Annotated in this window: 55 protein-coding genes (2 of these 55 cut by a window edge); 29 read left to right on the plus strand and 26 right to left on the minus strand. The window is 28.3% G+C overall.

The window, feature by feature from the left end; all coding sequences use genetic code 11:
- Positions 1 to 2,194: the 3' portion of a DEAD/DEAH box helicase gene (locus DS884_RS04245; RefSeq protein ID WP_113785901.1), read on the plus strand. Its footprint begins 791 nt before the window's first position; only the last 2,194 of its 2,985 coding nucleotides appear in the window; its start codon lies off the left edge, out of view; it ends in the stop codon at positions 2,192 to 2,194.
- 58 nt (positions 2,195 to 2,252) lie between these two features.
- Here the strand turns inward: DS884_RS04245 and rocD are convergent, their stop codons facing one another.
- The 4 genes from rocD to DS884_RS04265 form a co-directional block, all read right to left on the minus strand.
- Positions 2,253 to 3,497 (minus strand): ornithine--oxo-acid transaminase, encoded by a 1,245-nt coding sequence (gene rocD, locus DS884_RS04250; RefSeq protein WP_113785902.1) that lies wholly within the window; start codon positions 3,495 to 3,497, stop codon positions 2,253 to 2,255.
- 290 nt (positions 3,498 to 3,787) lie between these two features.
- Positions 3,788 to 4,846, minus strand: a complete 1,059-nt coding sequence (locus tag DS884_RS04255; protein WP_113785903.1) for a hypothetical protein — start codon at positions 4,844 to 4,846, stop codon at positions 3,788 to 3,790.
- 61 nt (positions 4,847 to 4,907) lie between these two features.
- Positions 4,908 to 5,687 (minus strand): hypothetical protein, encoded by a 780-nt coding sequence (locus DS884_RS04260; protein WP_113785904.1) that lies wholly within the window; start codon positions 5,685 to 5,687, stop codon positions 4,908 to 4,910.
- Complete coding sequence (locus DS884_RS04265; RefSeq protein ID WP_093871437.1) at positions 5,674 to 6,234, minus strand: RNA polymerase sigma factor; 561 nt, start codon at positions 6,232 to 6,234, stop codon at positions 5,674 to 5,676. The genes DS884_RS04260 and DS884_RS04265 overlap by 14 nt, the downstream gene beginning before the upstream one ends.
- A gap of 322 nt (positions 6,235 to 6,556) precedes the next feature.
- On the opposite strand from DS884_RS04265, the gene DS884_RS04270 reads away from it, so the two are divergent.
- The 3 genes from DS884_RS04270 (at position 6,557) to DS884_RS04280 (ending at position 9,103) form a co-directional block, all read left to right on the plus strand.
- Positions 6,557 to 7,459, plus strand: coding sequence for a lysophospholipid acyltransferase family protein (locus tag DS884_RS04270; RefSeq protein WP_093871438.1), 903 nt, complete (start codon positions 6,557 to 6,559; stop codon positions 7,457 to 7,459).
- A gap of 212 nt (positions 7,460 to 7,671) precedes the next feature.
- Positions 7,672 to 8,607 carry an OmpA family protein gene (locus DS884_RS04275; RefSeq protein ID WP_093871439.1) on the plus strand — a complete coding sequence of 312 codons (936 nt, stop codon included), beginning with the start codon at positions 7,672 to 7,674 and terminating at the stop codon, positions 8,605 to 8,607.
- 13 nt (positions 8,608 to 8,620) lie between these two features.
- The gene (locus DS884_RS04280) at positions 8,621 to 9,103 is read left to right on the plus strand and encodes a hypothetical protein (protein WP_093871440.1); all 483 of its coding nucleotides are present in this window, start codon (positions 8,621 to 8,623) and stop codon (positions 9,101 to 9,103) included.
- A gap of 69 nt (positions 9,104 to 9,172) precedes the next feature.
- On the opposite strand, the gene DS884_RS04285 is transcribed toward DS884_RS04280, so the two are convergent.
- Together DS884_RS04285 and DS884_RS04290 are read right to left on the minus strand one after the other, a co-directional pair.
- On the minus strand, positions 9,173 to 9,397 hold the full coding sequence (locus tag DS884_RS04285) for a hypothetical protein (RefSeq protein ID WP_093871441.1): 225 nt from the start codon (positions 9,395 to 9,397) through the stop codon (positions 9,173 to 9,175).
- Positions 9,384 to 10,766 carry an MATE family efflux transporter gene (locus tag DS884_RS04290; protein WP_233487107.1) on the minus strand — a complete coding sequence of 461 codons (1,383 nt, stop codon included), beginning with the start codon at positions 10,764 to 10,766 and terminating at the stop codon, positions 9,384 to 9,386. The genes DS884_RS04285 and DS884_RS04290 overlap by 14 nt, the downstream gene beginning before the upstream one ends.
- 121 nt (positions 10,767 to 10,887) lie before the next feature.
- Here DS884_RS04290 and tpx point away from each other — a divergent pair, with 121 nt between their 5' ends.
- The 6 genes from tpx to ribB all read left to right on the plus strand — a co-directional run bounded on the left by tpx (position 10,888) and on the right by ribB (position 17,608).
- Complete coding sequence (gene tpx, locus DS884_RS04295) at positions 10,888 to 11,385, plus strand: thiol peroxidase (RefSeq protein ID WP_093871442.1); 498 nt, start codon at positions 10,888 to 10,890, stop codon at positions 11,383 to 11,385.
- 6 nt (positions 11,386 to 11,391) lie between these two features.
- On the plus strand, positions 11,392 to 11,772 hold the full coding sequence (locus tag DS884_RS04300; RefSeq protein ID WP_093871443.1) for a diacylglycerol kinase family protein: 381 nt from the start codon (positions 11,392 to 11,394) through the stop codon (positions 11,770 to 11,772).
- Positions 11,773 to 11,799: 27 nt separating this feature from the next.
- Positions 11,800 to 14,250, plus strand: coding sequence for an FtsK/SpoIIIE family DNA translocase (locus DS884_RS04305; protein WP_113785905.1), 2,451 nt, complete (start codon positions 11,800 to 11,802; stop codon positions 14,248 to 14,250).
- 27 nt (positions 14,251 to 14,277) lie between these two features.
- Positions 14,278 to 14,931 carry a LolA family protein gene (locus tag DS884_RS04310; protein WP_093871445.1) on the plus strand — a complete coding sequence of 218 codons (654 nt, stop codon included), beginning with the start codon at positions 14,278 to 14,280 and terminating at the stop codon, positions 14,929 to 14,931.
- Between the two features lie 81 nt (positions 14,932 to 15,012).
- Entirely contained in the window at positions 15,013 to 16,461 is a 1,449-nt protein-coding gene (locus tag DS884_RS04315) for an LptF/LptG family permease (RefSeq protein WP_113785906.1), read from the plus strand.
- Between the two features lie 4 nt (positions 16,462 to 16,465).
- Positions 16,466 to 17,608 (plus strand): 3,4-dihydroxy-2-butanone-4-phosphate synthase, encoded by a 1,143-nt coding sequence (gene ribB / locus DS884_RS04320; protein WP_113785907.1) that lies wholly within the window; start codon positions 16,466 to 16,468, stop codon positions 17,606 to 17,608.
- Positions 17,609 to 17,610: 2 nt separating this feature from the next.
- Here the strand turns inward: ribB and DS884_RS04325 are convergent, their stop codons facing one another.
- The gene (locus tag DS884_RS04325) at positions 17,611 to 20,136 is read right to left on the minus strand and encodes a CHAT domain-containing protein (RefSeq protein ID WP_113785908.1); all 2,526 of its coding nucleotides are present in this window, start codon (positions 20,134 to 20,136) and stop codon (positions 17,611 to 17,613) included.
- A 26-nt stretch (positions 20,137 to 20,162) separates the two neighbouring features.
- Entirely contained in the window at positions 20,163 to 21,410 is a 1,248-nt protein-coding gene (locus DS884_RS04330) for a S8 family peptidase (RefSeq protein ID WP_113785909.1), read from the minus strand.
- A 146-nt stretch (positions 21,411 to 21,556) separates the two neighbouring features.
- Between DS884_RS04330 and DS884_RS04335 the strand changes: the two genes are divergently transcribed.
- Together DS884_RS04335 and DS884_RS04340 are read left to right on the plus strand one after the other, a co-directional pair.
- A complete protein-coding gene (locus DS884_RS04335) occupies positions 21,557 to 22,111 on the plus strand; it encodes an RNA polymerase sigma factor (protein ID WP_093871450.1) in 555 nt (184 codons plus the stop codon).
- Entirely contained in the window at positions 22,111 to 22,902 is a 792-nt protein-coding gene (locus DS884_RS04340; RefSeq protein ID WP_113785910.1) for a tetratricopeptide repeat protein, read from the plus strand. The genes DS884_RS04335 and DS884_RS04340 overlap by 1 nt, the downstream gene beginning before the upstream one ends.
- Positions 22,903 to 22,907: 5 nt before the next feature.
- On the opposite strand, the gene DS884_RS04345 is transcribed toward DS884_RS04340, so the two are convergent.
- From DS884_RS04345 to mnmA, 5 genes are read right to left on the minus strand one after another with little or no spacing between them, the layout of a single operon-like run.
- Positions 22,908 to 23,627: an aspartyl/asparaginyl beta-hydroxylase domain-containing protein gene (locus tag DS884_RS04345; protein ID WP_113785911.1), complete on the minus strand. Its 720-nt coding sequence runs from the start codon at positions 23,625 to 23,627 to the stop codon at positions 22,908 to 22,910.
- Between the two features lie 3 nt (positions 23,628 to 23,630).
- Complete coding sequence (locus DS884_RS04350; protein ID WP_113785912.1) at positions 23,631 to 24,569, minus strand: NAD(P)H-dependent flavin oxidoreductase; 939 nt, start codon at positions 24,567 to 24,569, stop codon at positions 23,631 to 23,633.
- Positions 24,569 to 25,384 (minus strand): toxin-antitoxin system YwqK family antitoxin, encoded by an 816-nt coding sequence (locus DS884_RS04355; RefSeq protein WP_113785913.1) that lies wholly within the window; start codon positions 25,382 to 25,384, stop codon positions 24,569 to 24,571. The genes DS884_RS04350 and DS884_RS04355 overlap by 1 nt, the downstream gene beginning before the upstream one ends.
- A 10-nt stretch (positions 25,385 to 25,394) precedes the next feature.
- Positions 25,395 to 27,005, minus strand: coding sequence for a S8 family serine peptidase (locus tag DS884_RS04360; protein WP_113785914.1), 1,611 nt, complete (start codon positions 27,003 to 27,005; stop codon positions 25,395 to 25,397).
- A gap of 44 nt (positions 27,006 to 27,049) precedes the next feature.
- Entirely contained in the window at positions 27,050 to 28,237 is a 1,188-nt protein-coding gene (gene mnmA, locus DS884_RS04365) for a tRNA 2-thiouridine(34) synthase MnmA (RefSeq protein WP_113785915.1), read from the minus strand.
- A gap of 165 nt (positions 28,238 to 28,402) precedes the next feature.
- On the opposite strand from mnmA, the gene DS884_RS04370 reads away from it, so the two are divergent.
- Positions 28,403 to 30,097, plus strand: a complete 1,695-nt coding sequence (locus tag DS884_RS04370) for a T9SS type A sorting domain-containing protein (RefSeq protein WP_113785916.1) — start codon at positions 28,403 to 28,405, stop codon at positions 30,095 to 30,097.
- 65 nt (positions 30,098 to 30,162) lie between these two features.
- Here the strand turns inward: DS884_RS04370 and DS884_RS04375 are convergent, their stop codons facing one another.
- A complete protein-coding gene (locus DS884_RS04375) occupies positions 30,163 to 30,867 on the minus strand; it encodes a toxin-antitoxin system YwqK family antitoxin (RefSeq protein ID WP_233487108.1) in 705 nt (234 codons plus the stop codon).
- Between the two features lie 45 nt (positions 30,868 to 30,912).
- Between DS884_RS04375 and DS884_RS04380 the strand changes: the two genes are divergently transcribed.
- From DS884_RS04380 to DS884_RS04390, 3 genes are all read left to right on the plus strand, one after another.
- On the plus strand, positions 30,913 to 31,488 hold the full coding sequence (locus tag DS884_RS04380) for an adenylosuccinate lyase (RefSeq protein WP_113785918.1): 576 nt from the start codon (positions 30,913 to 30,915) through the stop codon (positions 31,486 to 31,488).
- A gap of 101 nt (positions 31,489 to 31,589) precedes the next feature.
- The gene (locus DS884_RS04385) at positions 31,590 to 31,778 is read left to right on the plus strand and encodes a hypothetical protein (protein ID WP_093871460.1); all 189 of its coding nucleotides are present in this window, start codon (positions 31,590 to 31,592) and stop codon (positions 31,776 to 31,778) included.
- 134 nt (positions 31,779 to 31,912) lie between these two features.
- Complete coding sequence (locus DS884_RS04390; protein WP_113785919.1) at positions 31,913 to 32,143, plus strand: hypothetical protein; 231 nt, start codon at positions 31,913 to 31,915, stop codon at positions 32,141 to 32,143.
- A gap of 53 nt (positions 32,144 to 32,196) precedes the next feature.
- Here the strand turns inward: DS884_RS04390 and DS884_RS04395 are convergent, their stop codons facing one another.
- Together DS884_RS04395 and DS884_RS04400 are read right to left on the minus strand one after the other, a co-directional pair.
- Positions 32,197 to 33,024, minus strand: a complete 828-nt coding sequence (locus DS884_RS04395; protein WP_113785920.1) for a sterol desaturase family protein — start codon at positions 33,022 to 33,024, stop codon at positions 32,197 to 32,199.
- A gap of 358 nt (positions 33,025 to 33,382) precedes the next feature.
- Positions 33,383 to 33,928, minus strand: coding sequence for a YkgJ family cysteine cluster protein (locus DS884_RS04400; RefSeq protein ID WP_093871463.1), 546 nt, complete (start codon positions 33,926 to 33,928; stop codon positions 33,383 to 33,385).
- Between the two features lie 179 nt (positions 33,929 to 34,107).
- On the opposite strand from DS884_RS04400, the gene argS reads away from it, so the two are divergent.
- Complete coding sequence (argS, locus tag DS884_RS04405) at positions 34,108 to 35,880, plus strand: arginine--tRNA ligase (protein WP_113785921.1); 1,773 nt, start codon at positions 34,108 to 34,110, stop codon at positions 35,878 to 35,880.
- Between the two features lie 277 nt (positions 35,881 to 36,157).
- Complete coding sequence (gene lpdA / locus DS884_RS04410) at positions 36,158 to 37,546, plus strand: dihydrolipoyl dehydrogenase (protein ID WP_113785922.1); 1,389 nt, start codon at positions 36,158 to 36,160, stop codon at positions 37,544 to 37,546.
- 71 nt (positions 37,547 to 37,617) lie between these two features.
- Here the strand turns inward: lpdA and DS884_RS04415 are convergent, their stop codons facing one another.
- The 7 genes from DS884_RS04415 to DS884_RS04445 form a co-directional block, all read right to left on the minus strand.
- The gene (locus DS884_RS04415) at positions 37,618 to 39,393 is read right to left on the minus strand and encodes a hypothetical protein (protein WP_113785923.1); all 1,776 of its coding nucleotides are present in this window, start codon (positions 39,391 to 39,393) and stop codon (positions 37,618 to 37,620) included.
- A 10-nt stretch (positions 39,394 to 39,403) separates the two neighbouring features.
- On the minus strand, positions 39,404 to 39,826 hold the full coding sequence (locus DS884_RS04420) for a hypothetical protein (RefSeq protein ID WP_113785924.1): 423 nt from the start codon (positions 39,824 to 39,826) through the stop codon (positions 39,404 to 39,406).
- Between the two features lie 191 nt (positions 39,827 to 40,017).
- Positions 40,018 to 40,884 (minus strand): pirin family protein, encoded by an 867-nt coding sequence (locus DS884_RS04425; RefSeq protein WP_113785925.1) that lies wholly within the window; start codon positions 40,882 to 40,884, stop codon positions 40,018 to 40,020.
- A 9-nt stretch (positions 40,885 to 40,893) separates the two neighbouring features.
- Positions 40,894 to 41,331, minus strand: a complete 438-nt coding sequence (locus DS884_RS04430) for a MarR family winged helix-turn-helix transcriptional regulator (RefSeq protein WP_093871469.1) — start codon at positions 41,329 to 41,331, stop codon at positions 40,894 to 40,896.
- An 87-nt stretch (positions 41,332 to 41,418) separates the two neighbouring features.
- Positions 41,419 to 41,949, minus strand: coding sequence for an NADPH-dependent FMN reductase (locus DS884_RS04435; protein WP_113785926.1), 531 nt, complete (start codon positions 41,947 to 41,949; stop codon positions 41,419 to 41,421).
- Positions 41,950 to 41,952: 3 nt separating this feature from the next.
- A complete protein-coding gene (locus DS884_RS04440) occupies positions 41,953 to 42,357 on the minus strand; it encodes an OsmC family protein (RefSeq protein ID WP_113785927.1) in 405 nt (134 codons plus the stop codon).
- A gap of 1 nt (position 42,358) precedes the next feature.
- Positions 42,359 to 42,709: a DoxX family protein gene (locus DS884_RS04445; protein WP_093871472.1), complete on the minus strand. Its 351-nt coding sequence runs from the start codon at positions 42,707 to 42,709 to the stop codon at positions 42,359 to 42,361.
- 151 nt (positions 42,710 to 42,860) lie between these two features.
- Between DS884_RS04445 and DS884_RS18770 the strand changes: the two genes are divergently transcribed.
- The 6 genes from DS884_RS18770 (at position 42,861) to DS884_RS04475 (ending at position 47,558) form a co-directional block, all read left to right on the plus strand.
- Positions 42,861 to 43,814 (plus strand): bifunctional helix-turn-helix transcriptional regulator/GNAT family N-acetyltransferase, encoded by a 954-nt coding sequence (locus DS884_RS18770; protein WP_113785928.1) that lies wholly within the window; start codon positions 42,861 to 42,863, stop codon positions 43,812 to 43,814.
- 10 nt (positions 43,815 to 43,824) lie between these two features.
- Positions 43,825 to 44,190, plus strand: coding sequence for a cupin domain-containing protein (locus DS884_RS04455; RefSeq protein WP_113785929.1), 366 nt, complete (start codon positions 43,825 to 43,827; stop codon positions 44,188 to 44,190).
- 125 nt (positions 44,191 to 44,315) lie between these two features.
- Positions 44,316 to 45,710: a pyridoxal phosphate-dependent decarboxylase family protein gene (locus DS884_RS04460; RefSeq protein WP_113785930.1), complete on the plus strand. Its 1,395-nt coding sequence runs from the start codon at positions 44,316 to 44,318 to the stop codon at positions 45,708 to 45,710.
- Between the two features lie 74 nt (positions 45,711 to 45,784).
- Positions 45,785 to 46,195, plus strand: a complete 411-nt coding sequence (locus DS884_RS04465) for a DUF6557 family protein (protein WP_113785931.1) — start codon at positions 45,785 to 45,787, stop codon at positions 46,193 to 46,195.
- Positions 46,196 to 46,207: 12 nt separating this feature from the next.
- Positions 46,208 to 46,744: a GNAT family N-acetyltransferase gene (locus DS884_RS04470; protein WP_233487109.1), complete on the plus strand. Its 537-nt coding sequence runs from the start codon at positions 46,208 to 46,210 to the stop codon at positions 46,742 to 46,744.
- A 19-nt stretch (positions 46,745 to 46,763) separates the two neighbouring features.
- Positions 46,764 to 47,558 (plus strand): hypothetical protein, encoded by a 795-nt coding sequence (locus DS884_RS04475; protein ID WP_093871478.1) that lies wholly within the window; start codon positions 46,764 to 46,766, stop codon positions 47,556 to 47,558.
- A 36-nt stretch (positions 47,559 to 47,594) separates the two neighbouring features.
- On the opposite strand, the gene DS884_RS04480 is transcribed toward DS884_RS04475, so the two are convergent.
- Positions 47,595 to 48,890: a phosphatidylserine decarboxylase gene (locus DS884_RS04480; RefSeq protein ID WP_093871479.1), complete on the minus strand. Its 1,296-nt coding sequence runs from the start codon at positions 48,888 to 48,890 to the stop codon at positions 47,595 to 47,597.
- 472 nt (positions 48,891 to 49,362) lie between these two features.
- Here DS884_RS04480 and DS884_RS04485 point away from each other — a divergent pair, with 472 nt between their 5' ends.
- Together DS884_RS04485 and DS884_RS04490 are read left to right on the plus strand one after the other, a co-directional pair.
- Positions 49,363 to 49,932, plus strand: a complete 570-nt coding sequence (locus DS884_RS04485; RefSeq protein WP_113785932.1) for a Crp/Fnr family transcriptional regulator — start codon at positions 49,363 to 49,365, stop codon at positions 49,930 to 49,932.
- A gap of 56 nt (positions 49,933 to 49,988) precedes the next feature.
- Complete coding sequence (locus DS884_RS04490) at positions 49,989 to 50,759, plus strand: MBL fold metallo-hydrolase (protein ID WP_113785933.1); 771 nt, start codon at positions 49,989 to 49,991, stop codon at positions 50,757 to 50,759.
- A gap of 131 nt (positions 50,760 to 50,890) precedes the next feature.
- Here the strand turns inward: DS884_RS04490 and DS884_RS04495 are convergent, their stop codons facing one another.
- Together DS884_RS04495 and aceB are read right to left on the minus strand one after the other, a co-directional pair.
- Positions 50,891 to 52,525, minus strand: a complete 1,635-nt coding sequence (locus DS884_RS04495) for an isocitrate lyase (RefSeq protein ID WP_113785934.1) — start codon at positions 52,523 to 52,525, stop codon at positions 50,891 to 50,893.
- Positions 52,526 to 52,601: 76 nt separating this feature from the next.
- Positions 52,602 to 54,197 (minus strand): malate synthase A, encoded by a 1,596-nt coding sequence (aceB, locus tag DS884_RS04500; protein ID WP_113785935.1) that lies wholly within the window; start codon positions 54,195 to 54,197, stop codon positions 52,602 to 52,604.
- Between the two features lie 127 nt (positions 54,198 to 54,324).
- Here aceB and DS884_RS04505 point away from each other — a divergent pair, with 127 nt between their 5' ends.
- The 3 genes from DS884_RS04505 to DS884_RS04515 form a co-directional block, all read left to right on the plus strand.
- Entirely contained in the window at positions 54,325 to 55,806 is a 1,482-nt protein-coding gene (locus DS884_RS04505) for a helix-turn-helix domain-containing protein (protein WP_113785936.1), read from the plus strand.
- A gap of 93 nt (positions 55,807 to 55,899) precedes the next feature.
- A complete protein-coding gene (locus DS884_RS04510) occupies positions 55,900 to 57,528 on the plus strand; it encodes an acyl-CoA carboxylase subunit beta (RefSeq protein ID WP_093871485.1) in 1,629 nt (542 codons plus the stop codon).
- Between the two features lie 14 nt (positions 57,529 to 57,542).
- A protein-coding gene (locus tag DS884_RS04515) for a histidine kinase (RefSeq protein ID WP_113785937.1) crosses the window boundary here: on the plus strand, positions 57,543 to 57,671 show its beginning. The gene runs 1,470 nt beyond the window's last position; only the first 129 of its 1,599 coding nucleotides appear in the window; its start codon is at positions 57,543 to 57,545; its stop codon lies beyond the right edge, outside the window.

A 57,671-nucleotide genomic window follows, 5' to 3' on the forward strand; every position in this document is an offset into this window, starting at 1 on the left:
AGGACAAATGTCTAATGAATTTCCTTTATCTATAAGTCAACGTAAAACATTATTATCTTATTTAACTGCTGAAGAAAACTCAGTAACTGCAGTAAATGGCCCACCAGGAACAGGCAAGACTACATTACTACAAAGTTTAGTGGCTACAGAAGTTGTTAAAGCTGCTATTAAAGGAGAAGATGCTCCAATTATCTTAGCTTGCTCTAATAACAACCAAGCTGTTACAAATATTATTGATAGCTTTATTAACTCAGAAAGTAGTATGGGAGAATTAGCTGAACGTTGGGTTCCTGATTTTAATGGTTACGCTACTTATTTACCCTCTAACTCCAAAAGTGAAAAATACTTAAAGAATATTAATTTTTTAAAAGGTAATTTATTTGGGCATGAAGGAACTTTATGTGATTTAGAAAATGAAAAATACGTTTACGAAGCTGAATATTATTTTTTAACGAAGTATAATAATTATTTTGGAGTAGAAACTAATTCCTTAGAAGATGCCTGTATGCATTTACAGGAAGAAATAATTACTATTGAAAACCATCTTATTGATAGTGTAGATTTTTCTAGTGATTACCTAAATTATATTGACAAAATTAATGCGATATTAGTAAACAAAGAGGATCTTATTGAAAAAAACACGTTTAAAATATCTAAACTACAAGAATGGAGAACTCTTTTTACTGAACTTAAATCTTATGCTAAAGACAGTGATTTTATTAATAAAATTAAAACTCATTTTATAGTAACCTCTTCAAAAAATAAAGAGATAGAAAGTTCTGATTATATTTTTAAAATTAATGAAGATGTTATTTCTAATAATGAATCTGCTTTCTCTTTTATAAAAGACTGTATTTATAATGTAAATATGGTGCTACAAGCTAACTTAAAATTAAACAACTGGAAACTTGAAAATAACATTCAAGGGTACCCTTTTGTTTCCGAAGAGAAAATGTGGCATTATGAATATGAAAAAGCAAAGAATAAAGACAAAACACATCGTTTTTTTTATGACGAAATTGACCTTGGCTTACGTCATACTGCTTTTTTATTAGCTACTCATTATTGGGAAGCTCGCTGGTTACTTGAAACCATTGATCTTATTGAAAATGATACAGAAAAAGGAACTGGTGAAAATGTTATTAAAGCCAAATGGAAAAGAAGAGCAATGCTTACACCATGCTTTGTTGCTACTTTTTACATGGCTCCTACACACTTTTTATATAGTCAATTTCAAGGCGAAAATGAAGAAGGTAAACCTGTTTTTGAATACCTTCCTTTGTATAATTTTTTAGATTTATTAATCATTGACGAAGCAGGACAAGTAACACCAGAAGTAAGTATCCCAGTTTTTTCATTAGCAAAAAAAGCTTTTGTTGTTGGTGATTTAAAACAAATTGAACCTATTTGGTCCATTCCACCAAAAATTGATATTGGTAATTTAACATCTTTAAATATTATAGAAGAAGAAAAAGAAAATGAGCACTTACATGAGCTAGGTTTTTTAGCTTCTAGTGGTAGTATTATGAAAATGGCTCAAAATGCTTGTGAATTTGAAACCTCAATAGCTTCAAAGAAAGAAACTGGATTAATACTTCTAGAACACAGAAGGTGTAATGATGAAATTATTGGTTTTTGTAACGAATTAGCTTACGAAGGTATTTTAAAGCCTATGAAAGGTAAAGCTAAAGAAGATCAAATTTTTCAATCGATGATAGCTTATCATGTTGAAGGGGTTAGTGAACGTAAATATAATAGTAGATGTAATTTAAACGAAGTAAAAGCAATCATTTCTTGGCTACAACAAAATAAAGAAGCAATACAAGAAGCTTATGATGTAACTTCTATTGAAAGTGTTTTAGGAATAATCACCCCATTTGCAAGTCAAAAAGGAGAGTTATCGAAAGCCTTGATAGAAGCAGGTTTTAAAGTGAATCAAATAAAACTTGGAACTGTACACGCTCTTCAAGGCGCAGAACGCAATATCATATTATTTAGTTCTGTTTACAGTAATGAAGATGAAGGTACTATGTTTTTTGACAAAGACAACAAACCTAACATGCTAAACGTAGCGGTTTCAAGAGCAAAAGATAGTTTCATTTTATTTGGAGATACGAGGATTTTTGATGAAACTAAAAACACTCCATCTGGAGTTTTAAAAAAGCATCTAAATATTTTAGAAATGGTTAATTAAACCAATAAAAAAAAGGAGTAATTTAAATTACTCCTTTTTTTTAACACTAAGAATAAAATTAATTTTTAAACTCAGAAATTGTTTTCTTTATAATAGAGATACAATCCATCAACTGCTCCTCATCCATTACTAATGGTGGTGCAAAACGAATAATATTTCCATGAGTTGGTTTTGCTAATAAACCATTATCACGTAATTTAATACATATATCCCAGGCTGTAGAACTATCTTCAGTATCGTTAATTAAAATAGCATTTAATAACCCTTTACCTCTAACAGATTTTACTAAATCAGTTTGATTTGCAAATTCAGATAATTCTGCTCTAAAAATTTTCCCTAAGCGTTCAGCGTTTTCTTCTAAATTTTCTTCTTTAACAACTTCTAATGCAGCTATAGCTACAGCAGCAGCAATAGGGTTACCTCCAAAAGTAGAACCATGGTTACCAGGTTTAATAACATTCATAACAACATCATTAGCTAATACACCTGAAACTGGATACGCTCCTCCACTTAATGCTTTTCCTAATATTAAAATATCTGGTTTTACATTTTCATGATCAACAGCTAACATTTTACCAGTTCTAGCAATTCCTGTTTGAACTTCATCAGCAATAAAAAGTACATTATGTTTTTCACATAATGCCTTAGCAGCGGCTAAATACCCTTCAGAAGGAACATATACACCTGCTTCACCTTGAATAGGCTCTACTAAGAATCCTGCTATATTATTTTCATTCACTAAAGCTTCTTCTAAAGCTTTTAAATTATTATACTCAATTTTGATAAATCCATTAGTAAATGGTCCAAAGTTCTTACGAGCCACTGGATCATTTGAAAAAGAGATAATTGTTGTTGTACGTCCGTGAAAGTTATTTTCACAAACTACAATTTGAGCATCATTTTCATTAATTCCTTTTACTTCATAAGCCCATTTTCTACACAATTTCAAAGCAGTTTCTACAGCTTCTGCTCCTGTGTTCATTGGTAATAATTTATCAAAACCAAAAAGTTCGGTAGCAAACTTTTCATATTTACCTAACATGTCATTATAAAATGCACGAGAAGTTAATGTTAATGTTTGTGCTTGATTTACCATTGCACCAACAATTTTTGGATGACAATGTCCTTGGTTTACTGCTGAATAAGCTGATAAAAAGTCGTAATACTTTTTTCCTTCAACATCCCATACATACACACCTTCTCCTCTACTCAACACTACTGGTAGTGGGTGATAATTGTGTGCTCCATACTTGTTTTCTAAATCGATCGCTTGTTGCGAAGTTAATTGGTCTAAAACAGCCATTTTTAATAATTTTTAATTTATAAAATAACCATTCCTTATCTACCTTTATCCTTTCGAAGAATTCCGAAAATTCAGCGTGGGAAAGAAATCATCCCTAATTTAGCAAAAGTACTAAATTTAAATCTAAGGTAAGATGGATTTATACATTTTTCACGTGTTTACTACTATAAACAAGAGTGAAAGTGTATTTATCTTTTTTTTATTCATACTATATTAATAGAACTTTTTTACACAACAAAAGCTAAAAACCACCTTTGAAAAATAGTTTTTAGCTTTATATTTTATTAACACTAATTAATATCAAAACGAACTCCTAAAGAAATATTTCGAGTTTCTGTACCTTTAAATAATGGATTTAAATCATATTTAGCATACAAACCAATACCTTCATAAGCAAGATACGTACTCAGCCCATAATTAACTGTGTTCATATTAAAATCTCCTTTCTGTACTTCTTCTACACGTATTGATTCATTATTTTCAAACTCCAAGTACTGTCTTGTTCCTAACTTAAAACCAAAGAACCCTCCTATCCCAAACCTTAATCCATCATGAGTTTTATCAATAACTCTTCCTTCAGATAACTTTTTATTTTTTGAAAAATCAAATTCTAAATGCATCGGAAACGTCATTTGAACATGCCTCAACCTACTTTCTGATAATGACTTCACATGTTGTTCTAAATTTGTAACTCCATTATTTACAACGTGGTGTTGATTGTTTTTAGCTCTTAAGTTGTTCCATAAAAAAGACAACCCATATTTAAAATATAACTTAGATGCTTCTTTACTAAATCTAGTTTTAAATGTAAAACCTAGTTCATAAAAATGTGATTGCCAAAACCTATATTGTGAATTATTTAAAGAGTTAAACTCATTATTCTCTAACACATTATTTACCCCAAAAGCAAACACAAATTGTGAAGTTGTTCTTTTATTATATTTTTTCTTTTTCCTTTTTTTATTTTTTCCGTCAAAAACAATAATATCATTATCAAAGAAACGGATACTAAAAGAGTCGTCCTCTTCTACACTAGCAATTTTACCATTTGTTTTATCCTGAACTAACTCTTGAAGTTTATGCTCTTGCAAACTAACTTTTACCTCTATTTGCTTTGCATGATAATTAGCTGCTTCATTTTTTTGTAACAAAGCTTGTTCTTTTGTTATTTTATTCTCTTTTAATTCTTTGTTTATTAATTTAATTTTTTGCTTTAGTGAATCTTTTTGTTGTCTCGTAATTTTATCAATTTTTTTTGATATTTTACTTACTTCTTTTTCAAATACTCTTTCTTGAGAAAAGGCAATAGTTGTGCTAAACAACACTAGTATTAGTATTATTCTTATCATTTTGTTTTGTTTTTAGATGTTAAAAAATTAAGCTAATTTATTTTTAGTAAGACCCTACATTTTATTTGTTTCTATCAGCAACAGCGATAGCAATATCAGATATTTTTAGTTTTATTTTACGCATAAAACTTCCTTTAAATTGATCATTAATCAAGTCGCTTTCTACCTCTGCTAAAATTGTTTCCGGATTAATTTTAAGGTTTGACTTTTTTAATTCTCTTTCAATTGTATTAATGATTTTATTTCTATTTAATTTATGCTTAGCATAGTATTCTTTTACTTCATCAACATTATGCGTTACAGCAAATAGTAAATCTTTACCACTAACTTTTATTGTATTTATATTTATTGGTTTTTTACTTTTTTCTTTACTAGCACTAGCTATCAAAGTTTCAATTTTCACATTTTTTTCTTTATCAACTTTAATAAAAGTATCCTCATTCTTTTTTATATTTATTTTTCTATCAATTTTTCTTAAATTATTTTTCTCTATTTTGACTTTTGGTATTGGAATATACTCTTGTTTAGCAATTGTAATTGTTTCTTCATTAATTAAGTTATCTATACTTTTTAATGTATCAACTTTTAATATCTCTAATTTAGTGTTTACTAAAATTGGTTTTATTTTTTCTTTCGAATTAAATTTGAAATAAGAAAAACCAATACTTAACAATAGTAATAAACTAGCTGCATAGCCGTAATAAATCTTTTTTTTATTTTTGGTTTTATATTGATTCTCATCCAGCTGATTACTTAATCGTTCCCAGGCTGAATTAGATGGCTCTATAGACCTGTTATCAAGCTTACTTTTAATTATTTTATCTATTCTATCTTCCTTCATTTTCTAACTTGTTCATTTTAATGTAATTTGCTTGCAACCATTTCCTAGCTTTAAACAACTGTGACTTTGATGTACTTTCAGAAATCTTTAATTTTTTAGCTATTTCAGAATGCTTATATCCCTCTATTGCATATAAATTAAAAACTACTTTATATCCGTTAGGTAACTTATCTATTAACTTTTGAATATCCTCAACACTTGTATTTTCTAAACTATCAATCGACTGCCCATCAAAAACATATTCCTTATCAGTAAGTTCTAAAATATTCTTCTTTTTTAAATACGTTAAACATGTGTTTACCATTATTTTACGAATCCAACCTTCAAAACTGCCTTGAAATTTAAATTTATCAATATTCGTAAAAACCTTAAAAAAACCTGATAACATCATTTCTTCTGCATGGTAATCATCTTTAACATACTGTCTGCATACGCCTAACATTTTAGGAGAATACTCTTCAAATATTTCTTTTTGAGCTTCTCTGTCTTGCTTACAAGCTTTTTTTATAAGCTTTGAAGTAGTGTTATGTAATGATATTACTTTCAATTCAGTTACAAATAATTTGTGCTTTCAAATATAAAGACGATTGTAAAATAAAAAAGGTTGCCTACAAAAATAAAAACTCTCCAATTTATTTTTAAAATGGAGAGTTCTCACTAAAATTAGAATGATAAAAACGGGGGGACTACTTATTTCTTTTCTTATTCTCTATAAATTTAAGGGTTAAAACCACAACAAAAACAGGAAAAACACTGATTAACAAATATTTACCAAAATCAAATTGATTTAACATATAAAAAATAAAATTTAAACTTCTTTTTACTCTTCAATTATATTATTAAGATATTTGCATATTTAAATTTGATTTATGAGCTTCATTGTATATATAATTTCTTATCCTTTCCTTTGGTTACTTTCAAGATTACCAATACGTATTTTATATATAATTTCTGATTTTTTTTATTTCATAATATATTATGTTGTTGGCTATAGAAAGAAAGTAGTAAAAAGTAACTTAGAATTAGTATTCCCTTTAAAAACTGATTCAGAAATAACACAACTTTCAAAACAATTTTTCAGGCATCTTATAGATTTAATGATTGAAAGTGTCAAATCTTTTTCTATTAGTGAGAAAGAAATTTTAAAACGCTACAAGTACAAAAATCCTGAACTTATAAATAATTTAGCTAAACAAGGTAAAAGTATTGCTTTAGTTGGAGCACATAAAGGTAACTGGGAGTGGATTGTTAGTTTACCTTTTGCTATAGATATAGATGTTTATGGTTCATACACCAAACTTGCGAATCCTTATTTTGAAAAAAAAATTAAAAAAGCTAGATCTAGATTTGGATTTATAGGAATAAAAACCACGGAAACTGTAAAAAAAATTCACTTAAATAGTCTAAAGAAAAAACAAGGTTTATACATATTATTGAGTGATCAATCTCCTATGGTTCATAAATCTCATTATTGGAAAGAATTTTTTGGTGTAAAAGTACCTATTCATACTGGTGCTGAAATGCTTGCTAAAAAATATGATTTTGCAGTGGTTTATTATAATACGACAAAAATTAAAAGAGGGTATTACGAAAGTGAATTTACACTAATTACTGACACTCCAAAAAAGTATGAAAAGTTTGAACTAATGGATGAATATTTATCTATTACAGAAAAAGTGATAAAAGAACAACCTGCCTATTATTTATGGTCTCATAAACGCTTTAAACATAAAGATAAATATAATCAATGGTTAAATTCAAGAAAAAAATAAATTGTTATACACTTTTATCTATACACACTTCCTTTATTGCATTAATAAAACAATAAAAATATCAAGCTTAATATTCAATAAATTATTCATTGAATTTTATAAAAACAATCATTTAAAAACATAAAACATTACTACGTTTTATAAAAAATTTGATTTAATAAAAGTTTTTTATAACTTTATGTGCTTAAAACCAAACCTACTACCCCTTAACCATGAGAAACTTTTTAAAAGCTTTTCTCGTTTTTTTATGTTGGGCTGCTTTAGCTCTCTTTCTTTACAATCCTAATGAAAATTATGATTCGTTAGAGACTAAAGTAAATGCAATAGAAAATAAACAGTCAAGTTTATCGAATAAAAAAACTGATACTACAAAAAAGGAAATTTTAAAAAAAGCTGAGATAACTAAGGCTATTTTAAAAAAGCAAGTCAAAATGAACGCCAATACTTTTCCTTTGGTTTTTAATGACAAATTTATAACTAATTCAGCACATACAAGAGTACTTCTTCCTAAGAAGTTTTACTATTTTAAAGATTCTATATTTAACTTTTTAAACAGTAATAGTGGTAAGGAAATAGTTATAAATGCAGTTTACAAAGTAAATGAAATATTGACTGATAAAACTAATTTTGGAATAGCAAGAGCAAACAACCTCAAAAACAAATTAGTTAAATATGGTATAAACTCAAATAGAATTACATCTAAAGCTACGGTAAAAGAATATAAATACGATAAAGAAGGATATTATGCAGATGGCGTAACCATATTGGTTAAAAATATCTCTGAAAGTAAACGTGTTCTTATAGAAAAAGAAATTTCACACAAAACGCTATACATTTCTTTTAGAAAAAGTAGTTTAGAACCAACTAAAGCCTTGTTAACTTACACTTTTGAAATTAAGAATTACCTTAAAGAGCATTTGTCTAAGAAAATAACAATTATTGGACACACTGACAATCAAGGTAACACTGAAACTAATCAACTTATTGGATTAGAAAGAGCTAACCTTGTTGCTAAGTACTTTACTAAAAACGGTATAGATAAAAATAGAATTAGCGTTCAATCTAAAGGAGAAACCTCTCCTATTACCAACAATAAAACTCTAAAAGCTAGAAAAAAGAATAGACGAATTGAAGTAATAATTAATTAACCTCCCCTTAAACATGATTTTATTTTTAACAACCAAAACATCACATTTACTTGAATTCTTTTTTTGGATGTTGGGTTCCTTTTTAATTGGTTATATATTTTCTTGGTTTTATTTCAAGAATAAATACAAATCAGAATTAAACGAAAGCTCAGAAACAATAACAGAATTAAGAAATGAAATGCAATCAACCATACGTGCGAAAAAAACCGTAGAAAGAGGTGGTATAGAAATAAAACAACCTAAAGAGCTTGACTTTAATAAAATTGGTATTGCTACTGAAAAAGACAAAAATGATTTAACCCAAATTAAAGGAATTGGTGGTTTTATTGAAACAAAACTAAATAGCATAGGCATTTATACCTATAAACAAATAAACAATCTTACCAATGAAGACATAAACACTATAACAGATTTAATTCAATTCTTTCCAGGTAGAATTGTTCGAGATAATTGGAAAGGACAAGCAAAAGATCTTTTAAATAGTAAAGAAAAATAAAAATATTTCTCTAATAAACACTTATTTATTAGGGAAATATTTTTTTTATTTTTAACCATAAATTAATTACTATTCATACTTCTTCATTTCTTCATCATAAAACTCGCCTGCTTTATCCATTAAATCGGCCAATTCTGTAGCCACATCCTCTTCTTTTTCACCTGTTAAATCTTCAAACCATTCTATTTCATCATCTTTAAGATTAATTAAAAAACGAGGATATTCAGTATGTAATACAAAAACATCGTCAGGATGATTACTATTATCTGCTAGTAAAAATTTAGGTAAGTTCATTATTGTTTATCAGTTTTAAAGTTAAATAATTAAATCGTAAATATAAAAGAATTGAAGCTGTGGTTAATCCAGCTAGTAACCCTAACCAAATTCCAAAACTACCATACATGTTTTCCTTACCAAAATAAAAACTAATAGGAAAACCAATAATCCAATAAGATATAAATGTTATTATTGTTGGTATTTTAACGTCTTGTAACCCACGTAAAGCTCCCAATACCATTACCTGAATACTATCGCTAATTTGAAAAAAAGCTGCAGCTATTAATAAATTCGATGCCAACTTTAACACTTCCATATTATCAGCGTAATTTTCTACATCATTTGAATCTATATATAAATGTGGTAAATATTCATGTAACGCAAAAAATAAAAAGCAAAAACCGATAGCTAATATTGTTCCTAATAAAAATATAGAAAAAGCTATTCTTCTTAATTCATTATATTTTTGTAGCCCTTTTTGGTTACCTACTCTAATCATCGAAGTGACTCCTAAGCCCATCGCAACCATGAATGTCATTGATGAAAGGTTCAAGGCAATTTGATTAGCTGCTTGTGGATTTTTACCTAACAAACCACTCAACCAAATAGCCGCTGTAAAAATAGCTACTTCAAAAAACATTTGCATGGCACTTGGTGCTCCTAAATTTATAATTTTTCTCAACATTAAACTATCTAAAACAAATAATTTAATATTTGTTACAAGTTTTTTAGATCGTTCATTTTTAGTCAACAACCACCACAAATAAATGACCATTATAAATCTTGACAATAGAGTTCCATATGCTGCTCCTACAATTCCCATTGCTGGGAACCCAAACTTTCCAAAAATTAATACATAGTTTAATAAAACATTAGAAACATTTGCTAATAAGGTAGCATACATAGGATACTTAGTCATAGACATTCCATCACTAAATTGTTTAAATCCTTGGAAAATAATCATAGGAATTAAAGAAAAAGCCACTAAATCTAAGTATGGAATTGCTAAATCAACTACTTCAGTTGGTTGCTTCATAAAATATAATAAAGGCTTAGAGAAATAAACTCCTAAAAACATTAAAACTCCCATACTTATGCATAAAAATAATCCATGCTTAAATGTTGACTTTGCCTTATCAAAGTTGTTTGATGAATCTGCTTCAGCTATTAAAGGAGTTATAGCTGTAGAGAAACCAATTCCTAGCGACATAGCTATAAACATAAAACTATTCCCTAATGATACTGCTGCTAACTCTGCTGTTCCTAATTGCCCCACCATTATGTTATCTACAAAACTAACAAACGTATGTCCTAACATGCCCAACATTACTGGTGCTGCAAGTTTCCAATTATAACTAAACTCAGATGTGTATTCCTTAAAATTCAATTTGTTTTACTCTATTATTTTTAATCTGCGAAGATACTTCTTTTTAAAGGTCAAAATATTTTATTACCTCCATTTTTTAAATTATTTAACTACCTTTGAAAACTGATTAAATTTGAAAAAAATGGCAAAAATAACATTACAAGGAAATCCTTTAGAGACTGTTGGAAACTTACCGAACACAAATACAAAAGCACCTGATTTTAATTTAATAGCTGGTGATTTATCCGAAAAAAAATTAAGCGATTTTTCTGGTAACAAGCTAATTTTAAATATATTTCCAAGTGTAGATACTGGAACTTGTGCTACTTCAGTTAGAGAGTTTAATAAAAAAGCTGCTAGTTTAGAAAACACCAAAGTTTTATGTATTTCAAGAGATTTGCCTTTTGCTCAAGGACGTTTTTGTGGAGCTGAAGGTATTGAAAACGTTGTAATGCTATCTGATTTCGCGACTGGTGATTTTGGTAAACATTATGGATTAGAAATAGCTAATGGTCCTTTAAAAAGTTTACATTCTCGTTGTATAGTTGTAGTTAACGAAGAAGGAAACGTAACATATACTGAACAAGTAAGTGAAGTAGTTGATGAACCTAATTATGACGCTGCCTTAAAAGCATTATAGTTTTATATGAAAAACCCAAATGATGGATTTATAAAAGGTAGATTAAGAAGTATCAAATTTGCTGTTAAAGGAATGTGGCTATTACTAACTACAGAAGATAGTATTAAAGCTCAAACTTTTATAGGTTTATTAAGTACTTTAATGGGATTCTACTTTTCTATATCAACTACCGAATGGATGATTCAATTATTAACAATTGGCCTAGTTTTAGTAGCTGAAGCTTTAAACACAGCTGTAGAAAAAGTAGCCGATTTCATACATCCAGATTATCATAAAAAAATAGGTTTTATAAAAGATATTGCAGCAGGAGCACCTGCTTTTGCTGCTCTCATTGCACTTATTATTGCAAGTATTATTTACGTTCCTAAAATTATAGCTATATTTTAGCGTTTAGACTATTGTCAATTAACATATATGGTAAAAAAAAAGAAGACAACTGTTAAAAGTAAAAAAAGTGAAATCTCTATATTTACTAAGATTGGGGTATTTATTAAGAACAGACAAAACCAAACTATTTTTGGTGCTTTTCTAATCCTTTTCTCAATTTTTTTAACCGTAGCTTTTATTTCTTTTTTCTATTCATGGCAAGAAGATCAAAGCTCATTACAGCAATTCTCTAACAGGCAATTACCAACTCAAAACTTATTAGGTAAAGTAGGTGCAAAATTAAGTAACCTTATAGTATTTAGAGGTTTTGGACTAGGTGCTTTCATTTTAAATGTTATACTTTTTTTTACTGGAGCACGAATACTTTTACAAACTAATTTAAGAAAAATTATTACTTCATGGAACTGGGGATTATTAGGTATGCTTTGGACTGCTATTTCTCTTGGTTTTGTTGAAAGTAAATATGCTGTTTTATCAGGTATAATTGGGTTTGAACTTAATGAATACCTTCAAACATTTATAGGTAAAACGGGATTAATTATTTTATTACTTTTTTTCTTTATAGCTTATTTAATTATTCGATTTAGTATTGACCCTGACGCTATAGTTGAGAATATAGATGCTAAAAAACAACAAAAAGAAGCTAAAAAAGCTTCTAAAATTGAGCAAGAAGCTATTGAAAAAACTGCTAGAGAAATTCATAAAGAAGAAGCTGATAATGAGAAATCTGATTTTGAACTTTCAGTAGAAAACTTACAGCCTACTATAACAAACCATTCTAATGTTAATCAACAGTCAATTAAAAAAGAAGAAGAAAAAGAAATTTCTTTAGATATTACCTCTACCGAAACTCCTGAGTTAAAAATTTCTGAAGAAACTATAAAAGAAGTTGAAGTTGCAATTGAAAAAATTGCTGAAGAAAAAAGTGTGTCGGAAAATTTATCTGACCAATTAGTAAAAGATTTTGGAGAATTCGATCCTAAATTAGAATTAGGTAACTTTAAATTCCCAACATTTAACTTATTAAAGGAATATCATGAAAGTATCTCTGTAGACCCTGCTGAATTAGAAGCTAATAAAAATCAAATTGTAGAAACTTTAAAGAACTACAAAATTGGTATTGCTCAAATAAAAGCAACAGTTGGTCCTACTATTACTTTGTATGAAATTGTACCGGAAGCTGGGGTACGAATTTCAAAAATAAAAAATTTAGAAGATGATATTGCTTTATCATTAGCCGCTTTAGGTATTCGTATTATTGCTCCTATTCCAGGAAAAGGAACTATTGGTATCGAAGTACCAAATAAAAAATCTACCATAGTTTCAATGCATTCTGTTATTTCTTCTAAGAAATTTCAAGAATCACCTATGGAATTACCTATCGCTTTTGGTAAAACCATTTCTAATGAAACTTTTGTTGTTGATTTAGCTAAAATGCCTCACTTATTAATGGCCGGTGCAACTGGACAAGGTAAATCAGTAGGTTTAAACGCTATATTAACTTCACTCTTATATAAAAAACACCCAGCTGAAGTAAAATTTGTACTGGTAGATCCTAAAAAAGTAGAACTTACTTTATTTAATAAAATTGAGCGTCATTATCTTGCTAAATTACCTGATGAAGGAGAAGCAATTATAACAGATACAACCAAAGTTGTAAATACTTTAAATTCATTATGTATTGAAATGGATGCTCGTTACGATCTTCTTAAAAATGCAATGGTTCGTAACATTAAAGAGTATAACACTAAATTTAAAGCTAGAAAATTGAATCCTGAAAATGGTCATCAATTTTTACCATATATCGTTTTAGTAATTGATGAATTTGCCGATTTAATTATGACAGCAGGTAAGGAAGTAGAAACACCTATTGCTCGTTTAGCACAATTAGCTCGTGCCATTGGAATTCATTTAATTGTAGCAACTCAAAGACCTTCCGTTAACGTAATTACTGGTATTATTAAAGCAAATTTCCCTTCTCGAATAGCCTTCAGAGTAACTTCAAAGATAGATAGTAGAACTATTTTGGATGCTCCTGGTGCTGATCAATTAATAGGTAGAGGTGATATGTTATATTCTGGAGGAAATGATATTACACGTATTCAATGTGCATTTGTAGATACTCCTGAGGTTGAAAAAATAACTGATTTTATTGGTTCACAACGTGCATACCCTGACGCACATTTGCTTCCTGAATATGTTGGTGAAGATGGTGGCACAAATGTTGATATTGATATAGCAGATCGCGACAAATTATTTAAAGATGCTGCTGAAGTTATTGTAACGGCTCAACAAGGTTCAGCTTCATTATTACAACGTAAACTAAAATTAGGGTATAATAGAGCAGGTAGATTAATTGATCAATTAGAAGCTGCTGGTATTGTAGGCCCTTTTGAAGGTAGTAAAGCTAGGCAAGTTTTAGTTCCTGATTTAGTATCTTTAGATCAATTACTAGAAAACGAAAAAAACAACAATTAAAATCCGAAAACGGAAATCATATATCAAATGAAAAACATAGGTTTATTTTTTATAGGAATATTTATAAGTTTTAATACAATAGCTCAAGATTCTTCATCAAAAGCAAAACTTTTACTAGATGAAGTTTCTACAAAAATGGGAGCATATAAAAATATGGTAATAGGCTTTAACTCTACTTTAGTAAATAAAGAAGCTGGTATAACCAACGACCCTCCTATCCGAGGAAATATAACAATCGCTGGAGAAAAATATAATTTAGAATATTTAGGTAACAACTTTTTATTTGATGGTAAAAAGCTTGCGGTAATTAACCATGATGAAAAAGAAATAAATATTTCTAATGGAGACCTTGAAGAAGAAGATGGATTCATCTACCCTTCAAAACTTCTAACTTTTTATAAAGAAGGTTATAATTACAAAATGGGAAAATTAAAGAATCATAAAGGGCGTAAAGTTCAATATGTTGATCTAACTCCAATTGATAGTAACTCTGATATTATAAAAGTAAAACTTGGTATAGATGCAAAAACAAAACATATATATAAGTTAGTACAAATAGGATCAAATGGAGCTGAAACTACATTTACAATTACTAAATTTAAAAGTAATCAACCTATTTCAGAAAAATACTTCTCTTTCAATAAAGAAAAATACACTAGTCAAGGTTACTTAATTGACTAAATAATCTAAAAGTTTTGTTATTATTTAAACAATAACAAAACTTTTAGGTTTTTATAAAACTAACAAACTACCTTTGTTTCTGTGAAAACACTAGACAGATATATTTTAAAAAGTTTTTTAATTCCTTTTTTAACAACTTTTCTAATTATATTATTTGTATTAATAATGCAAATGCTATGGTTAGCTTTTGATAATTTTGCAGGTAAAGGAATTGGTATTTTTATAATACTGAAGTTTTTGTGGTACTCTACTCTTATGGCTGCACCACAGGCCTTACCTATTGGTGTATTACTATCTTCAATAATGACTTTAGGTAGTTTATCAGAAAACTACGAATTTGCAGCAGCAAAATCAGCAGGAGTATCTTTACAAAGAATGGTTCGTCCTCTCGTTTTCTTAGCTGTCTTTTTAAGCTCTATTAATTTTTTATTTTTAAATTATGTATACCCATATGCTGTTTTAAAACAACTAAATTTAAAAGCTAACATAAAAAAGAAACAGCCTGCTTTAGCATTAGTTCCTGGTAGTTTTAATACAGAAATACCTAATTATCAAATTAAATTTGAAGAAAAATACGGTGAAGAAAAAAACTTATTAAAAAAAGTTTTAATTTATGACTTATCTTCTAAAAGAGGGAATAATAAAATAATTACAGCTAAAAGAGGTAAGATTACTTCAGAACAAGGTAGTCGTTATATGACCTTGATACTTAATGATGGATATTATTTTGAACATCATAGAAAATCAGGAGAAACATTTGAAGAAAGGAAAAAAATGCCTGCCTCTCATGCTAATTTTGAAGAATACATTATAAACATTGATATTTCTTCACTAGACGATACAGATTTAGGTGAATTAAAGTATACTAAAAACTTCAACATGTTAAGTTTAGGGCAGCTAAAAGACACCATTCCTGATCTTAAAAAAGGATATGACGAATATATTGCTAGTAGAGCAAAAAATTTATTTCTTACTCTAGATGTTGAAGACCTTCATAACTACCCAGATTCTCTTATTAACAAAGAGTTATCTCCAACCATATTAAACAACTTTGATCTTAGAGAAAAAACTAGTATTTTAAATATTGCTATTTCAAAAATAGATAGAACTTTAAGTAATAATAAATCATATAAAGAACCTTTAAAAAACAGAAGAAAATGGCTTAACCACCATGACATTGAATATTATAATAGAATAGCCTTTTCTTTATCTTGTCTTTTATTATTTTTTATTGGAGCTCCATTAGGTTCTATTATAAGAAAAGGTGGAATGGGACTTCCTATGATTTTAGCTATCTCAATATATGTTTTGTATTTTTTCACAAATACATTTGGAAGAAATATGGCAGAAGAGAGTTCTGTAACGGCCTTATTAGGTTCTTGGTTAGCTGTAGTTTTAATGTTACCTTTAGCCCTTACATTAACTATAAGAGCTGCTAAAGACAAAGGTTTATTCAGTATTAGTAACTTATTTATACCAATAACAACATTTTTTAAAAATATATTCTCTAAAAAAGAGAAAACAACTTAACTAAATGACAACACATACAACTCCTAAAATTCAATTAAATTCAATTGAAGAAGCTATAGAAGATATAAAAAAAGGTAGAGTTATTATTGTAGTAGATGATGAAGATCGAGAAAATGAAGGTGATTTTCTTGCTGCTGCAGAAAAAATTACTCCAGAGATGGTAAATTTTATGGCTACACATGGACGTGGATTAATTTGTACTCCCTTAACTGAAAGTAGATGTAAAGAGCTAGAACTAGGTATGATGGTTAGTAACAATACTGACCCTATGGAAACTGCTTTTACTGTATCTGTTGATTTAAGAGGTAATGGAGTAACTACAGGTATTTCTGCATCTGATAGAGCCAAAACTATTGAAGCTTTAGTTAATTCTGAAACTAGATCATTTGATTTAGCAAGACCTGGTCATATTTTTCCTCTAAGAGCTAAAAACGGAGGTGTTTTAAGAAGAACTGGCCACACAGAAGCTGCTATAGATTTTGCTCGTTTAGCTGGTTTAAAACCTGCTGGTGTTATTGTTGAAATAATGAATGAAGATGGAACAATGGCCCGTTTACCTCAACTTTTAGAGGTTGCAAAAAAATTCGACTTAAAAATTGTTTCTATTGAAGATTTAGTTGCTTACAGAATGGAGCATGATTCTTTAATAGAGAAAAAAGAAGATTATACTATTCAAACTCGTTTTGGTGATTTTCGTTTACGTGCTTATCAACAAACAACTAATAAACAAGTTCATATAGCATTAACAAAAGGTAGTTGGACAAAAAATGAATCAATATTAACAAGAATTAATTCAACTCTAGTAAATAACGATATACTTGGTACTTTAACCAATAATGCTGATAAAAAACTTGATCAAATGTTTAAGGTGATAAATGAAGAAGGGAGAGGTGCTATTCTTTTTATAAATCAGCAAGCTCAATCTTTAAATCTATTAAACAGACTTAAAAGCTTAAAAGAAAATCAAGCAAATGGTATAATGAAAGCTCCAAATGTTGTAATGGATAATAGAGATTTTGGTATTGGAGCTCAAATTCTTCATGATTTACACATTCATAAACTACGTTTAGTATCTAATTCTCAACAAACTAAACGTGTTGGTATGATTGGATACGGTTTAGAAATAGTTGACTACGTTAATTATTAATTTTACTTTAAAAACAATTTATTTCTTTTTAGGAATAAAAATATAACGCCTAAAGTTATAAACAATAATATCCATACCCAGTTACTGTAATTAGTACTGGGTATTATTTTTATACTATCTGGATTTCCAATTAATATTAAAGATGCCCAAAAATATGGTGATGTTTCACTTAATTGATGCGTTTTTAAATAGTTTTTCTTTGCTATATTTAGAGCCTTCAACTTTGTTTTACCTGCACTTAATTCTTTATAAAATACTTTTAAAATTTCATTAGTTGACTTTTCATTTGCTTTCCATTGTGTTGTAATCACACTCTTTGCTCCTCCTCTAAAAAAACCTCTAGACAAACTCATAATTCCCTCACCTATTTCTTGTTTTCCTGAAGCTCCATTACAAGCATCTAAAACTACTAACTCTGCATTATTTGACAAACTCAATAACTCCTTTAAATTAATTTTTTTATCCCGGAAAGCTATCCATGGATCATTATCTATTTTATTTAAACCAGCATGAGTATTTAAATGTATTATTGAATAATTTTTTAACTCTTTTATAAAAGTTTCTTTTGTAGCTTCCTCCTCTATAAATAACTCAGTTTCACAAATTGATGCAACTTCTTGCATTGCCTTTTTACTTCTTTTAAGTGATTGAAGAGTTTTTTGATTAAAATCTACTGGAGCAAATGCCAATATTTTATCTATCGATTTCTTAGTGTTCCTATTTAATTTTTCAAATACTGAAGCTGATAATAAATAATTAATCTCTGTATGCTCTAATAAGTATTCACCTGTTAAGGCATCTGGAATTAATGCTTCAAAATTAATACGTTGTAATTTATAATCTGGAATTACTATTAATCCTTTATTTTTTATTTTCTTAATAGAATTTTTAAAAGGAAATAGTTTTAAAAATACATTATTTGCTAACCTCTTGTATTTTTCTTTATCATCTTTATAAATAAAATATTTAGACATTTTATTTTTTAAACTATCAACTTGATTAATTAATTCTGGTACGTTTTCTAATTTGTAAAATATTTTTTCATTCTCATTACAAAAAATTCCAAAACCTCTTTTTTCATTTAAAATATACTCTACCAAGTTTTTTTCTTTACCTATATGTTGTCTAATACTTTCTTCTAAACTAATTATTAAAGATTCTTTTTTGTTACTGCCCTTAGTATTATTTAATCCTTCTAATAATAATAAAGCCTTATTTTTTTCCATAAAATAAAATGCTTGAGAAACATCATTTTTATAATACGATAAAGTAACAGCTTTCATGTAAAAACTAGCTGCTTTGCGTATCCAAAACAGCTTAGAAGTATCAACAATACTTTCTAATCTAATAAACGAAATAAGTTTATCAACTAAAATACTTATTTCAATTGCTTTATTTAAATCATCATTTTTTAAAGTCGATTCATAATTTTTAATACTAGCTTCTACGTTTTCTATTAAATAGTCAAGAATATCTAACGTATAATCTGAATTCGTAATTTCTTTTAAACTAAGTACGGTTTCATCATAACCTCTATCTAAAAGAATGCCTATCGCCTTTTTATTATAACGTATTTTAATTTCAGGAGTTAAATAATCTCCCATATTACTATTTACAGCAGCAATTGCTTTTTTATCTGTTTTAATTTCTAATGCTTTATCAAAAAAATAATTTGCTTTTTTCCTTTTCTTTAACTTATTATATACCCTTCCTATATTACTGTATACTCTACCTACATTACCAAAATCATTCTTTTCTTCATAAACTTTTAGTACCTGTTTATACAACTCAATAACTTTAAATGGCTTATTTAAGTTTTCGTAAATATTTGCTAAATTATTTTTATAGCCTATATCAGTAGAAAGATAATTATGATTTTTTAAAATATTATCAATACTGTTTATATGATAATTTATTTCTTCTAAATACCTTTTTGTTTCATCTATATAACTATAAGTAGCAATCACTGCTTCATGAGCTTTTAATAAAGTTCTTGGATCTTTATAAGATGTATAGTTTTCAATTACTTTATTAAAATTTATTAAAGCATTAAAATAATCACCTTTATTAGTAAAAATAAACCCTAAATCTATATATGATTTATAAGTAAATTTATTTTTTACAGGTTGACTTTGCAGTTTTATAATTATTTCTTTTTGCTTTTTCTCATTACCCTGAACCTTATAGTAATAGTTTAAATTATAAAAACTATTATTTAATTTATAATAGTTAATTGAATCAGTATCTATTCTTATACTAATTGATTTCTGTGTAACAGAAATTGCTTTTTCATAATTATTTTCAAATGAATATAAAATACCTTGCTTATGATAAGCATACGATATATTCTCTTTAGTTAAATTTTCTCTTTTAGTTATAAATTCTTCTAAAATTTGAGTTTTTAATGTATTCTCAATATTTAATTTATAAATAGAATCGATTTCTTTTTCTTGATTTAGTTTACTTTGACTAAAGGATTTTTGATGAATGATTAAAAACGATAAAAAAAGAAAAAGAAATCGATTCATAAGTATCTCATTATTATTATGGAATACTAATTTAACAATTTATTATATTTTACAGGTCTCGAATACAATTGATTTACACCTATAACATTTAATGCGTCTATAATTTGGTTGGGATTATATAACATTCCAGACTCAAATAATACTTTGGCAGAAATTGCTGTTACTAAAGGTGCAGCGTATGAAGTTCCTGAAATATATACAGGAGTGCCTAAAATATCATAAAACAAAATATTGTGGCCAGGAGCATAAAAATCTACGGTATTTATTCCATAATTGGAAAAAGAAGCAATATTATTTCTCTCTGAATCTGATGCTGCTATTGCTAAAATATTACCTTGTGGATATGATGAAGGATAATGACTTACATAATCATTATTAACACCAGAATTTCCTGCTGAAGTAACAATTAAAACATTATTATATTCTGTAATTAAGTCATTAAAAATAGAGTTAACATATGTATTATTATCATACCAACCTAAACTCATTTGAACAATATGAACTCTTGGTAAAGCATATTTTAAACCACATAAAATATTAAAATAGCTAGCTATCCCGTTTTGATCACATACTTTTACTGGTAAAATTTGATGTGGCACCCCTTCTTCATTCAATTTATTGTTAACAATATAAGTAACTTTTGTTCCATGAATTAATTCATAATCATCATAAAAATCATTGTCGTGATTTACAAAATCCCATCCCGATAATTCATTAGCCATATTAACCCCAGAAGAATTATATAAAAAAGGAGTTACAAACAATGGATAGTTCGCATTGACTCCAGTATCTAACACACCAATTGTTACTCCCGTATTATTCGGTACAATTTGAGATATAAAACTATTATTATCAGTATTTGACATTCCTGAATTATTTTCATTTTCTAAATGAAATACAAATTCATTATCTACATTTGAAATATCCCCTTCCGGGCCTCCACTTCCACCTTGTATAGTTAATTTTTTATCTTCAACATCCGCATTACTTCCAAAATCCCATTTCTCTATTAATTTATCATCACATAAATCACAAAATTGGTATTTGACAACCTCATAGAGTTTTCTCAATTTTTGTTTTTTACTAGTACTTACCCCTTCTCTAAACTTAATAATAAGTTCAGTTTTTGAATATCTTGGTGTTGGTAGAATAACTTTTTTTGTTTTAATCATTCTTGATTTTGCTTGATTTTCTGTTAATTCAGTATCATTTACTGTACACTCAACAAAGCCTAAACATAGAGTTAAAACAAATAATAATTTTAAGAGTTTCATTGTTTTTCTGTTTATAATTATTTTAGGAATCTTAGTAATATTACTATTTTTAATTTATATTACTATAATTATAGGCTTAAAATTATTAAAATCATTACCCATTTATTTTATTAAATTAATTTATTTTTGAACTATATTTTAAATTTATGACAGAAAGTGAAAGGTATTTAAATGCTTTATTGAAAGGGAATGAAAAAATAACTGCAGAGATATACACAAAATTTTATAGAAAAGTTAGTTCTTTTATTTTAGCCAATAAAGGAAAAGAAGAAGATGTAGAAGATGTTTTTCATGATGCCTTAATGTACTTAATAGTTGCTCATAAAAAACAAGCCTTAAAAATAAACTCTTTTGAAGGCTATTTTTTCACCATTTGTAAAAACATTTGGAAAACTTCATTAAAAAATAAAAATAAACAGGTAATAAATAATAATGTTTTACCACTAGAAGATAAAGATGATGATTTAAGCTTATTAATTATTCAACAAGAAAGAAGAGATTTATATCGAGATGCTTTTCATAAACTCTCTTCAAATTGTAAAGAAATTTTAGGTAACTATTTTAATGGAATGGGGTATCAAGAATTATTAGAAGAGTTTTCGTATAGTACAATAAATACTATTAGACAACGAGTTTTTAAATGTAAAACTAAGTTGATTTCATTAATAAAAAAGGATCGTCGTTATAACAAACTAAAGTGATGGAAGAAAAAACACAAGAAGAAATTGAACGTTACTTACATAACGAAATGAACATAGAAGAACGTTCTATTTTTGAAAAAAAAATAAAATCAGATGAATTGCTTAAAGAAGAAGTTTTACTTCAAATTGCAATTCATGAATCTTTTGAGGATCCTAGCATTCAACACAATCAAAATATTTATAACATCAATTTAATTAATGACATTAAACAACAATTAAAGTCAGATGAATTAAGACAAACTTCAAAATTTATTAAAGAAAGTACTAAAAAATATAAAAACTCAAATAAAAAAACTATAAAACTAGTAACCAAGTTTATTGCTTCAATAGCTGCGGTTATTTTAATTTCTTTTATGTTATTTTACAACTCCCAACAAAATTCTCTAAGTTTATATAATGAATATGCTGATTGGAACAACCTACCTTCTTTAATTGAAAAAGGAGAAAGTAATACTCTTTCAGAATTAGAAATACTGTACAACGCTAAAGAATATAAAAAAATTATTGCTTTTAATATACCTACAAATAAAGCTCCTTATGAATTAATCTACATAGGAACTTCTTATGTCAAGTTAAACGATTTTAAAAATGCTTCTATTATTTTTGACAAATTAATAAACACTAACTCATTAGAAAGCTCAAGAGGGTATTGGTATAAGCTTTTAATTCTTTTGAATCAGAATAAATTAACTGATGCTAAAAAAACGTTAACTATAATCCTTAATAACAAAGAAAATTATAATTATACTAAAGCTAAAGAGCTCTCAGAGAAAATTAAAAATATAAAATAGGAGATTTATTTAATTAACAGTTGATTTTCTAATTGAATAATTAGTTCTTTGGATGCTGGCGTGTTTTGTAATTTAAGTTCGTTTATCATTTGTTGAATGGTTGCCTTATCATGTACTTGAGAAGAATTCTCAAGTATAAAAAAGCGTTCCTTTTCAGCAAGAGAAAAAAATAAGTTATCTGACCATTGGTTTCTTTCTAAATCAATAACTAAATGAATTCTATCTGTATCTCCTAAATTTGAAACTGAATGTATATAGTTTACGTTTGTATACCAACATTCTCCAACTTTCATATCAACAATTTCATCATCTAATAAAAAAGTTACCTTATTATTAGTAATTATAGGAACATGGATACGAAAACAATTGTCTTCATATCCAAGTTTATAATCTCTATGAGGTTTTATTTTTGAGCCTTTTTCTAAGTTTAGTAATCTTACTGAAATTAATAAACTTTTAAAGGTATTTATAACTTCTTTAAGATATGGACATTCTTTTAAGAAAGGAGTTTCAGTTATTTTTACTTTTTCTATGGACGCATAAATATTATTCTCATCACCATTTTCAGCATATAAAGCTATTGATTTCCAACTCCCTTCGTAACCTGTTTTATTAAAATGATCATTCCATTTAGAAGTAACAATTGTTTGTAACTCATTCTGAAGTTTTTCAACATTAAACTGAAAAGGTAATTTTAAAAACCTAACCCCTTTTTCTTTTTCCATTATTTATCCTAGCATTTCACTTTTAACTCTAGTAAATTCTTTAATTATATCATCTAATACATCTTTAGCTGGTTTTATTTTATGAATTAATCCTGCTATTTGTCCTATCTCTAATTCGCCTTCCTCTAAATCACCTTCAAACATTCCTCGTTTAGCACGAGCCCTCCCCAATAAATCTTTAATTTCTTCTATTGTAGGGTTCTTCTGATACAGTTCTTGTACTTCATTGTAAAATTTATTCTTTACCAATCTAACAGGAGCTAACTCTTTTAATGTTAAATGAGTACCTCCATCTTTAACCTCAACTATTGTTTCTTTAAATTTATCATGAGCTGATGACTCTATCGTAGCTGCAAAACGGCTACCTACTTGTACTCCATCTGCACCTAATACCATTGCTGCTAACATTCCTCTACCTGACCCTATTCCTCCAGCTGCAATTACAGGTATTTTAACTTGTTCTTTAACCATGGGGATTAATGTAAAAGTAGTTGTTTCTTCACGCCCATTATGTCCGCCAGCTTCAAACCCTTCACATACCACTGCATCAACTCCAGCAGCTTCAGCTTTTAAAGCAAACTTAACAGAGCTTACAACATGAACAACTGTAATACCTTTATCTTTTAAAAAATTTGTCCATGTTTTAGGGTTTCCTGCTGAAGTAAAAACAATTTTCACTCCTTCTTCAATAATAATATCCATGATTTTTTCTATATCAGGATACAACATTGGTACATTAACTCCAAAAGGTTTATTTGTAGCTTTCTTACATTTTTGAATGTGCTCTCTTAATACATCAGGGTACATTGAACCTGCACCTATTAATCCTAAACCTCCTGCATTAGAAACTGCTGAAGCAAGTTTCCAACCACTTACCCATATCATTCCTCCTTGAATAATAGGGTATTCTATATTAAATAATGTTGTTATTTTATTTTGCATTAATTAAAACTTGTATAAAAATGAAATGGTGTACTAAAATGAACGGGGACTTTTCTACTCATATGAATAGCTGGTTCCCATCCTTTTATATTTTTGAAATAAATTTTTAACCTATTTTTTAAATCTATTGGTATTTTATCACTTGTATTTACAATCATTTTTCCTTTAGAGGTTACTATGAAATTTAAATAAACTCTTCCATTTATCTGAAAACCTGATGTAATTAATGTACTGTACATTTTTTTAATTCTTTTAAAAAAAACCTTACTATCTCCTCCTTTAAATAAAAGTTTTTTACGCTCTATCAACTCTTTTTTTACTTTTACACCATTTTCGTTATATAATAATGTTTTCATTAACTTCCCTTTAGAAAAATATTGCCTACAGGCTATATTCCCGTTAGTATGGTAATACTTCCATATTCCAGTCTTTACTCCATTAATATAAAATAATGTATTATCTACACCTCCATTATAAAACCATGATTTAACAATACCATTTAAATCACCATCTTTATTAAACGAAAATGTCTTTTTTAAATTTCCATTTCTATAAAATTCAACAAATTTCCCTTGTGGGTTTTTCTTATCTTTAAATTTATAAGCTCCTCTTTTTGCTAATTTTCCATTTCTAAAATAAAGTGATCCTACCCAAATAGTATCCTTTTTTACTATAGTTTCTATAAATTTAGCTTCTTTTTTTCTTTTTGTAATTTTTTCTTTATGGTTTATATAATTTACAATTGAATCTTTTTGACTAAATAAATTATTTACACATAACAACAATAATGTTATAATAATAAAATTCTTTTTCAATTTTAATTTCTTATTTTTTTATAAACTTAATTTTTTCAATTTTCCTTCCACTTTTAATTTGTAATATATATACACCTTTATTAAGTGATGACACATTTATTATATTAGAGTTAGAAATGTTCTTGTATACTTCTTGTCCTAGAACGCTATAAACAATTACCTCATTAATAGTATCAGTAAAAGAAATTATTAAATGATCATTTACAGGGTTTGGAAATATCTTAAACTCTTCTTTGTCATTATCTTCTGATGACAATGTTTTATTATACGCCTGTTCCAAATCTGGTACACCATACCCATACTGATTTGTTGGATTGCTATATTTATCTGCAGACTCTCTAATCATATTCATTATTTCTACATTCGTTTTTGAAGGAAAAGCTTGCCAAAAAGACGCTACTGCTCCAGCCATAACCGGTGAAGAAAAAGAAGTTCCATTTGATGTTGATGGAATTCCTGTTTGATGATTGATAACATAAACATTACGTCCATGTGCTAAAACATCTGGTTTTACCCTTCCATCTGCTGTAGGTCCAAATGAACTAAAAGAGGCTATCGTTTCTGTGGCATCAACAGCTCCAATCGTAAAAACAGAAGCAGCATCTGCTGGAGCAGAAATATATTTCCATGATTTATTACCATCATTCCCAGCTGAAGTAACCAATATCATACCTCTTGAAACTCCTATTTCTGCTCCTCTTGAAATAAAAGCTGTTTTCCCATCCATATCAGCATAGGTATGACTATAATTTGCGTTATCAAATGTAGTATACCCTAAAGATGTATTAATTACATCTACACCTAAACTATCTGACCTTTCAGCAGCCTCAACCCACAAACTTTCTTCTAAAGGTCCTTCATTAGAAACATCTTCTGTAATAAAAAGATAAAACGATGCGTCAGGCGCTGTTCCTACAAATTGATCTTTAATATATCCTGAAATATCTGACAAAACATTAGTTCCGTGATTATGACCTGAATAAAAGTTAGTACTTCTGTTAACAAAGTCATAACCTCCAAGAATTTTATTATTATCTCTAATCCTTTTAAAAGCACTTAATATATTTACATTTGGAAAACCTGCATCAATAACAGCTATTTGCATTCCCTTACCTGTAAAACCTTTTTTATGCAAAAAATCAGCTTTTATCATAGTTATTTGACTAGAAGTTAACCCATAATTGAAGTCTTCTTTTACTGATGAAAATTTATTATAATGTGATGCTTTCACTTTTTTTGTTGAAACAGTAGTTCTAGCGTTTAATGATCTATTAGCAAATTCAATTTTATCTATAAAATTAAATGTAGTTTTTAAAGCATCAATTTTTGATTTTTCTCCTCTAATATGAATTGCATTTAACCATTTTGACTTTGCTAAAACTGTTATACCATCAGCTCCTTTAATTTGATTATAATAACTACTATGTACTGGTACATCCTTTTCATCTAATGCTATCTTCTGTTTCGTTCTCCTATCTAAAGAACGTTGGGATAACATAGTTAAAGGATTAGATAAATAGTTAGAAGCACTAGGTTTATCTTTCAAAATAACCCATGCATCTTCTTGAGAAAAGAGATAAGAGCTAAATAATAAAACGCAAAAAAGTAGTAATTTTTTCATGTTGACTAAATTACTACTTTTATTATTATTTTTATAAAAACAAGCTAACTAATAACTCCTGAACCCAGTAACTCTTCTTCTTTATACCAAGCTACAAATTGACCTTCTTGAATTGCTGATTGTGGATTATCAAATTCAACATATAATCCTTTTTCAACTTTATGTAACATTGCTTTTTCTAATTTTTGACGATAGCGTATCCTTCCTTCTACTTCCAAAGTTTCACCAGATTTTAATGCTAAATCTTTACGTACCCAATGTAATTCTTCATTAGAAACAAATAAAACATTACGGTATAATCCTTTATGATTTTTTCCTTCTCCAGTATAAATTACATTTTCATCAACATCAGTTTCTATAACAAATAAAGGTTCTTTTGTTCCTCCTACTGCTAATCCTTTACGTTGTCCTTTTGTAAAATAATGAGCTCCTTGATGTTTTCCTACAACTTTACCATCTTCTTTCGTGTATACAAACTTTGTAGAAAAATACGCTAATTCAGCCTCTTTATTTTCAAATTGAGTAACTGAACGATTATATCCCTCAAAATCTGAGGGTATTTGAATAATAACCCCTTCTTTTGGTTGTAATTTTTGCTGTAAAAAATCTGGTAAACGTACTTTACCTATAAAACATAAACCTTGACTATCTTTTTTATCAGCTGTTATTAAATCTGCCTCTTTAGCTATCTCTCTAACCTCTGGCTTCGTTAATTCACCAATTGGAAATAAAGCTTTTGATAATTGTTTTTGAGATAACTGACATAAAAAATACGATTGATCTTTATTAGTATCCTTACCACCTAATAATTTATATACAGGCTTACCATCAATAATTTCTTCTGCTTTTCTACAGTAATGTCCTGTAGCAACATAATCTGCTCCTAAACTTAATGCAATATCCATAAATACATCAAATTTAATTTCACGATTACATAAAACATCAGGATTAGGAGTTCTTCCTTTCTCATACTCATTAAACATATAATCTACAATACGTACTTTATATTGTTCACTTAAATCAACAGTTTGAAATGGAATTCCTAATTTCTCAGCAACAATCATTGCATCATTACTATCTTCTAACCACGGACATTCATCAGATATAGTTACAGTATCATCATGCCAATTCTTCATGAATAAACCTATAACCTCATACCCTTGTTCTTTTAATAAGTGTGCCGTAACACTACTATCAACACCACCTGAAAGTCCTACTACTACTCTTTTCATTATTTACTTTTAGTGAGGTGCAAATTTACGAATACCTTTTCAATAATTAATCATTTCAATATAATTCCAATTAACACAGAAATCAACTGAAATTTCACCCGAAAAGGGTTACCCCTTTTTTTTAAGTTCTCTTTAATTTTACACAAACAACTAACCTATATAATTATGAAAAAAAGTATTTATTTTTTTACCCTAATTCTACATTCAGCCATACTAATTGCTCAAAACAATTGTAATTGTGATCATTACATATCCAATTTGAGTGCTACAAATTTCAACCTTATTAATGGTAACTCATTTGATTATAAACCTGGTGATATTTTTTGTATTGCTAGTGGTGAATATAAAGGGATTAGACTAGTTAATTTTAATGGCTCACAAAACAACCCTTTAATTTTTAAAAATGATGGAGGAAAAGTTATTTTCTCTGAAACAACATATCCAGCTATAGAATTAAAAGAAAGTACTTTTATAAAATTTACAGGTACTGGTAATACTGAAAACAAATATGGATTTATTGTTACAGCAAATACAACTGCTATAGGAATTACTGAGTTTAGTAGTGATATAGAAATGGATCATATTAAAGTAGAACGTGCTGGTTTCGCTGGTTTTATGGCAAAAACAAATCCGAGATGTAATAACCCAAAAACCTGGAGAAGAAATGGATTTATTATGAAAAACATTAAACTTCATGATAATTATATAAAAGACACTGAAGGTGAAGGGTTTTATATAGGTAGCACAGATGGATATAAAGTTAAAACAAGATTAAAATGTAATGATGAATATGCTTTTCCTCATTGGTTAGAAAACATTGAAATATATAATAATAGTATTGAAAATGTTGGCTGGGATGGTATTCAAGTAAATTTAGTGAGAAAAAATGGACAAATTTATAATAATACTATAACTGGTTATGGTACATCTACAAATAATGGATATCAAAAATTTGCAATGAGTATTGGAGGTGGTCGTTACTCAGTTTATAATAATTATATCAAAAACTTAAACGATGGTAAAGGAATGCAGTTTATAAGTACTCAAAGTGGTACAATGATATATAATAACGTGATGATTAATCCAAAATCTGATGCTATTTTTATACATAGTAGACATCAATTGGAAGATAAAACTAGAGCCTATTATGTTTTAAACAATACAATTATAAACCCTGAAAAATCAGGCGTTAAATTATATACTCATATTACAGAAAGTTCAAATCCAAATTTATTAAATACACTACAATCTTCTATTCCTAGTTATTTTGTAAATAATATTATTGTAAATCCAGGTAATAATTATGAAACTACTGGAACATGGAAAAATATTGATGAAAACTATTTTGACTTTAATGCTCCAGATGAAAAAAACATGCTGAAAAAATATATCAGTTCTAATTTACTTTCAAAAAATATTGATACACTTGGTTTTTCAGATTCATTAAATAATAATTATACTCCAAAAAACAGTAGCTCTAGTATGGTAGATACAGGTGAAGATTTAGTAAAATTTGGTATTACTAATGATTTTAATGGAATTAGCAGACCTCAAAACAATGCATTTGATATTGGAGCTTACGAACTAAAAAATGTGAGTAACTCTCTTCATGTAAAATCATTTAAACCTGAATCAAAAATCATCACTACTCTTTACCCAAACCCAACAAATAATTATATAATCATTAATACTTTTTTAAAAATTAATTCAGCTGTATTTTATGATATAAAAGGAAATTTTATTGAAAAAAAGGAAAATCCTTCAAATAAAATCTCTATTTCAAATTTGAAAGAAGGGCTTTATTTTATACGAATAAACTACGAAAACACAACTGAAGTTTTACAAATTATAAAAAAATAATATTAAAAAGAGCTATTGCATTTATAAATACAATAGCTCTTTAAAAAAATATTAAATATGTAAGTTTATTTATTTTTCAACTCAGATAACTTATTTTTCTTCTTCTTTGTAACTACTTCACCATCCATATAAAATTCCCATTTACCATCTCTCTTACCTTTTTTATAGTTCCCTTTTTCTTTTATATTTCCTTTCAAATCATAGTATTTCCCTTCACCATGTAATTTTCCTTCTTCATAGCTTACATCTTCTATCAAAACACCATCTTCAGTAAAAACTTTAGAAGTTCCATGTTTTTTCCCTTGACTATAATATGTTTCTTCTGTTAGCTTTCCATTAGTATAGTAGTTTTTTAATACTCCATCCAATTTTCCATTAGCATAATTCTCTTCAGAAATAATTTTTTTTCCATTAGGAAAATAATAAAGCCATGTACCTTCTCTATTTTTTCCTTTCATTTTTCCTTTACTCTTTAACTTCCCTGTAATAGTATAAAACTTTACATCAGCTACATTATTAACTAAAGAAAACTCCTTAATAATAGTTGGTTGAGTTGATGAAGTAATTGAATAAAATTTAAAAATTCCTATTTCTTTACCATCTTTAAACTCACCTTGATATCTAATTTTTCCGTTTTTATAAAACTTTTTCCAAACTCCAGTTCTTTTACCTTTATTATTAAATTGATTTGTTTTTTGAGCACTCATCGTTACTGTAAAAAACATTACTAATAAAATTGTGATTGAAAATATCCTTTTTATATTTATCATTTTGTTACTCCTTTTACGATTCAAATTTACATAAACCATACCAATATGAGTATTGATTTTTTAATTACTGTACTAAAAAATATGGATAACCCTGCAAGAGTTAATCGAAATAATGCAGCAAATATTGTATTAGAACAACCTGAGTTAGTAAATTTCTTAGTTGAATTAACTTTTGACACTAGCAATAAAATTTCAATAAAAGCTGCTTGGGTATTAGAATGGATTTGTACTCATCATGGTATAAATAACATACATCTATATCTTGATATATTTACTGAAAATATTTCAAAAGTGTATTTTGATAGTGCTATAAGACCTTGTGCTAAAATATGTGAACATTTAGCCACAGCATATACCTCCAAAAAAGAAAATGATACCAAATTTAATTTAACAGAAAATCATATTGATAAAATTGTTGAAACGGGGTTTGACTGGCTTATTACCGATCAAAAAATAGCTGTTAGAGCATATACAATGACTACCCTTTATTTATTCGGCTTACAAAAAAATTGGATTCATCCCGAACTAAAACACTTAATTAGTACTAAAATAATACATGAAAGTAAAGGCTGTAAAGCTAGAGGTACTAAAATATTAGAACTAATTAGTAAACATTCATAAAACATTCATTTCGGAAACAAATTTATTTCTTTTGAAAAGTCTTTACCTTTTTTTAACAAAAACCTTTATAAATTAATTGTAATTAATTAAAATTATATATTATGTTAAAAAAAATTAAAAGATTAGAGGGTGTTAAAAAATTAAAAACTTCTGATTTAAAAAAAGTTACAGGAGGTTGTGTTACTTACGATTTAGCTTTTGTTTGCTATGAAGATGGTAATTGTTGGGATTCAAACATTGATTTATCTGGAGATTATATTATGTGTGTTCCTACAGTTCCTGTATTTTAATCTAACTTTTTTCCCCTTGAAAATAATATTTAATCATTTTCGGAAACAAATTTACTTCTTTCGAAAACTTTTCAACTTTTATATCATCAAATCATTCTACATTGATAACAATATTAATAATTAAATTATAAGTTATGTTAAAAAAAATTTTAAGTTTAAGTGGTGTTCAAGAGTTAAATAATGCTAAAAAAAAAGTAATCAATGGAGGTGCCAATGATTATTTATGCTTTAAAGCTGATGGATCAAGTTTTAATTCTGGTACTGATGTATCGTCTTCTTCAGTGAACTGTTCACCTATTGCAGAAGTTGCTGCTAGTGATGATGACTATTTTGAGTTTAATTACAACGATCATATTAGACCATAATCTTAAAAGAAATCAAACTATAATAGCCATGTAAAAAACATGGCTATTTTTAATTAGATATTAGTAGGCTTTCTATACCCTTGAAAAGGTTGTTTTAACAACTCTTTTAAATTAGAGTTGATTTCTTCATCTGGAAATGTATCAACACCGTATACTATTTTTTCGCGGTCTAATTCCATATAAGTACCAAATACTCTATCCCAAATAGAAAAAATATTCCCATAATTACTATCAGTATAAGGCAATAAATTATGATGATGCACTTTATGCATATCTGGAGAAACTATAACATAACTCAATATCTTATCTAATTTTTTAGGCATTTTAATATTTGCATGATTGAATTGAGTTAAAACTAAAGAACAAGATTGATACAACATAACAACTGCAATAGGAACTCCTACTAAAAACACACCTAATAAAGTAAATATGAATCGTATTATACTTTCAATAGGATGATGTCTGTTTGCTGTTGTGGTGTCTACTTTATGATCTGTATGATGCACTAAATGTACCATCCATAACGGCTTTACCTTGTGCTCTACAAAATGTGCTAAATAAGCTCCAAAAAAATCTAAGAAAAATACTCCTAAAAAAACATAAAGCCATAATGGCATTTTAGGTAAACTATTTATTAGTCCAAAGTTATTTTCTTGCACCCAATCAGCCGTTTTTAATAATAAAAAAGCCAACAAAAAATTAATTACAATAGTAGTTCCTGTAAAAAACAAATTAGGAAATGAATGTTTCCATTTATTGTACTTAAAATTAAATAATGGTATGGCGCCTTCGAGTAACCAAAAAAAAGTTATTCCTCCAACAAGTATTAAACTTCTATGAGCTGAAGGAATTGTTTCAAAATAATTTATAAGGGTTTCCAATATGTACTAGTTTTCCTTAAAAATAAAAAAAAGTTTTGAGTTAGTCTTTTCTTTTTTAATAATCTACAATTTTTGTAAAAAAACTTCTACTTCATCTTTTTGATGTAAAGTTTAATTTTTTTTCCTAATCGAAATCTACTTGACCTAACTAACCGCTTCAAGTAATACATTTCTAAGAGTAGATATTTTTTTATTTGATAACCCTAATTTTATAAAGCTACATAATTCTCGCCCTGACTTACTTAAAGTTGAAAAATATTTTTCTAAATATCTGTCTTTTTATTTTTTACTAAGTTATATTCAAGCTTCTTAAAATTAAAAATAACAACCCTTACACCAATTCATTACACTAAAAATTCTATCGTTGCTTTTTAGCTCTAGGTGATCTTCTAACTTTTTCATTAGATTTTAAAGGTAAGCGCTTTTTTAATTCTTCAACAATTCTATAAGTAGCAGGGCAAATCTCAGTATTGTTTATTGTTAAATCTGAAATTTGAGCAAACTTTTTACGATTGGTATGTGGATATTCAGCACATGCCTTTGGCCGAACATCATAAATATAACAAGAATTATCTCGTTCATCTAAAAAAGTACAGGGTGCAGATTTCAACACCATAAAATCGTCTGAATCTCTTTCTAAATATTGATCAACAAAGTTATGAACTTTCATTTTTAAATGTTTTGCTACTCGTTCAATATCTTTATCAGTAAAAATTGGAGATGTTGTTTTGCAACAATTACCACAGTCTAAACAATCGGTTTTTTCAAACTCTTCATCATGAATTTCTCTAACTATTAAGTCTAAACGTTTTGGCGTTCTCTTTTTTAAAAGTTGAAAATATTTTTTATTCTCTTCTAAAGCGTCTTTTGCTAATTTCTCTAAATTTTCTAAATCTTTATCCATCATTCAACAGTTTAAATATAACTATAATTCTATTAATTATTTTCTTAAAATCTAAAAGAAAACTAGACGCCTTTTTAGCATTTTAAATCATTGCAAAAATACCTATATAAATTGTTAGAATCACTTTAAATATCATCCAAATAAATTATGTAATTTTGCACATCAATTTTTAATAAATAATGAGTATTCAAACCTTAATAGAAACTAAAGTAAAAGAAGGATTTTTAGCCTTGTATAATATTGAAATTCCAAGTGTTGAATTTCAAGCAACTCGTAAAGATTTTGAAGGAGACATCACTGTTGTTGTGTTCCCTTTACTGCGGTACAAAAAAGGAAATCCAGTTCAAATTGGTGAAGATTTAGGTAAGTACTTAGTAGAAAACATAGAAGAAATAACTAATTATAATGTAGTTAAAGGTTTTTTAAATTTAGTAATTGACGATTCTTTTTATGTAAACTTCTTTAACCAAATTTCAACTAACACTTCATATGGCTTTGTAAATGAAAACAAGATTGATGCTCGTATGGTTGAATATTCATCTCCTAACACCAACAAACCTTTACATTTAGGGCATGTTAGAAATGTGTTACTTGGATATTCGGTTGCTGAAATATTAAAAGCATCTGGAAAAAAAGTTTACAAAACTCAGATTATTAACGATCGTGGTATTCATATTTGTAAGTCTATGTTGGCTTGGGAAAAGTTCGGTAACGGAGAAACTCCAAACTCAACAGGTTTAAAAGGTGATAAATTAGTAGGTAATTATTATGTGAAGTTTGACCAAGAATATAAAAAAGAGATTGCTGCGTTAATTGCTTCTGGTATTTCTGAAGATGATGCAAAAAAGCAAGCTCCGTTATTTATCGAAGCTCAAGAAATGCTTCGTAAATGGGAATCTGGTGATGAAAAGGTTGTTGCTTTATGGGAAACTATGAATGGATGGGTGTATAAAGGTTTCGATGTTACTTATAAAAATATAGGTGTAGATTTCGATAAATTATACTACGAGAGTAATACTTACTTATTAGGTAAAGATGTTATTGAAGAGGGGTTAAAAACGAATGTTTTTTTTAAAAAGGAAGATGGTTCTGTTTGGTGTGATTTAACTGATGAAGGTTTAGATGAAAAACTAGTATTACGTTCAGATGGAACTGCTGTTTATATGACGCAAGATATTGGTACTGCCATTCAACGTTCTAAAGACATGCCTGATGTTGGTGGAATGGTATATACAGTTGGTAATGAACAAGATTATCACTTTAAAGTATTATTCTTAATTCTTAAAAAGTTAGGGTATTCTTGGGCTAGTCAACTGCATCATTTAAGTTACGGAATGGTTGATTTACCTTCTGGAAAAATGAAATCTCGTGAAGGTACAGTAGTAGATGCAGATGATTTAATGGATGAAATGACTGATACAGCGCGTACTATTTCTCAAGAATTAGGGAAATTAGAAGGATATTCTAATGAAGAGAAAGAAGAATTGTATAAAATTATTGGATTAGGAGCTTTAAAATACTTTATCTTAAAAGTAGATCCTAAAAAGAGAATTTTATTTGATCCAAAATCTTCGGTAGATTTTCAAGGAAATACAGGGCCTTTTATTCAATACACCTATGCTAGAATTCAATCAATTATAAGAAAAGCAACTTTTGATTATTCTCAACCTGTAGCTATTGAATTACACGATAAAGAAAAAGAATTAATTAAGCAATTAGAATTATATCCTGAAATAATTCAGCAAGCTGCTAATAATTATTCACCAGCAGTTATTGCAAATTACACCTACGAATTGGTTAAAGAGTTTAATTCTTTCTACCAAAACGTACATATTTTAGGAGAAGAAGATCAAGATAAAAAAACATTTAGAGTTCAGCTAGCTAAAAAAGTTGCTAATACTATAAAGTCTGCATTTAATTTATTAGGAATTCAGGTTCCTGAAAGAATGTAGAAAAGTTAGCAGGTATTCCTGCGTTAGGGATTAGGGCGGCATCCTTTTTAAAACATTATAAAGTAAGCGTCTTTACGAGGACAAGGGACGAAGTAATCTCATAGGATTAAGAGATTACCACAGTTTACAAAAAAGTAAACTTCGTAATGACACGTTTTAAAAAGATATAGAGGAAAGCCCGTTAAAACGCCCAAAACAATTTATTTGTGATTTTTATTAGTAAAATCATTGAAACCGTAGAATAATAATATAACAAACAACAAGTAAAATAAACGACATGAAATACGACGTATTAATAATCGGAAGTGGTCCTGGAGGTTATGTAACAGCTATTAGAGCATCTCAATTAGGCTTTAAAACTGCTGTAATAGAAAAAGAAAACTTAGGTGGAATTTGCTTAAACTGGGGATGTATTCCTACAAAAGCTTTATTAAAATCTGCTCAAGTATATGATTATTTAAAACATGTTGATGAGTATGGATTAAAAGCTGAAGCTATTGATAAAGACTTTGAAGCTGTAATTAAGCGTAGTCGTGGTGTTGCTGAAGGAATGAGCAAAGGAGTTCAGTTCTTAATGAAGAAAAATAAAATTGACATCATTGATGGTTTTGGTAAAGTTAAACCTGGTAAAAAAGTAGATGTTACTGCTGAAGATGGAACTGTTACTGAATATAGTGCTGATACTATTATTATAGCTACAGGTGCTCGTTCAAGAGTGTTACCAAACTTACCTCAAGATGGTAAAAAAGTAATTGGTTACCGTGAAGCTATGAGTTTGCCAAAACAACCAAAGTCTATGATTGTTGTAGGTTCTGGTGCTATTGGTGTTGAGTTTGCACACTTCTATAATTCTATGGGAACTGAGGTAACTATCGTTGAATTTATGCCAACTATTGTTCCTGTTGAAGATAAAGATGTTTCTAAACAAATGGAACGTTCTTTTAAGAAATCAGGTATTAAAATAATGACAAGTTCTTCTGTTGAATCTGTAGATACTTCTGGAGATGGAGTAAAAGCAACAGTTAAAACTAAAAAAGGAGAACAAATTTTAGAAGCTGACATCGTATTATCCGCTGTTGGTATTAAAACTAACATCGAAAACATTGGTTTAGAAGATGTTGGAATTATTACTGATAGAGATAAAATTTTAGTAAACGATTGGTATCAAACTAATATCCCTGGATACTACGCAATTGGTGATGTAACTCCTGGGCCTGCACTTGCTCACGTTGCTTCTGCTGAAGGAATTACTTGTGTTGAAAAATTAGCAGGTTTACATACAGAAGCTATTGACTATGGAAACATTCCTGGTTGTACCTATGCTACTCCAGAAATTGCTTCAGTTGGATTAACTGAGGCCAAGGCAAAAGAAGCTGGTTATGAATTAAAAGTTGGTAAATTCCCATTCTCTGCATCAGGAAAAGCAAAAGCAGCTGGAACTCCAGATGGTTTTGTTAAAGTAATTTTCGATGCTAAATATGGTGAATGGTTAGGTTGCCATATGATTGGAGCTGGTGTTACAGATATGATTGCAGAAGCAGTTTTAGGTCGTAAATTAGAAACTACAGGACATGAAGTTTTAAAAGCTATTCACCCTCACCCTACTATGAGTGAAGCGGTAATGGAAGCTGTTGCTGATGCTTATGATGAAGTAATTCATTTATAAAAAAATCAGAAAACATTTTTATATAAATAAAAAAAGAGCGCAAGATGCGCTCTTTTTTTATTCTGTAATAATTAATTATTCGTAGATCTTACTGTACCAATGTTAAATGAAGGTACTGGTAATTTTAGTCCAAAAAACCAATAAGGATCACCAGTAAATACATTAATAGCTATCCCAGACTGCACATAATCATGAAGTAAAGAAACTACAACACCAACTCCTAACTCGGGAACATCATCAGCATCAAAATCTGGTGCAGACATATGTAAACCTACTCCCCAATCAAAAATTCTATTATAAGTGACACTTTTTCTTCGTGCTTTTTGATCCCAAATACCTTTAAAAATTAAATTATAATATGGTGCCATTTGAAACTGCGTTTTTACTTCAGTATTTGCTAATGGATCAGCAAAAATAACACCTACAGATCCTTCTAAATGAGGAAGAACTTTATACATATAAACCTCTCTATTTTCACTATATAATAATTTTTTCTTTGAATTAACTTCTAACTTAAAAGCAATTCTATCTCCACTTTTTCTTTTTCCTGTAGTTATTAAATCTAAATCCGTTTGCTTAGGTATATCCTTTAATGATAATTTAAATACTTTATTACTAAATTTCAACAATGAAAAATCAATAGGTGTCCCTGATAATAGTTCATTTATAGCACCTACAATTTCATTGTTAAAGGCAATTCTTATCCATGAATCTAAATTATCTTTTAATTTATTTACTGTACTCTCTAAATTTTCATGACTTCCTAACGCTTTAATTTTAGTATATAATGAAGTACTCTTTATTAAAAGTTTCTTTCCTTCTTTATCTATTAAATCTATATCATTTTTAATTTGAGATATCACTTGAAAAACAATACTCTGATTATTAAATGTTAAATTTTCATAATAAGTAACTCGTTCTTTAATTTCTTTCTCAAAAACTTCTAAATCGCTTTTAAAACTAGTAAAATCAACAATAATTTGATTTACCTCTGTTGCAACAGGTAGCGCTCTTAAATCTTCATTAATTTGATTTACAAGCATTTCTAATTCATTAGAAAATATCTTTTTTAAATAAGTTAATTGATTATTTACTATATTTTTTAAAGCCGTAAGTCCACTAGTTTTATTCTCCTGAGCTAATTTACTGAATTCTTCAAATTCTTTTAACTGTTCTTCAGTAGGTAAAATTTGCCAACGTTGTACCTCATACGGTTTTTTAGGTGCTATAGAGTCAAAACCAGGTAAGTGTAATGACTCTGTTTGCCCATTATTAGATAACCAAGCACCAAATTGAACATAAACACCTTCTTTATCTGCATATTCTTCAAGTTCCTTTATTAATTTATCTAATTCTTTTTGAGCTGCATCATACATGTATTCCAACCTGTACCTTTGAAAATTAACATTCTCCTCTTTTAAAATATCAGCTAAATCAATAACGTCTCTGGCTATTTTACTCATTTCTCTAGCCCATTCCTTGTTTTTTTCATTACTAGTATCTTCTTTAAATTCATTGTAATTATAAGCACTCAAAGTAGCATTAAATGATTTTAAAAGACTTTTCCTAGACTCCAATATTTTAGTGAAAAACTTTATTTTTTCTACAATACTAGTTGAAACTCCATTTGTGTTTTGTCTTGCTTTTTCTAAAATTACATTTTTATTTAGATCAATTTGTAAAACACTATTAATATCAACAACTATGTTATTTTTATAATCATCCTTGTTTTTTTCGTAACCGCCATCTCTATCTCTTTCCAAAACTGAAATAACTTTTTCTTGTCCTATACTAGTTATACTTTGTATGAGTAATAAAACTAAAAAAATATAATGTGATGCTTTCATCTTTTCTTTTTTAAATACTTAAATTTTTATCAAATGCCCAGGCTCTAAAAATTGATCTTTCTATATAATACATAGGCTTATTAGCATACTTTTGTGTTAACACTGCATCTCCAATATTATTAAAAACATTAGTAATTGAAAAAAAGATGTATTCTTGAATAGCATCCCATTTTATTGTATCTAATCTAGGATTTACATGTAGACTACTCAATAAGTCATTTAGCAATACAGGGTTCTTGGCCTGAACTACACGAACTCCTTTAAAAAAATGATCATCTGAATTAATTAAAGAAGATATTTTTGTTAAAACTGTTTCAGCTGTATTGCTATTACCTATTACTAATAATATTACAACTGGATCATTGAATAAATCATTCAATGTTGCTTCTGCATCAGCTTTGTTTGTTTCTGATAAGAAAATAGGGTTAATCATAATGTTTGGTTATAGTTTTTAGTTGTTTACAAAATATTGAAAATTAATTAAATACTACAAAAGGTTTTGCACTAATTTTTATTAGTTATTACCCTATACTTCTTTTACTTAAATAAAAAATCTCAACGTTAAATTTAACGCTGAGATTTTTAAGTGCATAACTTTTATAAAAACTATTTAAATATTAATTTCTAATATAGAAAACCCATTTTACCTTGTTTATAATCTCTTAAAGCTTCCATTATTTCAGTTTGTGAATTCATTACATAGGGCCCCCAAGATGTTACTTTCTCTTTAATTGGTTCACCAGAAAGGAACAACAATACACTTCCTTTTTCAGCTTCTAACTCAATCCTACTTCCTTCTTCTTTAAAAGTTATCATTTGGTTTTCACCTTTCAATAAAGTCGTTTCTTTATTTATAATAGCTTTACCTTGTAATAAATACACAAGTGCTTTATGACCTTCAGGAACATCAAACTCAATTTTTCCGTTATTTTTAGCTTCAATAGTGAATACATTTACTGAAGTTTGCGTTTTTATTAACCCTTGTTTATTCTTCTGCCCTCCAGCAATTACTTTTAATAAAATACTTTTATCAATATTTTCAACAATAGGTATCTGTGATGCTTTAATATGCTGATAGTTAGCAGGAATCATTTTTTTATTAGCAGGAAGATTAAGCCACAATTGGATTCCTTCTAAATCTCCGGTTTTTTCAATAAATTCTTTTGTAGGTCCTTCAGAATGTACAATTCCTCTACCTGCTGTTACCCATTGAACATCACCTGCTTCTACAATCACTTCGTTACCTAAAGAATCTCTATGCAACTGTTCTCCTTTAAATAATAAAGTTATTGGTTCAAAACCTCTATGAGGATGTGCACCTACATCAAAAGGATTATTAAAAGGACTAATAGCATAAGGCCCATAATGGTGAAGTAATAAAAAAGGATCAACCATTTCTATACCTTCAACTGGCAAAGGTTGTCGTAACCTAATATTCCCCATATTTACTATAGGACTCTCACTTATTTTATGAACTATTTTTAAATCCATTTTATTTTTTTATCTTAATTTATCTAATAAATCACTTAACTGTACAGCTTCTTCTTCAGTTAAATTTTCAAAAAAATCAAATTCAATGGTATTACCAATATCAGATAGTAATGTTAAACCACTTTCAGAAATTTTTATAAACACTACTCTTCTATCTGTATTGCATCTATATCTTTCTATAAACTTTTTATCACATAATTTATCCATTAAACGTGTTGCATTGGGTGCACGTTCAATCATTCTATCTTTTATTAATTGTACTTTTACTGGCTTACCTGCTCCTCGTAAAATTCTAAGAATATTATATTGCTGTGGTGAAATACCATAAGGTTTAAAAAATTCATTCTCCTTACTCGTCAACCAATTTGCAGTATATTTAATATTAATAAAAGCTTTTACTTTATCATTTGGAAACGTTGATTTAATGTCTTTTGAAATATCTCCCATTTCTTTTATTTTTTCTCTTACAAAATTATAAAAACCTTAAATAATTACCAAGGAATATATTTACAATTCATAATATGTAAACTCAAATTATAATGAAGTTTTTAACTTATTAACCAATTCTTTTAGTTGGTCATTATACTCTTCATTAATTAAACCACCGTCTTTAAAATTTTCAGAAAAAGAGGGTAAAGAAAAATCTGCTACAATTCTTCCTCCCATATAAGGAAAACCGGCTTTTGCTATAGATAGAACTGAACTTCCTCCTCTAGCCCCAGGTGAAGTTGCCATTAAAAGCATTGGAATATTATTCCACAATTTTTGCTGAATTCTTGACATCCAATCGTATGCATTTTTAAAAACTGCTGAAAAATTACCATTATGTTCTGCTAAAGAAAGTATAATACCATCAGCACCATGAATTTCATCTAAGAACTTACTTGCATTTTTTGGAATACCATTATTTGTTTCTTCATCAATTCCGTAAACTGGAAGTGTAAAATCATTTAAATCTAAAACTGATACTTCAACATTATCTAACAAACTACTTGCATACTCTGCTAATTGTTTATTAATTGAATTAACACTATTACTACCTGCAAATACTACTACTTTTTTCATTTTTTATTTAATTTTTGAAATTATAGGTGTTTCACCCTTTACCATTTTTGCTACTGGACATTTACCAGCTATTTCCAATAATCTTTTTCTTTGTTTATCGGTTACTTCTTTTTCAAAAGAAATTTCTTCTTCTAATATTTTTTGAACACCTTCAGAAGTTAATTTTTCCTTTTGATAAACATTAACTGTTATTTTACCTAAATCCCACCCTTTGTGTTTTGCATACATCCTAAGTGTCATTGATACACATCCACCTATTGCTGTTAATAAATACTCAACTGGTGTAGGACCGTTATCATCACCTCCTTTATTAGTTGGTTCATCTATAACTACAAAGTGATTTCTCATTTTAGACTCAGCTAAATAATCACGATTACTCAATGTTACTTTAGAAACTGTTGTTGCCATATTATGCTTTCTTATCAAAGATATATGAAACAACCAATAAAATTAATGCCACTAAAGCTGCAAATTGCCCACCATCTGAAATCATTACATGCGCAAAAAACGCCAAAATAAAAGCAAAAAAGAATCCTGCATACGCCCATTCTCTGAAAAACTTTCCTTTAAAAAACCAAATGGCAATTAAACCTAAAATTTTTGCAATTGCGTATGGATATATTATATAAGTTGGATATCCAAACCCTGTGAACATTCCTGCAACTTCTGCATGATTAAAAAAATACATTCCTGCTGAAAACAACATTAACAAAGTCAATAAACCTGTTGATACGTAAAAAATAATTTTATTCTTATTCATTGTGTTATATTTTAAATTTAATGCAAATATACATTTTATTTTCCATGGCATATAATTTTACGGAAAATATTATTTATACTAATATAAATTAATTTGATATTAAAAATTTATTATATTTGCATAAGTACTTATATAAATACTTATTTAAAATATGGTAGACGCATTAAAAGGTATAGGAGAAATTGGCATGGGGTCACGACTTAAAAGGGTTAGTGACTATATGATGCGAGAAACTCAACTAGTATATAACGAATTTAATATAGATTTCGACCCCTATTTATTTCCTATTTTCAAAATCATTAAAAATAAAAATGGTGTTACGAATACTGAGATTAATGCTAGTTTAAAAACATCACAACCCGCAACTACTCAAACTCTTAACAAACTGATAAAAAAACAACTTATAATACTAAAAGAAGATAAACATGATAAGAGAAAGAAAATTATTTTCCTATCAAAAAAAGGAATTGAACTAATACAAAAGATAACTCCACTTTGGGAAAGTATTGAACATATTATTAAAGAATACACCGCTATACAATCAAATTCATTAATTGAACATCTAAATATTTTAGAAGAAAAATTTAATCAAAAAGATTTTAGTCAAGCGATAATTGAACATGTAAAAATGAATACAACAACAAAAACAATTGAAATTGTAGATTTTAAAAATGAGTACTCAACTTCTTTCTACAACTTAAATATTGAATGGTTAAAATCCTTCTTTTATGTAGAAGCCTTTGATGAAGAAGTATTAAGTAATCCTGAAAAATATATTATTAATAAAAGAGGACATATTTTCTTTGCAAAATTAGGCGCTGAAATTGTTGGAACCGTTGCTCTAATGCCAAAAGATGGTACTTATGAGTTAACAAAAATGGCAGTGTCACCAAATTACAGAGGCCATAAAATTGGTCAACTATTAATGCAACATTGCATTGACTTTGCTACTAAAAATAACTTTAAGAGCTTAATATTATACTCTAATAGAAAACTTGAAAACGCTATTTATATTTATAGGAAATATAACTTCATTGAAATTCCTGTTGAAGAAGACTCTCCATATGAACGAAGTGATATTAAAATGAAATTAAACCTAAACTAACTTTTAAATTATGAAAATAGAATTAAATAAAGAGGCTAATAAATTACAAAACTATTTTTCCCCTAAAATAATTTCTGAAGTTAATGATGAATACGTTAAAATAGCAAAAATTAAAGGTCAAGAAATTCCTTGGCACAATCATGATAAAGAAGATGAGTTATTTTATATTATTGAAGGTTCTCTTTTAATGGAAATAGAAAATAAACCTAATTTTATAATGAATACTGGCGATTTATTTGTTGTACCAAAAGGTATAAACCATAGAGTTTCTTCATCTGAAGATTGTTTAATCATGCTTATTGAAACTAAATCTGCAAAACATACTGGCGATGTAGAATCTACAATTACAAAATCTATTGATGACCAAAAATATTAGTATTTATTATAGTAAGCATTAAAACTTCAATCGATACATCTAAATCTTTATTAGATAAAATTCAATCACTATGATTAAAACAATCTAGTGAATAGGTAATAAATTGTTAATACTAATTAGAAAAAATGAGTGAAATTCAAAATAAAATGTTTCAAGAAATTAGAAGCAAAGAAATATTTAACCAAGTACAACAATATTCGTATGAATATTTAAATTCTATTTTTAATAGGAACGTTTATCCTTCAGAAGAAGCACTAGATAATTTGTCTGTTTTTAATGAAGAACTTCCTGAAAATTCAACAAAAGCTACAAAAGTTATTGAGCAATTAAATACATATGGTAACCCAGCTACTACTGCAACATTAGGCGGTAGGTATTTTGGTTTTGTAGCTGGGAGTGCTGTTCCGGTAGGATTAGCTGCAAAAAGTCTAGGCACATACTGGGATCAAGCACCAGCAATGAATGTTCTTTCTCCCATTGGTAGTAAATTAGAATCTGTTGTAGAAAAATGGCTTGTAAATTTATTTAATTTACCAAAAAAAACCTCAGCAGGATTTGTTAGTGGAACATCAACAGCAAACTTATGTGGTTTAGCTGCTGCTAGATATCGAATTTTGGAAAGAAACAATTGGAACATCAATGAAAAAGGGCTTAGAAATTCACCCAAAATAAGAATTGTTACAAGTAAACAAGCACATTCTACAGTTTTAAAAGCTGTAGGTATTTTAGGCTTAGGCAAAGAAAATATAGAATGGGTAGATGTAGATAAACAAGGGAGAATTATACCCGAAGAAATTCCTGAATTGGATGCAAACACTATTTTGGTATTACAGGCTGGTAATGTAAACAGTGGAGCTTTCGATAATTTTGAAATTATTTGTGAAAAAGCTAAAAAAGCCAATACTTGGGTACATATTGATGGAGCCTTCGGATTATGGGCCGAAGCAGTAAATGAATTAAAATATTTAACTAAAGGGCTTGAAAATGCTTCCTCTTGGGCTGTAGATGGTCATAAAACATTAAATACTCCGTATGATTGTGGAATTATACTATGTGCAGATCAAGAAGCTATGACTTCTGCACTTCATATGTCTGGTAGTTATATTGTAGAAAGCTCGGAAAGGGATGGGATGTTTTATACTCCTGAAATGTCTCGTAGAGCTAGAATAATAGAGTTATGGTCAATAATGAAATATCTAGGAAAAAAAGGAATCGATGAAATGATTTTAACAATGAACCAAAGAGCTAAACAGTTTGCCAATGAAATAGAAAAAATAACTGGCTTTTATGTTGAAAATGAAATTGTTTTTAATCAAGTAATTGTAAGATGTGATTCAGATAAAATTACAGAGAATGTTTTACTTAATATTCAACAGTTAAGAGAATGTTGGTTAGGAGGTTCAATATGGTTTGAAAAAAAAGTAATGAGAGTTAGTATTTGCTCTTGGGCAACAACAGAAAGTGATATTACAAAAGCTGTCAAATCATTTGAAAAAGCACTAGAAAAATCAAAAAAATAAATACTTTTTTATTTAATTTGAATAGAACACCTTTTTAAGTTATTAATTAACTATACCTCATAATTATTAAAAATTTGATTTTAAAAAACATAATAAACAATTGTAACTGGGAAGATATTCAACTTGAGTTAATAAAATATTATCCTGAGTTAAAAAATACTATTTCTACTTTTAAAAAAGTATTTATAGAATTAAATAATCTTCCTATTGTAGAAAATGAATTTATTCTTTTTATACAGAAAGTAGAAATTGAAGGCGAAGATTTTTATATTCGAGTTTCTGGAATTGGTGAAATTAATGAGTTAGGTAATTCATATAATATTTCAGCTATAAATTGGAAAAAATGGCTTGCCATGAAAATTCACCCAATTAGTTTAAAAAATTTCACAAATGCTGAAATAATTGCACACTCATTGTACGAAATGACATTTTTAGGTTTTAGTGAAAATGAAATTGATTCTAATCTAGAGAAAATTGAAAATTAATTACCAAACAAAATGATTATATTTGGTTTAATGACAATTAAAAAAGTAACGATTCAAGATATTGAAAGCTTAAAAGAAATAAGTAAATTGACTTTTATTGAAACTTATTCTTCTAAAAACAGCTATGAAAATATGGCTAAATATTTGGAAAATGAATTTTCTACTGAAAAAATTACAAATGATTTAACCAATCCAAAAATTGAATTTTACTTTGCTATACTTAACAAAATAATTGTAGGATATTTAAAGGTAAATTTCAAAGAAGCTCAAACTGAAATAAAAGATGAAAACGCACTAGAAATTGAACGTATTTATGTGTTAAAAGAATTTCATCGTAAAAAAATTGGACAAGCCCTTTATGAGAAAACAATTGAAATAGCCACAAGAAATCATATAAAATATATTTGGTTAGGAGTTTGGGAACAAAACTATAAGGCCATTCGCTTTTATGAAAAAAATAATTTTATTGCTTTTGATAAGCATGTTTTTATGCTTGGTAATGACAAACAAACTGACATTATGATGAAATTAGATATAAAAAAAGCATAATTAAAAAAACTACTGAAGAATGAAAATGAAATTCACACTACTACTCTACTTTTCATTATACGCCTCTGTATCATTCGCATGCCTATCTACAACTCAATTTAAAATATTTCCTATTGGTATAAGTAATTCAAAAATAATAACTTTTGATGTTTATATTTATAGAGGAGGATACATAGACAAGAAGAATACTGATGATTTTGTATTTCCTAAAACCTCGTGGTCTTTAAAGTCTTTTATCGGAATTTATGATTTAAATGGAAAATTAATATCTAAAGAAGCTCTAGATGTATCAGAAATAAGAAAAGACGAATACCTTAAAGGACTTAAAATTTCTTACAAAAAGGGAATTCAAACTATAAAAAGCAAATTTAAAAATTTAACTTTTTTTGAACCTGAATATATTTCATTTTGTAATTTTCAAAAAAAATGTGAAATTTTAGAAATTATTCATACTAAAAAAACTCAAAAGAATTTTTTAATCTATCAAAATAAAAAACAACTAATAAACTTAAATAGATTCAAAGAATTTAAAAGAAGTATGCAATATTCTGATGACTTAACTTCTTATTATATAAGTTCAACTAGAACATATAAAACTGATAAATTTGAAATTGTAATTGGGCATTTACAAAATGGACAGGGATTATCTACACACCAAACTTCAATTAATAAAAACAATAGCGAAAATAACAAGCTAGAAAACAAACCAGATTTTGAGTTCAATAAATTAGAAAATGCTGTTTATAAAGAACCTTTATTACATCATGCATATGGGTTTGATTTTCTTATTGTTTCCAAAAAACAAAAAAGGTAGTTTTGTTTCAAAACTACCTTTTTTCTAACTAATTTATTATCTATTCCAGTAAACAGAAGTCTGTCCGTATTGGAAATGAATAGGTTGATGTGATGGATCTTGTTGAAACATATATAACTCATGTGGAGGCTTTTCAAATAACATAATAATATCTGACCCTCCAAACCTAAACTTTCCAAACTCTTGGCCTTTAACTACTTTTTTGCCTTGAAGCTCAGTATACATATCAACACCTGATACTTGGCACATTCCTATTGGTAAAATAGCTACTTTTCCTACTTCTGGTCCTGCATCCATAATTACCAATCCTCTTGCTTGTGTAAACTCATATCCATTTTCTCCACCATCTGGAGCATCAAACTGTCCATTTGAAGCAGTTTCTACATTTAAATATACTTTACCTTCTACTGGTAAAATTTCTAAAATTTCACCACTTACTGGTGTATGAAAGCGATGATAATCAAACGGACTTAAAAAATAATGTATAAATGTACCTCCATAAAAATTCTCACCATATTTACTAAACTGCAATAGCTCATCTACAGTTCCAATAGTATGAGTTCCTTTCAATGTAATTTCATCAACATTTCCTTCTTTATCAATTGGATAAAAAGCTTTAAAAGTACAATCTGCTGGAGACACAATAGTTGTATTATCTTCAGGACTTGCTATAGGACGTAATGGAGATATTCCTGTTTTTGGATCTGCTTGATTAAACTCTCTATAAAAAAATTGATTGAAAGTTTTCCAACTTTTTTCGTTATCTGAATATAAAGGAAAATTATAAACGCTTTCTCCTAAACTATTTTTATCATCTTTAAACGATTTTAAAGTTTCATCATTTAATGATGCTTCAGTATCTAAGAAAGTACCCCAAGCATTTGCAAAACTCACCAACCAATTGGCAAATTCAGGATAGCTTTGCATTGTTTTTCCTTCTGAGTCTTCTTGATCTATTAACCAATATGATTGGCAAAGTAAATCATACACTTTTTGATTGTATCCATTTTTTGTTCCATCACTTGTCCAAGCATTTGGATATTCAGGATCTCTACTTTCATTAGGAATCATTTTCACATAAAGATCTAAATAATCATAATAAGCATCAACAGTTACTGGCCAACCTTTACCTTTAAACTCTTTATCAATTGCTTTGTAAAGATCATTGTTTAAAGGAGGTATATTTTTATCAGGACTACCATATTTAGATAATTCAACTGCCTTTTTTAATGATTCTCCCAAACTTTTTGACATTGCTGAATCGCCATCTAAAATACTTTTCAGTTGCTCAACAACTGCTTCATGAGTTTTAATAGTTTTCACTGCCTCCATAATTAATAAAGTTTTAAATAATTCCTACTCTTTTAAAATAGGTTTTTCGGATACCACCTATAAAAACAATCATAGCCAATCAATCAAAATCTAGTATTATTTACTTTAAATATTAAATGATTAAACAACATCTGACACAATAAGCTCGACTAATAATTATAGAGTCAGACAATTCAAATTTGTAGAATTAATAAGTTTATTTAAAAAAAAATGTCATGAATATATAGTTTTCACTCATAAAAGCAACAATTATAGTAATAGGAGAAATAAAATAATCAGTAATACAACTATACCTAAAACTTAGGCAGTTATTAATACTCTTTTAAAACAGGTAATTGAATATTAATAACTGTGAGATAAGTTCTAATATTTATTCTCTGTTTGTTTTCTTAAAAACTGTAGATTTCTTTTTAAAAGTCATGAATATAAATAGAATACCATTACATTTATTAAGTAATTAAATAAAGCAACAATGTTTTCTGAAATATCTAAATTTTTCAAAACTGAATACCCCTTAAATGAACATGGGTTAGAAGAACTTTTTTCTCTATTTAAAATAGACCATTATAAAAAAGGAAACTTGATATTAAAAGAAAATGAGAAAGAAAAACAACTACGCTTTCTTAACAAAGGTTTAGTTAGAGAGTTTTATTCAAACCATGAGAAAGAAATCAACATAAATTTTTATACAAAACCCCTATTCATTACTGATTTATTAACTTTTAATCAAAACTCTACTACTCTTAAAAATCAAGAGTGTCTCTCTTCTGTAGAAATTTTAAGTATTGAAAGAAAATCATTTTTTAATCTTTTAAAAAAATATGAATGTGGAAAATCATTTGTTGAAGCGTCATTTCAAAAACTATTAAAGCAAAAAGAATTACTTGAATTTAACCGTATTACCAAAACACCAGAAGAATTATATAATGAACTAATTATATATAAATCCGATTGGCTTCAATCTATACCTCAATACCATATTGCTTCATACCTAAACATAACTCCTGAAACATTGAGTCGTATTAGAAAAAGAATTTCTTGATTTGAATCAATGGTCATTATTTATTTAGAATAGACATTTGTATAAATATTATACGTATGTTAAAAATTCATCATATTAGAAACGCTACAATGGTTTTAGAAACCGAAAAAGACGTTATTTTAATAGACCCAATGCTAGGTGACCAGGGAATCATGCCTAGTTTTACACTTTTTAGGTATAAGGCTAGAAAAAATCCTACCATTTCTTTACCAAACAATACCAATTCAATATTAAATAAAGTAACTCATTGTTTGATTACACACCAACATCCTGATCATATTGACAATAAAGGAATACAGTTTTTAATTCAGAAAAACATTCCTGTTACTTGTAGTGTAAAAGATAAAAAAGCTTTTCTAAAAAAAGGGTTAAACGTAGTTAAAACATTAAAATACTGGGAGCAACAAAGTTTTTTAGGAGGTACAATTGAGGGAATTCCTGCTAAACATGGATATGGTTTTGTATCTAAATTAATGGGTAAAGTAATTGGGTTCTATATAAAATTACCTAATCAAAAATCAATTTACTTAAGTTCTGATACAATTTATACAGCTTCAGTTGATAAAGTTTTAATAAACTATAAACCAGCAATAAGCGTTTTAGCTTGTGGTACAGCTCAATTTGACTTGTTTAATAAACTTATTATGAATGTAGATGACATTTTAAAATTTGTAAAAAATACAAATGGTAAAGTTATTGCAAATCACATGGAGTCAATAAATCACTGTCCATTAACTAGAAAAAAATTAAAAAATATTTTAATAAAAAATAAATTAATAAATAAAGTCTGGATTCCTGAAGATGGAGAGTTTTTAGAAATAACCTAATACCTAAATCTAATAGCTTTACTACAAAAAACTCCACCAAAAGGTGGAGTTTCACTTCAAAATAACATAAAATTTATTACTTATAATAAATAATACATTCTCTTTAATTCCATTTAACTTTATAACTACACCTACGCTACAGCTATTTTCTTGCCACTTCCTATTTCCTTTTTAACTTCTTTAGTTTCAAATTGATTCGAAGTGTTTTTTGCTCCACCAGCTTTAAGCGCTTTATCTCCTGCAAAAAATGTTTTATGATCATCTCCTAAATTAGAACCTGCCATTCGTTGGTGTTTTACACAAGCAACTCCTTTTCTTATTTCTTGCCTTTGTACCCCTTTTACGTAAGCTAACATACCATCTTCTCCAAAATATCCTTTTGTTAAATCATTCATATGTAAAGCTGTTGTATGATACGTAGGTAACGTAATTAAATGATGGAATATCCCAGCTTCTCTTGCCCCGTCAATTTGAAAAGTTTTTATTTTTTCATCAGCACGATGACATAATTCTGAACCATCATATTGCTCATCCATTAAATTATTCCTGTCATATGGCGTCATATTCTCACCTTCAGCAAGCATCTCTTCATATACTTGATTTCTAAAATTAAGTGTCCAATTAAATGAAGGAGAATTATTATACACCAATTTAGCATTTGGTACAACTTCTCTAACCCTATTTACCATATGAGCTATTTGTCCAACATGAGGTGTAGGCGTTTCAATCCATAATAAATCAGCTCCATTTTGTAAACTTGTGATACAATCCAATACTACTCTATCTATATTTGAACCTTCTTTAAACTTATACAAACCGTTTGCTAATCTAACTGGACGTACCAACTTCCCTCCTCTTTTTATCAAAACTTCATTCTCTCTAATTTCATCAATTGTAACTTCTTTACATTCAATAAAATTTAAATATTTAGAAGCTAAATCACCTGGTTCATTACTTACAGGTAATTTTTGAGTTAACCCCGCTCCTTCAGAATCTGTTCTAGCAACTATAATTCCATCATTAACTCCTAATTCTAAAAATGCATATCGAATAGCATTCAATTTTGCTATAAAATCTTCATGAGGAACTGTTACTTTACCATCTTGATGTCCACATTGTTTTGCATCAGAAACTTGGTTTTCAATTTGAATAGCACAAGCACCAGCTTGAATCATTTTTTTTGCCAATAAGTATGTTGCTTCTTCATTTCCAAAACCAGCATCAATGTCTGCTATAATAGGAACAACATGTGTTTCATAATTGTCTATTTCATATTGCACATTTTCGCCCAATTCTAACCTTCTAAATAAATCGTTTAATTCAATGGCATCAGCTTGGCGTAAAAAATCATAAATTTCTTCAATTAATGCAGGTACAGCCGTTTTTTCATGCATCGACTGATCAGGAAGTGGGCCAAACTCTGATCTTAAAGCTGCAACCATCCAACCTGAAAGGTATAAATACCTTTTATTGGTAGTTTTATAATGTTTTTTTACAGAAATCATTTTTTGTTGAGCAACAAACCCATGCCAACAACCAAGTGATTGTGTATATTCAGATGAATTTGCATCATATGCTGCCATATCTTCCCTCATTATACTTGCTGTATATTTAGCAATATCTAATCCTGTTTTAAAACGATTTTGAGAAACCATCCTTGCTGCATTCTGTGGATTAATAGCATTCCATGAACTCCCATATTTTTCCTTAAGACTTCTTACAGTTTCTAATGCAGAACTATAACTTTCGTGTGCTATTTTTTTCATAATTTTGTAATTGATAAAGGTTATTAATTGTATTGATAACTTGCCCTGTTAATGTTGCCGCATTGCAGGGCTATTTTTATAAATATTTATACGCTGGTAAGGTTAAAAACTCTTCAAATTCATTAGATAATACTAATGAATCAAATAATTCAATAGCTCTTTTATAATTTCCTTCAGAAAAAACCACATCTCCAACTAAATTTTTTATTTTCTTTATTTCTGATTTTTTATACTCATTATACATTGGCTCAGTAAATGTTCTTCCATCCTCTAACATTACTTCACTTTTTAACCATTGCCAAATTTGAGTTCTTGAAATTTCAGCAGTAGCTGCATCTTCCATTAAGTTATATAGTGCTGCTGCTCCATTACCAGATAACCAACTTTCTATATATAAAATACCTACATTTATATTTTTTCTTATACCATCTTCTGAAATAGTTCCTTCAGGTAACTCTACCAATGCTTTCTCAGTAATATTTAATTCACTTAATTGTTTATCTATTTGGTTCTTATTAGGCATATACTCATTAAACATATCCATTGCTGTAGAAACTAAGCCAGGGTGTGCCACCCAAGTTCCATCGTGCCCATTAATAACTTCTTGTTCTTTGTCTTTTTTAACTTTCAAAAAAGCAACTTTGTTAGCCTCTTCATTATTTTTTACAGGAATTTGAGCTGCCATCCCTCCCATTGCATGAACTCCACGCTTATGGCAAGTTTGAATTACTTTTAAAGAATATGCATTCATAAAAGGAGTACTCATAGTTACTTGATCTCTATTAGGAACCATAAATCCTTTATGGTTTCTAAACTTCTTTATATATGAAAAAATATAATCCCAACGACCACAATTTAATCCTGCCATATGATCTCTCAATTCATATATAATTTCATCTAACTGAAAACTTGCAGTTATAGTTTCAATTAAAACAGTTGCTTTTATTGTTTTTTGTGGTACTTCCATATAATCTTGAGCAAATACAAAAACATCATTCCACCAACGAGCTTCAAAATAATGTTCAAGCTTTGGTAAGTAAAAATAGGTTGCAGAATTAATAGCTAATAAACTTTTAATATTATGAAAGAAGAAAAGTCCAAAATCAACTAATGCACCTGACATTTTTTCTCCTTCTACTTCAATATGTTTGTCCTCTAAATGCAAACCTCTTGGACGAACAAGTAACGTAGCTACTTCTTTATTTAAACTATAAGTTTTATCTTTTTTCTCATTATAAAAAGAAATTGTTTTGTTTACTGCATCACGAAGATTTACTTGTCCGTTTAACAAATTAGTAATTGTTGGAGAATTACTATCTTCAAAGTCTGCCATAAATGTTTTTGCTCCAGAATTTAGTGCATTGATCACCATTTTTCTATCAACTGGCCCAGTAATTTCTACTCGTCTATCTAACAAATCCTCTGGTAATTCAGCACAAGTCCAATTAGTTTCTCTTATGTTTTTAGTTTCTTTTGGAAATTCAGGAAAATTTCCAGCATCAAAATATGCTTGATAAATTTTTCTATCCTCTAAAAGTGAAATCCTATTGGCATTGAATTTCTTATGTAACTCAATTAAAAAATGTAAGGCCTCGTCTGTTAAAATATCTTGATAGATATCTGTTTTAAAACCTTTTAAATTAATTTCTTTAACTAATGCTGCTGCTTTCATAATTATCATTTTTAAGAATTACACCGCAATGATAAAAAATATTTCCGAACTCCACAAGCGAACGTTCGCTATTTTTATTAAATTTTTAAAAATAATTTATTCGCTTATTATTTATATATTTGTTTTTATGCATATTGAAGACGAATACATTAGATTAATTTTTGGTTTAAAATTAAAGCAAATACGAACTGAGAAAAAGCTTTCATTATTTGGATTAGCAAAACTTACAGGGCTCTCAAAATCGTATTTAAATGAAATTGAAAAAGGAAAAAAATACCCCAAAACAGATAAAATTGTTTTGCTTTCAGAAAATTTAGATGTGCCTTATGATCATTTAGTTTCTTTAAAATTAGATAAAAACTTAGCTCCTATTGGTGAAATACTACAATCACAAATACTAAAAGAAATCCCTTTTGAGTTATTTGGTATTCAAGAGAAAAATTTAATTGATATTGTTGCTAATGCTCCAGCCAAAGTAAATGCGTTCATTAGTACTATTATTAAAATATCTCAAAACTACAACTTAACTAGAGAGAGTTTCTTCTTAGCATCACTTCGTTCTTACCAAGAAGCTCATAATAATTATTTTGAAGAAATTGAAGATCATGTTGAAGCTTTTGCTAAAGCTTATCATATAGATTTATCATCTAAAATTGAATCTTCTGACCTAGAAGAAATTTTAATTGAAGAATTCAACTACACGATTGACAATGAAGAACTTTCTAAATACTCAAACTTAAACGAGCTTCGTAACTTATATATTCCAGCAAAAAAAACACTTTTAATAAGTAAAGAAATATCAGAAGCTCAAAAAGCTTTTATTTACGCGAAAGAAATTGCTTACAATTTTTTAAAAATTGAAAATAGATTATTTACTTTCCCATGGATAAAATTTGAAAGCTTTGATCAAGTTTTAAATAATTTTATAGCTTCATACTTTGCTGGCGCTTTGATCATTTCAAAACAAAACTTAGTTCATGAATTAAAAACCTTTTTTGAATCTAAAACTTGGAGTAATGAAAATTTTAATATAATGATGAGAAAGTATAATTGTTCAGCTGAATCTTTTTATCAGCGTTTAACAAATATCCTTCCTAAATATTTCAATATTAAAAATTTATTTTTTCTACGTTTCACCCATAAAGTAGACTCGCCTAAATACAAACTAACTAAAGAGTTACACATTACACAACAGCAAACACCACATGCTAATAGAAATAATGAACACTATTGCAGACGCTGGATTTCAATTAATTCTATTCAAAATTTAGAAAACTCGAATGCATCAACATCTTTTGGTATTCAAACATCTTCTTATGAAAATTCAACTAATGAATACTTAGTATTATCATCAGCCACATCAGATCCTTTTAAGAAGGATGTAAGTAGAAGTATTTCTATTGGTTTACTTATATCACCACATTTAAAGAAAAGATTAAAATTTGCAAATGACACTTCTATACCTACAAGAAAAGTTGGTATTACTTGTGAAACATGCTCTATAAAAGACTGCAAAGAAAGAATGATAGAACCGTGGCGTTTACAAAGAGAACTTGATTTTGAAGATTTTGACAAAACAGTTTCTACCATTTTAAACACTTACTCTTAATATAAAATCAACATTATATTCAGTCTTTTTCAATTGAACATTATCTACTAATTTAGTACTTTAGCAATCGCTTACAAACAACGATAACAACATATGGACCTTACCTTTAATAAAAACGAAGATCATAATAAACTTTTAGCATCAGAATTACGTCAAAAACTTACCAAAGTAAAACTAGGTGGTGGCCAAAAACGTATTGATAAGTTACACGAAAAAGGAAAAATGACTGCTCGTGAGCGTATCGATTATTTATTAGATGACAATCAAAAATCTATAGAAATTGGTGCTTTTGCTGGTGAAGAAATGTACCAAGAACATGGTGGATGTCCTTCCGGAGGGGTTGTTGTAAAAATGGGATATATACAAGGTAAACAATGTATCGTTGTAGCAAATGATGCAACTGTAAAAGCTGGAGCCTGGTTCCCAATTACTGGAAAGAAAAATTTAAGAGCTCAAGAAATAGCTATAGAAAACAGATTACCTATTATTTATTTGGTTGATTCTGCTGGAGTATATTTACCTATGCAGGATGAAATATTTCCTGACAAAGAACATTTTGGAAGGATTTTCAGAAATAACGCAGTCATGAGTAGTATGGGAATTACTCAAATTGCTGCCGTAATGGGGAGTTGTGTTGCAGGTGGTGCTTATCTGCCAATTATGAGTGATGAAGCTTTAATTGTTGATAAAACTGGGAGTATATTTTTAGCAGGAAGCTATTTAGTAAAAGCTGCCATTGGTGAAACTATCGACAACGAAACCTTGGGTGGAGCTACAACACATTGCGAAGTTTCAGGTGTTACTGATTATAAAGCTAAAGATGACAAAGACGCTTTAAATAAGATAAAAAATATTGTAGATAAAATTGGTGATTATGATAAAGCTGGTTTTAGTAGAAAAGAAGCTTTTCCTCCTAAAGAAAATGAAGATGATATTTTTGGAATTTTACCAAAAGCACGTCATGAACAATATGATATGCTTGAAATTATTAAACGCTTAGTTGATAATTCTGAATTTGATCAATATAAAGAAGGTTATGGAAAAACCATCATTACTGGTTATGCTCGAATTGATGGATGGGCTGTTGGTATAGTTGCTAATCAACGTAAATTAGTTAAAAATGCTAAAAGAGAAATGCAATTTGGAGGTGTAATTTACAATGACTCTGCTGATAAAGCAACTCGTTTTATAGCTAACTGTAACCAAAAGAAAATTCCTTTAGTATTTTTACAAGATGTTACTGGTTTTATGGTTGGAAGCAAATCAGAACATGGAGGTATTATTAAAGATGGTGCAAAAATGGTAAATGCCGTAAGTAATTCAGTAGTTCCTAAATTCACTATTGTTATTGGTAACTCCTATGGTGCTGGTAATTATGCTATGTGTGGTAAAGCGTATGACCCTCGACTAATTGCTGCATGGCCAAGTGCTGAATTAGCTGTTATGAGTGGAGCTTCAGCTGCTAAAGTTTTATTACAAATAGAAACTGCTTCTTTAAAGAAAAAAGGAGAAGAAATTACTCCTGAAAAAGAAAAAGAGTTATTTGATAAAATTAAGTCTCGTTACGATAAGCAAATTTCACCTTATTATGCTGCTGCAAGAATTTGGACAGACGCAGTAATCAACCCTTTAGACACTAGAACTTGGATTTCAATGGGGATAGAAGCTGCTGACCATGCTCCTATCGAAAAGCCATTTAACTTAGGTGTAATTCAAGTTTAATACTATGCTTAATTTTGATTAAAAAAATATTAATTTTTGCTGTATTATTTTTTAGTACGCTAGTTCAGAGTCAACATACTGATTCAATTAAAACAGCCACCTATTTTATATCTAAAGGAAATAAAAATCTAAAAAAACAAAAC

Source organism: Tenacibaculum sp. E3R01, assembly GCF_003318185.1.
Lineage (GTDB): Bacteria > Bacteroidota > Bacteroidia > Flavobacteriales > Flavobacteriaceae > Polaribacter > Polaribacter halocynthiae.

Bases quoted from the DNA above. Each gene is read 5' to 3' on its own strand.
- rocD (WP_113785902.1), bottom strand. From the start codon at position 3,497: ATGGCTGTTTTAGACCAATTAACTTCGCAACAAGCGATCGATTTAGAA.
- DS884_RS04255 (WP_113785903.1), bottom strand. From the start codon at position 4,846: ATGATAAGAATAATACTAATACTAGTGTTGTTTAGCACAACTATTGCC.
- DS884_RS04260 (WP_113785904.1), bottom strand. From the start codon at position 5,687: ATGAAGGAAGATAGAATAGATAAAATAATTAAAAGTAAGCTTGATAAC.
- DS884_RS04270 (WP_093871438.1), top strand. From the start codon at position 6,557: ATGAGCTTCATTGTATATATAATTTCTTATCCTTTCCTTTGGTTACTT.
- DS884_RS04275 (WP_093871439.1), top strand. From the start codon at position 7,672: ATGAGAAACTTTTTAAAAGCTTTTCTCGTTTTTTTATGTTGGGCTGCT.
- DS884_RS04280 (WP_093871440.1), top strand. From the start codon at position 8,621: ATGATTTTATTTTTAACAACCAAAACATCACATTTACTTGAATTCTTT.
- DS884_RS04285 (WP_093871441.1), bottom strand. From the start codon at position 9,397: ATGAACTTACCTAAATTTTTACTAGCAGATAATAGTAATCATCCTGAC.
- tpx (WP_093871442.1), top strand. From the start codon at position 10,888: ATGGCAAAAATAACATTACAAGGAAATCCTTTAGAGACTGTTGGAAAC.
- DS884_RS04300 (WP_093871443.1), top strand. From the start codon at position 11,392: ATGAAAAACCCAAATGATGGATTTATAAAAGGTAGATTAAGAAGTATC.
- DS884_RS04305 (WP_113785905.1), top strand. From the start codon at position 11,800: ATGGTAAAAAAAAAGAAGACAACTGTTAAAAGTAAAAAAAGTGAAATC.
- DS884_RS04310 (WP_093871445.1), top strand. From the start codon at position 14,278: ATGAAAAACATAGGTTTATTTTTTATAGGAATATTTATAAGTTTTAAT.
- ribB (WP_113785907.1), top strand. From the start codon at position 16,466: ATGACAACACATACAACTCCTAAAATTCAATTAAATTCAATTGAAGAA.
- DS884_RS04325 (WP_113785908.1), bottom strand. From the start codon at position 20,136: ATGAATCGATTTCTTTTTCTTTTTTTATCGTTTTTAATCATTCATCAA.
- DS884_RS04330 (WP_113785909.1), bottom strand. From the start codon at position 21,410: ATGAAACTCTTAAAATTATTATTTGTTTTAACTCTATGTTTAGGCTTT.
- DS884_RS04335 (WP_093871450.1), top strand. From the start codon at position 21,557: ATGACAGAAAGTGAAAGGTATTTAAATGCTTTATTGAAAGGGAATGAA.
- DS884_RS04340 (WP_113785910.1), top strand. From the start codon at position 22,111: ATGGAAGAAAAAACACAAGAAGAAATTGAACGTTACTTACATAACGAA.
- DS884_RS04345 (WP_113785911.1), bottom strand. From the start codon at position 23,627: ATGGAAAAAGAAAAAGGGGTTAGGTTTTTAAAATTACCTTTTCAGTTT.
- DS884_RS04350 (WP_113785912.1), bottom strand. From the start codon at position 24,569: ATGCAAAATAAAATAACAACATTATTTAATATAGAATACCCTATTATT.
- DS884_RS04360 (WP_113785914.1), bottom strand. From the start codon at position 27,005: ATGAAAAAATTACTACTTTTTTGCGTTTTATTATTTAGCTCTTATCTC.
- mnmA (WP_113785915.1), bottom strand. From the start codon at position 28,237: ATGAAAAGAGTAGTAGTAGGACTTTCAGGTGGTGTTGATAGTAGTGTT.
- DS884_RS04370 (WP_113785916.1), top strand. From the start codon at position 28,403: ATGAAAAAAAGTATTTATTTTTTTACCCTAATTCTACATTCAGCCATA.
- DS884_RS04375 (WP_233487108.1), bottom strand. From the start codon at position 30,867: ATGATAAATATAAAAAGGATATTTTCAATCACAATTTTATTAGTAATG.
- DS884_RS04380 (WP_113785918.1), top strand. From the start codon at position 30,913: ATGAGTATTGATTTTTTAATTACTGTACTAAAAAATATGGATAACCCT.
- DS884_RS04385 (WP_093871460.1), top strand. From the start codon at position 31,590: ATGTTAAAAAAAATTAAAAGATTAGAGGGTGTTAAAAAATTAAAAACT.
- DS884_RS04390 (WP_113785919.1), top strand. From the start codon at position 31,913: ATGTTAAAAAAAATTTTAAGTTTAAGTGGTGTTCAAGAGTTAAATAAT.
- DS884_RS04400 (WP_093871463.1), bottom strand. From the start codon at position 33,928: ATGGATAAAGATTTAGAAAATTTAGAGAAATTAGCAAAAGACGCTTTA.
- argS (WP_113785921.1), top strand. From the start codon at position 34,108: ATGAGTATTCAAACCTTAATAGAAACTAAAGTAAAAGAAGGATTTTTA.
- lpdA (WP_113785922.1), top strand. From the start codon at position 36,158: ATGAAATACGACGTATTAATAATCGGAAGTGGTCCTGGAGGTTATGTA.
- DS884_RS04415 (WP_113785923.1), bottom strand. From the start codon at position 39,393: ATGAAAGCATCACATTATATTTTTTTAGTTTTATTACTCATACAAAGT.
- DS884_RS04420 (WP_113785924.1), bottom strand. From the start codon at position 39,826: ATGATTAACCCTATTTTCTTATCAGAAACAAACAAAGCTGATGCAGAA.
- DS884_RS04425 (WP_113785925.1), bottom strand. From the start codon at position 40,884: ATGGATTTAAAAATAGTTCATAAAATAAGTGAGAGTCCTATAGTAAAT.
- DS884_RS04430 (WP_093871469.1), bottom strand. From the start codon at position 41,331: ATGGGAGATATTTCAAAAGACATTAAATCAACGTTTCCAAATGATAAA.
- DS884_RS04435 (WP_113785926.1), bottom strand. From the start codon at position 41,949: ATGAAAAAAGTAGTAGTATTTGCAGGTAGTAATAGTGTTAATTCAATT.
- DS884_RS04440 (WP_113785927.1), bottom strand. From the start codon at position 42,357: ATGGCAACAACAGTTTCTAAAGTAACATTGAGTAATCGTGATTATTTA.
- DS884_RS04445 (WP_093871472.1), bottom strand. From the start codon at position 42,709: ATGAATAAGAATAAAATTATTTTTTACGTATCAACAGGTTTATTGACT.
- DS884_RS18770 (WP_113785928.1), top strand. From the start codon at position 42,861: ATGGTAGACGCATTAAAAGGTATAGGAGAAATTGGCATGGGGTCACGA.
- DS884_RS04455 (WP_113785929.1), top strand. From the start codon at position 43,825: ATGAAAATAGAATTAAATAAAGAGGCTAATAAATTACAAAACTATTTT.
- DS884_RS04460 (WP_113785930.1), top strand. From the start codon at position 44,316: ATGAGTGAAATTCAAAATAAAATGTTTCAAGAAATTAGAAGCAAAGAA.
- DS884_RS04470 (WP_233487109.1), top strand. From the start codon at position 46,208: ATGATTATATTTGGTTTAATGACAATTAAAAAAGTAACGATTCAAGAT.
- DS884_RS04475 (WP_093871478.1), top strand. From the start codon at position 46,764: ATGAAAATGAAATTCACACTACTACTCTACTTTTCATTATACGCCTCT.
- DS884_RS04480 (WP_093871479.1), bottom strand. From the start codon at position 48,890: ATGGAGGCAGTGAAAACTATTAAAACTCATGAAGCAGTTGTTGAGCAA.
- DS884_RS04485 (WP_113785932.1), top strand. From the start codon at position 49,363: ATGTTTTCTGAAATATCTAAATTTTTCAAAACTGAATACCCCTTAAAT.
- DS884_RS04490 (WP_113785933.1), top strand. From the start codon at position 49,989: ATGTTAAAAATTCATCATATTAGAAACGCTACAATGGTTTTAGAAACC.
- DS884_RS04495 (WP_113785934.1), bottom strand. From the start codon at position 52,525: ATGAAAAAAATAGCACACGAAAGTTATAGTTCTGCATTAGAAACTGTA.
- aceB (WP_113785935.1), bottom strand. From the start codon at position 54,197: ATGAAAGCAGCAGCATTAGTTAAAGAAATTAATTTAAAAGGTTTTAAA.
- DS884_RS04505 (WP_113785936.1), top strand. From the start codon at position 54,325: ATGCATATTGAAGACGAATACATTAGATTAATTTTTGGTTTAAAATTA.
- DS884_RS04510 (WP_093871485.1), top strand. From the start codon at position 55,900: ATGGACCTTACCTTTAATAAAAACGAAGATCATAATAAACTTTTAGCA.